Genomic DNA, 56,740 nt, shown 5'->3' on the forward strand with positions numbered 1-56,740 from the left:
GCCCCCAGCAGAATGGCGGCAATCAACACTGTCCTCTTCACGTTCTCTTGCTCCCGCTTCAAGGCTCCTGCCTGCCTTCTTCTTGAGCCGGTTTCCTGACGTTGACCTGAAGACGCCGCGACTTTTGCTTCAGGTCAACGTCAGAATCTCCTCTATGATTATCTCTAACCTCACAGGTCGACGGGGTGCGCGGAATGACCCGATGCGGATATTGCTGATCGAAGACGACACGATTCTGGGGGCGGCAGTACGCGACCAGATTGTGTCGGATGGCCATTCCGTGGACTGGGTGACCCGCTTGGATGCGGCACGGGAATATCTTGGCACCGCGGCCTATGACCTCTTGCTCCTGGATCTCATGCTGCCGGACGGCCGCGGTATCGGACTGCTGCGCGATCGACGCGCCAAGGGAGACGTGACGCCGGTCATCATCCTAACGGCGCTTGATCAATTGTCCGACCGGATCGAAGGGCTCAACGCCGGCGCAGACGATTACATGATCAAGCCCTTCGATCTCTCGGAGCTTACGGCGCGGCTGAACGCCGTCGCTCGCCGCTATGCCGGCAATCCGAACCCGCTCATCCGAATTGGCGATCTTCAGATCGACCTGGCCGCTCGGTCGATGACGCGTGCAGGAAAGAGCATCGCCCTGACAGCGCGGGAATGGGTGCTGCTCGAGGCTTTCTTGCAGCGTCCACGGCAGGTCTTGTCCAAATCGCTGCTCGAGGAACGGCTCTATTCCTTCGGCGAAGAGATCGAGAGCAACACCATCGAGGTCCATGTCAGCCGGCTTCGCAAGAAGCTCGGACACGCCGTCATTGAGACCGTGCGAGGTCTCGGCTATCGGCTGGGAACCGCCTCATGAAAGGCCCGCGTAGTCTGCAGTGGCAGATCTCGCTGTGGCTCGGGCTCGGCGTCGCACTCCTTTGGATTGTTGCAGCCGTCGTGACCGGCCAAAGGCTGCGTCACGAAATGAACGAAGTATTCGATAGCGCGCTCGAGGAAACGGCTCAGCGGATTCTTCCACTTGCGGTGCTCGACATCCTCGGCCGTGAGGCAGACGGCACGTCTCAGCGTATCGCTACGCTGAGGCAGCACGACGAGTACTTCACTTATGTGGTCCGCGACGAGCGCGGCACCGTACTGCTGCGCTCGCACGGCGCCGACGACGCGATCTTTCCTCCTTTCTCCAAAATGGGGTTTGTCGACACCCCAACCCATCGAATCTACTTCGACACTGCAGTGCGAGGCACGATGACGATCGCGGTGGCGGAGCTGCTGACACATCGCCGCGAGGTCGCGAACCAGGCGCTCCTCGGGCTTGCCTGGCCGTTGGGATTGCTCATTCCCCTCAGCCTTCTCGCCGTATGGGGCGTCGTGCGCGTTTCGATGACCCCGGTCAGGCGCCTACGAAGCGACATTGAAGCGCGCGGCACCGGCGATCTGTCCTCGGTTCCAGCCGCGGGACTGCCCTCCGAGATCGGACCGATCGCCGGTGCCGTGAACGGCCTCCTGGAGAAGCTTCGACGCGCGCTGGAAGCTGAGCGAAGTTTCACGGCCAATTCCGCGCACGAACTACGGACACCGGTGGCTGCCGCGCTCGCGCAGACGCAACGGCTCATCGCCGAGACCAGGGACACCGCGGCCCGAACCCGGGCCCAGCAGATCGAGGTGGCGCTGCGGCGGCTTTCGCAATTGTCTGAAAAGTTGATGCAACTCGCGAAGGCGGAAGGTGGACGGCTTCAGGGCAAGGAGACGACCGACATCGCATCGGTTCTGAAACTGGTCGTCGGGGAGATGATGCGCGATCCGGCTGCGGCCGGTCGGCTCGCCGTCAACATTCCTGCTACGCCGGTCCTTTTCGATATCGATACAGATGCCTTTGCCATTCTAGCGCGCAATCTCATCGAGAACGGCCTCAAGCACGGAGCGCCCCACGCGCCCGTCGTTGTAGCTCTTTCCAACACTGGCGTGCTGACCGTTACAAATGAGGGAACAGCCGTTCCGCCGGAGTTGCTGGAACGCTTGTCTCGCCCGTTCGAGCGTGGCAGCACCGATGCCGACGGCTCGGGATTGGGCCTCGCCATTGCAAAAGCCATCGCCTCCGGAGTCGGGGCCGAGCTTGTCCTGACATCCCCTTTGCCTGGAGCGCAGGGCGGCTTCCAGGCGAGGTTTTCCGCGCCGTGAGTTCGTGGGCGGCTCGTCCATGGTTTTTAGAGGAATTGGGAGCAGATTGGGATGTGGCAATTGGGGCCAATCAGCAGGCCGGCGGCGAATCACGCGCGCGTGGCGGCCAGCTCTTCGAGAAGCGCTACGGTAGCTGTCAGGCTTCGGCTCGGCGGCGTCATCTGATTGGCCACCTCGCGCGCGCGAGTGGCGCATCCTGGCTCCAGAACGGTCCGCAGGTCACGGCGAAGGGTCGCTTGCGTCGTTGCGGAAAACGACGCGAGGTGCCGACACCCAGGCGTCTGATCCGTGTCGCCCATACCGGCTGGTCGGCGCCGATCCAGAGGACAAGAGTTGGGACGTCGGAGCGAACGCTCGCGGCCATGGTGCCTGAGGTGCACCCCGACGGCACCAATCAACGTTCAAAGACATTGAGGCTGGACGCCACCGAAGATCGCGGCTGGCTAGCCGTACGTCCCCTGGTTCGCCTTTCAAACTATTGAGAGCAGACTGTCGAAAAACACCGTCTGAAAAACCGTTAGTTTTTCAACCTCAGACGGTGTTTCTGCATAAGTCTTTGAAAGGCTTGGTGGGCGCACTAGGGCTCGAACCTAGGACCCGCTGATTAAGAGTCAGCTGCTCTACCAACTGAGCTATGCGCCCGGATCTTGCATCCGGAGAAAGCCTTCCGCGAGAGCCGGTCGTTTAGCAAAGCGATTCCAGGATGTCCAGCGATCCCTGAGCATTTTTCGGCACTTTCGATGCAGAAAAACCGCCGGCGGGCGGCGGTTTTCCCCAAATGAAATCAGAAGGATCGTCAAACGGCTGTCAAAGCCGCCCGGACTCGCGTTCCTCCTCGGACCAGCCCATGTGGCCCATCGGTCCCGGGCCGAAGCGATGCTCGCCGAAGCGCGGACCATCCTCCATGCCGCCCTCGCCGCGCTCCATCCAGCGGTGATGGCGCAGACCGTCCGGTCCCATCATGCGCCCCATCGGCCGGGTCAGCATCGACAGCCGGCGCTTCTGGCCATCGTCGAGCGTCTTGTAGAGCGGGTCGGCGGCGTCGGCGACCTTCTTCATCGCATCCGCCGTGACCGCCATGGTGTCGGCACGCTCGCGCAGCCGCGCCACCGGATCGACATCCTTGTCCTGCGCCTCGTCGGCTGCCTTCATCCGCGCGTTGGCACGATCGAACCGCAGCTTGACGAGATCGCGCACCGCGCTCTCGACCGGCGGCCACAATTTCTCCTGCTCCGCCGTCAGCTTCAGGCCGGCATGGACGGAAGCGATGCGCGCATCGAGCATGGCGGCGCGATCTTCCGGATTCATGCGCGCATGATGCATGTGATCATGAAACCAGCCGCGCTGGGCGTAGACCGCGGTTGAGCCGGCGATGGCGAGCACGGCGACTGCGGCGATGGTGAACCTTCTCATGCCAACCTCCTTGGAAACTCGGATCAGCATGAGCCTGCCGTTCCGCGCCTTCAACTTACAGTTTGGACAGAGTGTACGACCTTACGAAGATGTAATTGCTTCAAATACCTTTCTGTTTTTGCAAATCAGTTTCAGTTTGTTGCCGCGCCTCAAAGCATCCCCAGCATGCGCGGCAACCACAGCGAGATTTCCGGCACGTAGGTGACGAGCGCGAGGAAGCCGAGCATCGTCAGCAGCCAGGGCATGACGGCGATGGTCAGTTCGGTGATGCCCATCTTGGCGATGCCGGAGGCCACGTAGAGGTTGAGCCCGACGGGCGGGTGGCACATGCCGACCTCCATGTTGACCACCATCAGGATGCCCAGATGCACCGGATGGATGCCGAGCTTGACCGCGACCGGGAACAGGATCGGCGCCATGATCAAGACGATCGAGGTCGCCTCCATCACGTTGCCGGCGAGCAGCAGGAGGATGTTGACGACCAAGAGGAACACGATCCAGTTGACGCCAGCCGCCGCCATCCAGTTGGCGATCTGCTGCGGGATGTTCTCATTGGCCATCAGGAACGAGAACAGCACGGCATTGGTGATGATGTAGAGGATCATCGCGCTCATGTTGGCCGAGCCGAGCAGCACCTTCGGCACGTCCTTCAGCGACATGTCGCGATAGACGAACACCGCGATGACGAAGGCATAGACGGCGCTGACGGCCGCGGCCTCGGTCGGCGTGAACTTGCCGGTGTAGATGCCGCCGAGCACGATCACGATCAGCAGCAGGCCCCAGACGCATTTGCGGAAGGCCGTGAAGCGCTCGGCCCAGCTCGCCCGCGGCATCCGTGGATAGTCGTTCTTCCAGGCCCGGTAGAAGGTCGTGAGGCCGAGCAGGCTCGCCAGCATCAGCCCGGGGATAACCCCGGCGATGAACAGCTGACCGACAGAGGCCGAGGAGACGCGATGACCGGCCGGATCGAGCGCGATGCTGCCGCCGGTCGCGACCGCATAGACCACCATCACGATCGAGGGCGGGATCAGGATGCCGAGCGCGCCTGACGTCGTGATGACGCCGGCGCCAAAGCGCTTGGGAAAGCCCTGCTTGACCATCGCCGGCAGCATGATCGAGCCGATCGCGATCACGGTCGCCGGCGAGGAGCCGGAGACGGCGGCGAACAGCGCACAGGCCACGACGCCGGCAAGGCCGAGGCCGCCATACCAGTGCCCGACCATCGAGGTCGCGAAGTTGATCATCCTTCGGGCGACGCCGCCATGGGTCAGGAAATTGCCGGCGAGGATGAAGAACGGGATCGCCATGATCTCGAAATTGTCGATGCCCGTGAACAGCTTCAGCGCGACCGATTCGGTCGGCACGTTCGTCATGAAGAACACGAACGACAGCACGGTGAGGCCGAGCGCGATCGAGATCGGCATGCCCGTCAGCATCAGGAAGATGAGCAGGCTGAAGATGAGGAGGCTGCTCATCGCAGCGCCTCCGTCGCCGTCGGGTCGACGCCTTCGACATAGGCGTGGTCGTGATGCGGCAGCTCGTCGTGGCGCAGATAGTGCCAGGCGACCTGCAGGAAGCGGAAGCACATCAGATAGGAGCCGAGCGGGATGCAGAGATAGACCAGCCAGCTCGGCAGCTCCATGTCGGGCGTCACCTGGTCGGTCTGCGACAGGCCGTAGACGAACTTGGCGCCCATCGTGCCGATGATGGAGGTGAACAGCGCTCCGCACAGCAGGCCGAACAGGATGGTCACCTTGCGCAGCGATGGCCGCATCATGTTGACGACGACGTCGACGCCGACATGGATGCCCGTGCGCACGCCGTAGGCGGCGCCGAACTTGGCCATCCACACGAACATGTAGATGCAGAGCTCCTGTGCCCAGGACAGGTCGATCGGAAACAGGATGGGATAGAGGAAGGGCACGCCGACCAGATAGCGGTGCAGCACGGCCACGAAGATGATCGAGGTCGCCGCCGCGATCAGGAATGCGATCAGGATCTCCTCGAGCCGATCGAGGATGCGCAACAGAAAGCCCAAGTCCCCTCCCCCACAATCAAAACGTCCGCGGCGCTTGGCTGCGCCGTCTGCCTTCTTGCGCGCCGAGTGCTTCGCCCCCTCGGTGCGCGGGCCATTGTCCGCGCACCGCTCGTCTCACGCCATCAGTTGGTCGAGCCGCGCGTCTCCTTCAGGAACTCGTCGATCAGCGGCTGGCCGACGCGCCCCGCGACGTCCTTGTACACCGGCATCATCGCCTTGCGCATCGCCTCGTCCTGGGCCGGCGTCAGCTTGACCAGCTCGGTCTTGCCGGACTTGCGGATCTCCTCGAGCGCGTCGTCGTTCTCCTTCGCCGACTGGTTGTTGCCGTAGGCGGTCGCTTCCTTCATCGCCTTCTCGCAGGCGGCGCGGATATCCGGCGGCAGGCCGTCCCAGAACTTCTTGTTCACGACCACGACGTAGCCGATGTAGCCGTGATTGGTCAGCGTGATGTACTTCTGCACCTCGTGCATCTTCTGGGTATAGATGTTCGAGGGCGTGTTCTCCTGGCCGTCGACGACGCCGGTCTGCAGCGCCTGGTAGACTTCGGAGAAGGCCATCACCTGCGGGATGGCGCCGAGGGTGCGGAATTGCGCGTCCAGCACCTTCGAGGACTGGATGCGGAACTTCAGACCCTTGTAGTCGGCGGGATCGACGAGCTTCTTGTTGGCGCTCATCTGCTTGAAGCCGTTGTCCCAGTAGGCGAGCCCGATCATTCCCTTGGGCTCGAGCAGCTTCAGCAGCCTGGTGCCGAGCGGGCCGTCGGTCACCTTCCGCAGGGTGGCGAGGTCGGGCAGGATGTAGGGCAGATCGAACACCTCGAATTCCTTGATGCCGATCGGGCCGAACTTGGAGTTCGAAGGCGCCAGCATCTGCACCGCGCCGAGCTGCAGCGCCTCGAGCTCTTCCTTGTCCTTGTAGAGCTGCGAGTTCGGATAGACTTCGACCTTGACCTTCCCGTCGGTGTATTTCTCGGCCAGCTCCTTGAACTTGTCGGCGGCGAGGCCCTTCGGGGTGTTCGAGGCCACCACGTGGCTGAACTTGATCACGATCGGATTGTCGGCGGCGAGGGCCGGGCCGGCCAGAGCGAGCACCGCGAGCGAGGCGGCGGTGGCGATCACGTGGCGAAACTTGAAGTGCAAGGTGTCCTCCCGACGTTTCGGGGGACATTGCAATGACGCCCCCGCTTTGTATGCCAAGGACATTGTTAGCGGGTCGACGGCCGGAATGCCATTGACCGTTAGCCGCAGAGGCGGGGATTCCCATGCCGCAGCGCAAAAAGTGGTGGTGACTGTCATTCCGGGGCAGCCGCGCAAGCGGCTGAGCCCGGAATCCGGAGGTTATTGGCGCGGGCGCAAGCCAAGCTCGGGATTCCGGGTTCGACGCTGCGCGTCGCCCCGGAATGACGAAGCAAGGTTCGGCCCAACCGACGATCGTGAACTCAGCTCGCCGCTGCGGCCGCCGTACCCGCGCCCTGCGCCACGTCGCGCTGGCGCTTCATGACCAGCTTGTTGAGCGCCCCCAGATAGGCCTTGGCCGAGGCCACCAGCGTATCCGGATCCGCCGCGCGCGCGGTCATCGAGCGGCCGTCCTGCGACAGCCGCACCGAGACCTCGGCCTGCGCATCGGTGCCCTCGGTCACGGCATGGACCTGGTACAATTCCAGCTTGGCCTCGTGCGGCACCAGCGACTTGATGCAGTTGAAGACGGCATCGACCGGCCCGTTGCCCTCGCTCTCCTCGATCTTGGTCACGCCGTCGACGTCGAGCTTCATGGTGGCGCGCTGCGGGCCGCGGGTGCCCGCAATCACCGACAGCGACAGCAGCTTGATGCGGTCATGGGCGCTCACCATGCCCTCGTCGATCAGCGCCTCGATGTCCTCGTCATAGATGTGCTTCTTGCGGTCGGCCAAAGCCTTGAAGCGGACGAAGGCGTCCTCGACCTGGTTGCCCGCCAGCTTGTGGCCCATCTCCTCCAGCTTGTGGATGAAGGCATGGCGGCCGGAATGCTTGCCCATCACCAGCGAGGTCTGCTTCACGCCGACCGTCTCCGGCAGCATGATCTCGTAGGTCTGCGCGTTCTTCAGCATGCCGTCCTGATGGATGCCGCTCTCATGCGCGAACGCATTGCGGCCGACGATGGCCTTGTTGTACTGCACCGGGAACGAGGTCGCGGCCGAGACCACCTTGGAGGCGTGGGTGAGCTGCGTGGTGTCGATCTTGTTCCAGTACGGCAGCTTGTCGTTGCGCACGCGCATCGCCATCACGACCTCTTCCAGGGCCGCATTGCCGGCGCGCTCGCCGATGCCGTTGATGGTGCATTCGATCTGGCGGGCGCCGGCGCGCACGCCGGCCATCGAGTTGGCGACCGCCATGCCCAGGTCGTTGTGGCAATGGACCGAGAATACCGCCTTGTCGGAGTTCGGCACGCTCTCGCGCACGCGCTTGAACAGGTCGTAATACTCCTCCGGCACGGCATAGCCGACGGTATCCGGAATGTTGATGGTGGTCGCGCCGGCCCTGATCGCGGCCTCGACGCAGCGGCACAGGAAGTCGAACTCGGTACGGGTGCCGTCCTCGGACGACCATTCGACGTCGTCGGTGTGGTTGCGCGCGCGGGTCACCGAGGAGATCACCAGTTCGTAGACCTGCTGCGGGTCCATCTGCAGCTTGTACTTCATGTGCACCGGCGAGGTGGACAGGAAGGTGTGGATGCGGCCGCGCCTGGCCGGGCGGATCGCCTCGGCGCAACGGTCGATGTCCTTGGCGCCGGCGCGCGACAGGCCGCAGACCACGGCGTTCTGGGTGCGCTTGGCGATCTCGTTGACGGCCTCGAAGTCACCGTCGGAGGCGATCGGGAAGCCGGCCTCGATGATGTCGACGCCCATGCCGTCCAGCATGGCGGCGATGTTGAGCTTCTCCTCGAACGTCATGGTGGCGCCGGGGCACTGCTCGCCATCGCGCAAAGTGGTGTCGAAAATGACGACGCGGTCCTTGTCGGACTGAACGGGATTGGACATCTGCTTTCCTCGAACTTTTCGGGTGGTGCGCGTGGCTTCCAGAGGCGCTGAAGGGTGTTTCGGTGTCGAAGCAGCCCCCTGAGTGCCCAGGCGCATCCCGCCCAGCCGGCCCTCAGGGGCAGCTAAGAAGCAGAAGCTCGATCGCGCCGATCAGGTCGGCGGGCTGCAGCGCGGCGAGCGCGATCGTCCGGGCGTCTGCCCCGGCGATGGCCTCGATCTCTGCGCTGCGAATCAGCATTGCCAAACCCTTTGCGAGAACACGAAAACTGTGCGGCAAAACCGTTGACGGTTTGTTGCCGAGGTGCCCTCGACAGCGCTTTTACTGGGAATGGGAGGGTCTCGCAACGCCGAATAATGGTCAGGAGAGGTGACGTATTCGGGCAGTCCCGCGCCGCTCTCCCTATAAATCTCTCCCTATGAACAGTGTCATCCCGGGCAAGGCCGCCAACGCGCCAGCGTTGGTGAACGCCGACCCGGGATCCGTACGCCGCGGCGGATTTGGCTGGGCGAGTTGGAGCGGCCATCCTGCCTCGCAGATCTCCCTGGGGTTATGGATCCCGGATCGGCGCACGCGTGACCGCGCGCTTGTCCGGGATGACGGTGAGGGTGTGGTTGTCGGCATCTGCACCAGCACGCATTTCACGCTCCCGCGACACATCCGTGCCCGAGTTGTTCACCCGCATCGTACCCTCTTCCATCAGAGGGTGCAGGGAAGACCGGGCGTCTGCCGACACCCGCGGCCCCCGTGCGATAGAAAATGCACGGGGCAGGAACCACAGGATCGGCCAGGACATCCCGGCCTTCCCTGCGCAACGGCTTTACGGCTTACTTCGCGCTCTCCCTGGGGACCGGGCTTTCTTGCCCCCATCATCCGCACCGCTGCTTCGCGCAACGGCACGAACTTGACCTCAGCATCGGGAGGCCAGGACCACACGACTTCGCCGTCCGCAAAACGCCGGTCGTCCACCGGCGCCTCACGGCCATCGCTCCCCGCACTCCACGTATCGTGACGACGCGTACGCCCCTCTTCGATGAGGCGGGATGACGTAGAGAAGCACGTTTTCTGAAAAAAGGAAAGAGGAAATTTCGTCGAATACGAAGATCGAGCGTGTGGTACCATGACCTCATGACAAACCGCATCTTCGTCCACGGCGTGCCGGACACGCCCGCAATCTGGGGCCCGCTGATCGCGGCGCTCGGCGAGACCGTGGCAGTGCCTGCCCTGCCCGGCTTCGACGGCGATGCACCTCCGGGCTTCGCCTGCACCAAGGACGCCTACGCCGACTGGCTGGTCGCGCTGCTGGAAGCGCAGCATGCGGCGGTCGGGCCGCTCGACCTGGTCGGGCATGATTGGGGCGCGCTGCTGGTGCTGCGCGCGGCATCGCTGCGGCCGGGGCTGGTGCGCTCCTGGGCGGTCGCTGGCGGCGCACTCGATCCGGACTATCGGGGACATCGCATCGCGCGGATCTGGAATACGCCCGTGCTCGGCGAGATATTCATGGCGGTGTCGTCGCAAGCTGCCATGGCACGGATGTTCCGGCAGAGCGGATTGCCATCGGAGCTGGCGGCGCGCGAAGCCACGGCATGGCAGGCTCCGATGCGCCGGGCGATCCTCGCGCTGTATCGCTCCGCCGACGGTCTGTGCTTCAAGGGCGACTGGATCGCGCGGCTCGAACAGCTGCCGCGGCGTGGACTGGTGATCTCGGGCACACAGGATCCGTTCGTGCCGCTCGACACGCTCAGCCGGTTCGCGCAAGCGCACGGCGCGCGGCTTCATGTCGAGCCGGACGCCGGCCACTGGAGCATCGTCGAGCGGCCGCAGAGCATCGCGGCCGTGCTGCGGGCGTATTGGGCGGAATGAGCACCAGTCCTATTGCGACAGGGCTGAGACCAGCGCATCGCCGATTACATTGGCAATCTCCTGCTCGTGGCCGGGGTATGCGCGAAACACGTATTGTTGCCCGAGGAGTTGAGTTTGCTTCTCGACGTTCCAAATCCGAAGCGAGACTTTGTGACGGCCATCGCTGAGGAGCGCGGCATTGCCGACCAGCACGAGATCAAAGTGCAGATCTCGCGATTTCTCGAATTGCGGCAGCAGAATATCCGGATGACCTGGGCTTGCCATCGGGACAGGCTCTTCGACGACCCGGAGCGACGGCATTGCGTGGAATCGCGCGCGTAGCGCGCTCGTCAGAAGGGCGGCATCATCTTCCGCCTCAGGCGTCATCGCATGCAGCTCGGGCACCGCGATCACGCGTTCGCCTTCGGCCGAAGCAGGTCGCGCCAGGACCGTGAGCAGAGCCGCGACGGCAAATGCAACACCAAGAAAAACGTCATGAAAACGTCGAAGTATGCCGGCCTGCATGGTCACTTCAATCCTCATCTCAATCTACGCCCGAGCAATGGGCCGGCTCTTCGACGTGCGCGCCGGCTATCACACAATCTTTGATGGATTGCGGTCCTCTGATACCATAACCTGAAAGTCGCTCATCGGAGACATTCGACATGGCGCGTCTCAAGACCGGACTTTGGTTGTTCTCGGCGCTGCTGGTGGCCCGGCTCTTCTCCAGCGCAGCCTTCGCCGAGGACTTGAGCCTCGCCCGCTTTCCTCAATCCGACTGGGCGACCGCCACGCCTGAGGACGAAGGGATGGATTCGGCGGCCCTCGCAAAACTCGTCGCTTCCGGTAAGGCGATGAGGTTCGACAGCCTGCTGATCGCGCGCCACGGCCGGGTCGTGCTCGATGCGTCCTATGCACCGTACAACGCCGACGAGCCGCACATCATCAATTCCGCGACCAAAGCCGTGGTCTCGACGCTGATTGCGATGCTGCTCAAGGACGGCGTGCTCGACAGTCTCGATCATCCGGTGCTCGACTTCTTCAAGGATCGCAAGATCGACAATGTCGACGCGCGCAAGCAGGCGCTCACGGTGCAGCACCTGCTCAACATGACCTCCGGGTTCGACTGGGACGAGGGTTATAGCGGCGGCGCCGAGACATCCCTCTACGAGATGGGCCGGAGTCCGGATTGGGTGCAGTACATCCTCGACAGGCCGATGGCGCAAGCGCCCGGCGAGACGTTCTACTACAACAGCGGCAACTCGCATCTGCTCTCCGCGATCGTCACGAAGCTCACCGGCAAGAGCGCGGAGGACTTCGCCAAGGAGAGGCTGTTTGGGCCGCTCGGGATCACCGAGCACGCCTGGTTCAAGGATGCCCAGGGAATTTCCGCCGGCGGTTTCGGGCTGGCGCTGAAGCCGCGCGACATGGCGAAGATCGGCTACCTCTATCTGCGGCGCGGCCGCTGGGGCGAGCAGCAATTGCTGCCGCCGGACTGGATCGAAGCCGTCAACCACGCCACCGTCAGCATGAATGCGAAGTTCGATCCGGGGCTCTCCTACGCCGATCAGTTCTGGGCCCTGCCGGACAAACACGTGTTCATGGCGGTCGGCTACCACTGCCAGGTCATCATGGTACTGCCCGACCGCGACATCGTGGCGGTGATGACCGCGCGCGAGTTCTGTCCATTCCGCAAGCTCGCCAACACCATTTCGGCGACTGTGACGTCTGACAGCGCCCTGCCTGCGGCGCCGGAAGCGGCAGCCGCGCTCGCCGCTGATGTCCGCGAGGTCGCGACGGAAACCCGAGGCCCGGTCGGAGCCGTGCCGGAGATGGCGGCTTCCATCTCGGGCAAGACCTACAGCTTCCCGCCCGGCCCGCTCGGCATCAACACGATCAAGCTGGACCTCACGGGACCGGAACCGCAGGTCACCTGGGACATCCCCTCGCGGGACCGCGCCGGAGGCACGGTGCATCTGCAGAGCCCGATCGGCCTCGATGGCCTCTATCGCAAGACCGCGCCGCCCCATCCCTGGCAGCCCTTCACCTACCGGGCCATGAAGGGCAGCTGGATCGACGCCACGACCTTCGTGATCGACGCCCAGTTCATTGGCCAGGGCGAGGAGCGCAATTGGCGGCTCAGCTTCGACGGCGACAAGGTGATGTTCCGAACGAAGGGCCGCTACGGCAAGGACGTAGTGGTCGAGGGTCATGCGGCGCCATGAGTCCTCGGCGGCTCTGCGCAGCCTGACGAAAGTCGAGCGCAAATGCTGCAGCACTGATCGGCTCCGTTCGGCTGGGCGGAGACATGCCGCACGGCGAGAATTGGAACAGTTCTCATAGCGCTCTGCGTGCCGCGGGCGGCGGATGCGATCTCCCGTCGTTTTCTCAAACAGATCATCTCGTGTATGTCTGCCCTCCCGCCGAGGCTCTCACTCCGCGGCGGGGGATCGTTTTTCGATTGCGGTGGCATAATGTTGGGATTGCTGGAGCGTCTGGGTCTCCGTTTCGAGGATACCGTCGAGGAGCGGCGTTTCGTCGACCATTACGTCCGCGGCAGCACCGGCTGGACGCAGATCGCGATGCTGCTCGGCGCCCTCACCTTTGCCGGCTACACGCTGTGGGACTGGGTGCTCTATCCCGAGATCGTGCCGACCACGTTCGCGATCCGCGGCGGGACCGCCGCGCTGGTGCTGCTGCCGCTGACGGCTTTGCTGTCGACGCCGGCGCGCCGATGGGCCGAGCCGATTCACCTGGTCTATTGCGTGATCCCCGGTTGCGTGCTGCCGACGATCTACTGGGTGCTGCCGTCGGGCTTCACTTACTCCGCGGCCGGCATGATCATCGTCATCCTGTTCGTCTCCACCATGCTGCCGTTGCGCACCGGCTCCTACGCGATCTTCTGTGCAACGAGCTGGAGCGCGCTGGCGGTGGCCGAGAGTCTTGCGACCGAGCCGCTGCCGCCCGGCCTGCGCTTCATCGATCATTCGCTGGTCGGCAATGCCTGCCTGCTCTCGCTCTATGCCGTCGGCGCGCGCGAGTACCAGGCGCGCAAGCAGTTCCGCACCGCGGAGGCGCTGCAGCGGGAGAAGGAGCGCTCCGAGGCCTCGCTCCGCGATCTGCATGCCACGCAGGCCCATCTGGTGCAGGCGGAGAAGCTGGCCTCGCTCGGCCAGCTCGTCGCCGGTGTCGGCCACGAGGTCTCAACCCCGCTCGGGCTGGCGCTGACCACGTCGACGGCGATGGAAGACGACGTCGAGGCGATCGCGCGCATGCTTGGCGGCGGCCCGGTGCGGCGCTCGGATCTGGCGAGGGGCGTCGCTCGGCTGCAGCAGGGCCTGCATTTGACGACGCAGAGCCTGCACCGCGCCTCCGAGATGGTACACAGCTTCAAGCAGGTCGCCGTCGACCAGGCCAACGAGGCGCTGCAGACCTTCGAGCTGCAGAGCTGGATGACCGATCACGTCACCAAGCTCCGCCCGCTGTTGATGCGCCAGGGCCTGACGGTCGTGCTCTCTTGCCCGGAGGGCATCGTGCTCACCAGCTATCCCGGTGCACTCGGACAGGTCATCAGCATCCTCGCCTTCAATGCGGCGACGCATGCCTATCCCGGCGACATCAGCGGCGTCTTCACCGTGGAGGTCGCACAGCCCGGCGACGATTCGGTGCGCATCGTCTGCGCCGATCAGGGCGTCGGCATGCGCGACCAGGTTCGCGGGCGGGTGTTCGACCCGTTCTTCACCACGCGCCGCGAGAAGGGCAATGCCGGCCTCGGCCTGCACATCGCCTTCAACCTCGTGGCATCCACACTCGGCGGCCGCATCGAGCTCGACAGCCAGCCGCAGCAGGGCACGCGCATCACGCTGGACATTCCGCTGATCGGACCAGGCAAGCCGGCCGAGCTGGAACTCGCCGCCGCACAATAGGCTCGGGGGCGCGCCCGCATCAACGACCGGTCCCAAGCGTTGAGAGTCCTCGGCACGCAGTCCCGGAAAACGAGACCAGCAGCGCTCCGTCCGCAGCTTGGGTGCAGCGCTTATCGCGCATCATATCGTGCACGATCATGGATCACTCCGCGTCGATCGTGATCATCAAATGCGCAATGCCGCAAAGACGCCGCGACCTGCGCATCTCCGAACCAATTAGAACAATTCAACACCGCATGGCTTAGAGCAATTCAATCCGGCGTGTTGTGTCTTTCGCTGCACTGCGTTGCTAGACGTCGCATCGAGCTGACCGTTCCCTCGAACGGTGCGACGTGGAAGTGCAGTAGACGATGACGAAGTGTGAAGGCCGGCGCGATGCGCGCGCTCGTACCGGCATGCGTGGCGCGATTGCGCTCGTGAGTGCTCTGACCGCAGACCTCCTCTGGTCCCCCTCTCCCGTGTTTGCGCAGGCGACGCTGCCGCCGGTGACGGTCGACGTGCCGGCGCCGAAGCGCAAGCCTGCGAGCGCCGCCAGCGCGCCGCAGCGCCAGGCGCGCGCGCTACCGTCACGACGCGCGATGCCGCCGCCGCCGATGCCGACACGCGCGGAACGCGCCGCGGCCGAGGCCGTAGTCCTCGACGCCGCCAAGCTCAACTACCGCGCCATGCCGAGCGCGACCACGCTGCGCAGCGGCGCCTCGCCGCTCGACACCGCGCAATCCGTCAACGTCGTGCCCGAACAGGTGATCAGGGACCAGTTGCCGCGCAACATCGACGACGCGCTCGCCAATATCAGCGGCGTCACCCAGGCCAACACGCTCGCCGGCACGCAGGACGCGGTGATGCGTCGCGGCTTCGGCGACAACCGCGACGGCTCGATCATGCGCAACGGCCTGCCGCTGGTGCAGAGCCGCAGCCTCAATGCGGCCGTGGAGAGCGTCGAGGTGCTGAAGGGCCCGGCCTCGCTGCTCTACGGCATCATGGATCCCGGCGGCATCGTCAACACCATCAGCAAGCGCCCCGAGCTTTATCAGCACGGCTCGGTGACGCTCCTCGGCTCGGCCTATGCCAACAACCGGACCGGCGCCGACGGCACGATCGACGTCACCGGCCCGATCGGCGACGGCGGCCTCGCCTATCGCTTCATCGGCTACGGCGTCAGCGAGGATTACTGGCGCAATTTCGGCCGCCATCGCGAGATGCTGGTGGCGCCGTCGCTCGCCTGGTACGGCGACACGACCACGGTCCAGCTCAACTACGAGCATCGCGAGTTCATCACCCCGTTCGATCGCGGCACCGCCTTCATAAATGGCGCACCGCTCGCGATCCCCGCGACGCGGCGGCTCGACGAGCCCTTCAACAACACATGGGGGCAGTCCGACCTGGTCCAGGCCTCGGTCGAGCAGAAGCTCAACGACGATTGGAAGCTCACCGCGGCCTACAGCTACAACACCGAGAGCTCCAGCGCCAACCAGCTGCGCATCACCGCGATCGATGCGAAGGGCAAGGAGACCCGCAGCAACGACGGCACCTGGGGCTCGCTCAGCCGGGTCAGCTACGGCACGTCCTACATCCAGGGCGCCTTCTGGCTCGGCGGCCTGCGCAACGAGGTGCTGTTCGGCGGCGACGCGCAATATCGCACGATCTATCGCCAGGACCTGATCCGCGACAAGGTCACGAGCGTGTTCAATGTCTACAACCCGGTCTACGGGCTGATCCAACCCGGCACGCTGGTCTCGGCCAGCGACAGCGACCAGACCGACAAGCTCGGCCAGTATTCGCTGTTCGTGCAGGACACGCTGCATCTCACCGACAAGCTCTCCTTCGTCGGCGGCGTGCGCTACATGGACTACGAGCAGATCGCCGGCCGCGGCCGGCCGTTCAAGGCCAATACCAACGTCGCCGCCGACACCGTGCTGCCGCTCGGCGGCGCCATCCTCAAGCTCAACGAGCAGGTGTCGCTCTACGCCAGCTACACCAAGAGCCTGAAACCGAACTCGACCATCGCGCCGCTCACGGGCGGCGTGGTGCTCGGCTCCAACATCGCACCGGAGCAAGGCACGGCGTGGGAGACCGGCTTCAAGTTCGATCTCGACAAGAGGCTGTCCGGTACCGTCGCGGTCTACGACATCGACAAGCAGAACGTGCTGGTGTCGCAGACCAATGCCAGCAACGTCGTCGAATACACCACCGCCGGCAAGGTGCGCTCGCGCGGCGCCGAGGTCGACGTCAGCGGCAAGATCGCCGAGCACTGGACCATGATCGGAAGCTACGGCTACACCGATGCCAGGGTCACGGACGACCCGGTCTATCGCGGCAACCGCCTGCAGAACGTCGCGCTCAACACCGCCTCGCTCTACCTCGTCTACGATTTCGGCACGGCGCTGCCGGGCCAGCTCAGGCTCGGCGGCGGCGCGCGCTATGTCGGCGACCGCGCCGGCGACGCCGCCAACAGCTTCGTGCTGCCGTCCTACGTCGTCGCCGACGTGTTCGCGAGCTACGAGACCAAGCACCATAACCTGCCGGTGCTCTACCAGCTCAACGTCAAGAACCTGTTCGACAACGTCTACTACCCCTCGGCCAACAGCGCGCTGACCGTCGCGGTCGGCGATGCGAGGCGGGTGTCGCTGTCGGCGACGGTGAAGTTCTGAGCCAAGGAGAAGCGTGCGTGACGTCCTTCAGCATCAAACCCGCGCTGCTGCAGATCCACTCTGTCCTGGGTCTTGCGGCCGCGCTGATCCTCTCCCTCTTGGGCATCACCGGCGCGATCATGGGTTTCGAGGACGAGATCCAGGCCGGTCTCAACGCCAAACTGTCCCACGTCGCGCCGCGTACGGAAGCGCCGCTTTCGCCCGCCGAGCTGGTGGCGCGGCTGCAGGCTGATCCGGCGCTCGGCAAGGTCTCGGCGATCACGCTGTCGCGCGATCCCTCCGTCGCCGCGCTCGTCCGCTTCGCGCGCAAGGATGACGGCGGCCGCTCCTCCTCGCTGCTGGTCGATCCGTATGACGGCCGCGTGCTCGGTGAGCCCCGCGGCGAGGCGTTCTTCACGACCGTGCGCCACCTGCATCGCTGGCTGCTGCTGCCGGGCGACGGCAACGGCGCCGGCCGCCAGATCACCGGCGCCGCGGTGCTCGGACTCGTCGTGCTGCTGATCACGGGCCTCGTGCTGCGCTGGCCGCGTCGGGCGAGCAGCGCAGCACTGTGGCTGAAGCCGCAGCTCGGACTGAGCGGCCGCGGCCTGCATCGCTCGCTGCACAGCGTGATCGGCACATGGGTGCTGCCGGTCTATCTGGTGATCGCGCTGACCGGGCTGTCCTATTCCTACGCCTGGTACAAGGACGGCCTGACCTGGCTGCTCGCGCCGGCGACATCAGGAGCGCCGATGCCGGGCAAGGCTCCGCGCGAGGGTCGCTCCGGGTCTGCAGAAGCAAAGCCTGTCGCGCTCGATCTGGTCTGGGCCACGTTGCGTGAGCAGATCGGGGATCGCTTCGCGGTGATGCAGCTCACCTTGCCGGCGGGCGCCGGCGCGGCGGTGCGCGTGCGCGCCTGGCCGAGCGAGGCGCATGACGGCCGGCGCGACGAATTCCGTATCGACGGCGCGACGGGCCGGCTGCTCGCGGCCGAGCGTTACGCCGACAAGACCGCCGGCGAGCGCGTGCTCGCCCGCATCCTGGATATCCACCGCGGCAGCATTCTCGGCTGGCCCGGCCAGCTCGCCTTCATGCTCGCCGCCGCGCTGATGCCGCTGTTCGCTGTCACGGGCACGCTGCTCTATCTGTCGCGGCGGCGCTTGCGGCGGCCGACGCAGTCGGCACGCGCTGTCCAGCTCGTTCCCGGCGAATGAGGCCGCGCGCTCAGGCTGCGGCGCGGGCATGCGACGCGCGCCGGATGGCGTTGGCCGCGATGATGACGTGCAGTAGCAGCGACAGGCCGAAGCCGAGGGCATGCTGGGCAGCCGTCGCCGGGATGGTGAGGACCGTCACGAGGCCGAGCGGAATGAACAGCACGATGCCGGTGACGAGGCCGGGATTGTAGCCACGGAAGCGCAGCGCCGGACCGATATGGCCGAGCGAGTTGACGAGCATCAGATAGGGCGCGACCAGCGCCCAGGCCGGGCCGGCGATCCAGGCGACATAGAGCGCAATCAGGTCGATGCCCCAGACCGCGCCGCAATTGACCCAGAGCACGTCGATCGTGGTCAGCGCCTCGCGGCCGCCGAACATCACGGTGTTGACGAAGCTGCGGAAGCGGTCGCCGGTGTGCTCCTCGACCTGATGGATCATGTAGCCCGGCGAATGCAGGAAGATCAGCAGCAGCGCGAGCGGCCAGTCGGCCGCCAGCAGCGGTACCAGCGCCAGCAGCGCTGCGGCCATGAACGCGGCACCGGCAACCCAGTGACGGGAGAGAAGGTCCAGCATCAGCGAGTGATGCGCGAGTCGGCTGAACTTGCCAAGCCGGGTTGCCCGGACACCGCCGCGCCGGGAGGCTGCGGCGTGATGACCTGTCGCAGCCTCCAAACCTTTCGGGGCGCGGCGCGACCTACTTGAGCAGCACCAGGCATTCGCCGGCCGGCGTGGCGTTGGCGCGGGCGGTGTCGCGATCGAACTTGCCGGCCATCACCAGCGGCCTGACACGCTCGACGATCACGTCCTTGACGACGCTGTCCGGGCCGATGGCAGGAGCTGCGACGTCGTAGATCTGCTTCGCCACGGGCGACAGCTTGGCGGCACAGCTGTCGGCGGCGGCGCGGTTGCCGGCCAGCGCGGCCTGCGACAGAAGACATTGGGAGACGGCGACGAATGTGACAAACGGGAATGCGACGCGCAGCATGGCAATCAGTCCTTCGTTCAAATGAGGTTCAGCCCGGCGCAAGCGGGCTCGGTCCGGAGCACATCCACTCAGTGTCCGGCCGCCCGCATGCGGGCTCTGATCTAACCCGAGCCGGCAGCAACGCCTACTCGATTTCGCCCGTCCGCCAGCCGAGGTCCAGACCGTGCAGCAAGCTCCTGAAATGCTTCGAAAAACCCCGGTGCAGAAGCGCACGCGGCAGACCCTCGACGTGATTTTCGAGGCAACCGCTCAACTTCTGCAGAGCGGCGGCGGCAAGGGCCTGAGCACGAACGCCATCGCCGAGCGCGCGGGCTTCTCGATCGGCACGCTCTATAGCTATTTCAGGGACAAGACCTCACTGTTGCGTGCGCTGGTGCTGCGCGAGTTCGCTCGACAGGAGGCGGAGTTCGGGGAGGCGCTGGAGGCGCATCGCGGGCTTGGACGCGAGGCGATCGTGCGCGCGGCGGTGCGCCAGGGCTTCGCCCCGTTCGCCGGCCGTCACCGTGTGCGGCGCTATCTTCTCGGTCTGCTGGGCAACGACGCGGAGCTGCAGAAGGCGCTGCACGAGATGGTGGACCGCATGACCGAACGGCTGATCGCGACGGTGGGATTGCGGAGCGAAGCGATGCCGGCCGCGCGCCGCTTCATCCTGGTCCGCGCTGCGCTGGGCCCGATCCGGGCTGCCGTCATGCGCGAACATCGCCTCGTCGGCACACGCGAGCTCGAGGACGAACTGGTGCGGCTGATGCTGTTCCTGCTGGAGCCGGATCCCGCCAAATCGTCATGAGGGCCGTCACGAGGGGCCGTCGGGCTTGGCGGCCTCCAGCCGCTCAGCGAGCTTCTTCAAGGCCTCCTCCGACGCCGGCCGGCTCTGGAACTCGCGGATGGCGCGCGACAGCTCCTGATCCGACATCGGATGAGCCGGCTGCTTGATGCGGCCGTCGGCAAGGGCGGCTGCGATGGTCTCGATATGCGGCCCCGCGCCACCGAACAATCGGCGGAGCCGGTTGAGGAACGCGATGTGGGGCACGGCTGTTCTCCCGATGCGGCGACCGGCAACCTTCGACCGCATCTGCTGACGGCGACCTTAGTCGGTAACGCCGGCTCCGTCGTCTCATTTGATACGCAACCCCGCCCGGACGGTAGGATTTTCATGGATGCGGACCGGATCGTCACCAACAAGCTCAGGGAGCATTCGAAACTGACCGGAGAGGACATCGCCGAGATCCGGAATTTCAGCTCCGCTTTGCGCGAGCTCGCCGATCAGGAGGACCTCATCCGCCAGGGCGACGAGCCGGACCGTTCCGTCGTCGTGATCTCCGGATGGGTGGCGCGCTATCACCTGCTGTCCGGCGGGCAGCGGCAGTATCTCTCCTTTCACATGCCCGGTGACTGGCCCGACGCCCAGTCGATCTTCCTCGACTGCATGGATCACGCCGTCTGCGCGATCGGGCCGGCGGTGGTGGCGAGCGTTGCGCACAAGGAGCTGACCCGCGCGATCAGCCGGCGGCCGACGCTCGGCTTTGCGATCTGGCGCGAGACGCTGATCGATGCGTCGATCTTCCGCGAGGCCATCACCAACAACAGCGCGCGGAGCAAGCCGGCGCGCATGGCGCACATGTTCTGCGAGCTGTTCTATCGCGCCCGCGCGCTCGGCCATGTCCGGCACGATCAGTTGCGGCTGCCGGTCAGCCTGGTGCAGCTCGGCGAGGCACTGGGCATCGCGATCGCGACGGTCAACCGCACGCTGGTCGAGCTGCGCGCCAGCCGCGCTGTCGATTTCCGCAGCGGCCTGCTGACGGTGCACGACTGGACGCGGCTATGCGCGATCGGCGAGTTCGATCCCAGCTATCTGCACCTGAAGAAGCAGCCGCGCTGAGGCACAGGTCTCAGCGCGGCCACTCACGTGGGCTCGCGACTCCCACCTTTAACGGTTGCGCGCGTCAGCTCAGGCGACCTTGGTGATGAGCTTGACCACGTAGGCGTAGGGCCCGTTCGGGCTCTTCTCGGCGATCCAGGCGCAGTGCCAGTCGGAGCCGTAGCGCAAGCCCGTGTCCCATCCCGAGCCGCCGCCGTGCTCGTTGTCCCACGACCAGGCCTTGCGGTCCTTCTGAGGATCGGAGGGGAAGCTGCTGCCGCTGTAGACGGAGATCTGCCCCTGCTGCGCGCGGAACGGCGAGTTCGTGCTCCACTTGAGCCACAGATTGCCCTGCTCCTCGTAGGACGTGAGCGACCATTGGTAGGACGCCGAGACGGTCTGCGGATTGGTGCTGGTGGCCGAGGTCTGCTCAATGACTGCCATGATTGTCTCCTTACAAAATGAGATGAAAAATCTTCACAATAGTGGCTGCCCAAAAGACAACCATTGATTGTATATCTGATAAAGCTCACCCCGACAACGTGCGCTGTTCGCACAACGCCGTGATCGCGCGGCAGGCGTGGCGTCCAGCCGAGGCCCACGCACTCAGATGCAGAGACCGATCACCTTGATGCTGAGGTGGCAGTCCTTGGAGGCGGACGCCGGCGGCTTGGCGCCCCAGCGCGTCGCCGGCTTGGCGTCGCCTTTCGCGGATCGGGTCGCGGCCTGCGCGACGACGGCCTTGGCCTTGCTCTTCGGCCTGTCGGTCTCGTAGTCGCCCGCGATCACCATCGCCCAATAGGTGCGCTTGCCGCTGGCGTTCTTTGCGCTGGCGATGCCGACCTTGGTCGCCTTGGGAAGCAGCAGGTTCTTGCGGTGCCCCGCCGAGTTGATCCACTGCCCCAGCGTCTTGTCGAAATTGTCGTAGCCATAGGCGATGTTCTCGGCCGCGCGGCCGGCCTTCGACGGAGCCACACGGCGGGTGAAGGGACCGAGCACCTCGTGGCTGAGATCGTCCTTGTCGGCCATCGCGCGCGCTTGCTCCATCGCGATGCGGTCGAGCGTCGCGTCGCGCGTCACGCGGCCTTCGCCATGCGCGAGCCGAAACGCCGAGATCTGATCGGCCGGTGCGGAGTCGCCGGCAAATGCCGCATGGGCCGACAGCGCCAGCAGCGCTGCAACCAAAACCGCGCGAAAGCCGCGCAACGTGAAACGAAGCTCCCGCATGCTAGGACACGTGCTCATCAATCCGGAGTAGGTAACGGTCGCTCGATCCCGCTTTGATCCGAAGCGACGGACGTGCTGGACCGTCGCGGAACCACCCGATATGACAATGCCGGAATTCAGTCCAATGCGGGCGGTCGATACTTCTCTATTCTATTTCGACACTTTGTGCCAAGTCGGCGCAATCGTGCTGGCGGGCGCGGCCTCCGAGATCGAGAACGTCAGCCACGTGTTCCAGCCCGACGGCCGGTTGGCGGCGTCGAACTCGCCATATCCCTTCAGCCCCAGGAACGCCTGATTGCTGCCGATCTGGAAAATATATCCGATCTGCGGGCCAACGCCGAGGACGCGCGAGCGGAAGCCGCCGAGAGCGGCGGGCTGACCGAAGTCGTCGGTAATCTGCTGATAGGCGTAGCCAACGAAGCCGGCGAAGACCTGCTTCGACAGGAACTGCGACACGCCCCAGTCCAGATGGAAATCGATGCCGCTCTGGTACCGGGTATCGGGATTCTTGAAATTGTAGGTCAAGCCCCCGACGGCCGAAAATTCCGTGCCGGTCGCCGGATTCAGAAAAGTGTAGCCGCCGCCAAAGTCGATGGCGCCGTGACCGATGCCGATGTTGGCCAGCCGGTTCCGACTGTAGTCGCCGACGGGAATATCGCCGGCGCCGTAGACCATGATGTTGTGGACGCCGTTATTCCACTTCAGCTTCACGGTCGGATAGAGATCTCCGTAAGAAACGAGTGCGTCTTCGAGGAATCCGGTGCGCGTGCTGACGATCGGACCGGCAACCGTCGTCAACGTACCGGCGATACTCGCGGAATTTCTGCCGTAGACGCTGGCCAGCGTCGCCGACAACTGGCCGCCGAGTACGGGCGTCGCAAACGTGTAGGTCGGCGCGATGAACATCAGATCGGCCTGGCCGCGCAAAGCCAGATTGAGATCGATGTTGACGGTCGGAGAAAATCGTCCGACTTGGAACTCGCGCGACGCCGCGGCCGCGCCTGAGGCACCCACGCTCGTATGATAGTAGATGGCAGCCACCGACCAGCCCTGTGTGGCAGGCGTTGCGGCGAGGCTGCCGTACAATCCCGGCAGCCAGAACGAGATGCCGCTCTCATCGGCATGGGCGACCAGAGGCGAAAAAGAAGCCAACGCGGCGGACGCGAAAACGCCGCTCAGCCACAATCGCAGGAAGCCGGAGCTGCGTCCCGATCTATCGCGCTGCAATCGTAATCCCCCCACGCTCCCATTTCAGGCGGCATGCCTGAGTTGTCGTCGACGACTACGGCTTGTAGTCGCTCATCCCCCGTCCGGTCTTGTCGTAGACGTTGAAAAACTCGTCCGACATGATCGTAGCGATGCCACTTCTGGGTACCTCGGTCAGATCTTTCTCAAGCGTCTTGATCCGGAACTTCCACCCGAGAACCTCGGCTCCACGGTGCTTGCATTTTGCCCGACGCCCCCCTCAGCTTGAAGCCAGAAGGATCGTCGCCAGATTGGCTATTTGCACTGCACGCTCCTTCTCAAGGGACCGACCACTGACCTGGCGAGCACGAAGAGCGCATCAATCGGACAGTCCTTTCTTCAAAGCCGCTGCCTTGCGGGCCTGGACGGCTTCTTCATTGTCGGCCTTCTTCATACCCACTAGATCGATCGTCACCTTGCCGATCTTCCCCGTGAACTTGAACGGCACCTTGTAGGCCTCGGTAACAGGTGTGCCTTCATCGGCACCGACGTCTGCGCCTTCGTCCGCGGAGTAGAAGCAGCATTGGGTTCGTTCGATCCGGCCGGTCGCGACGGTCTTTCCGTTCACGAGGATCGTACCCACGCCACCCTTGCCCAGGCCGCCACCGTCATAAGCGAACTCAAAGCGCAGTGCGGCTTTGCCTGCCGGAAGAGCCTGCTTGGCGGTTACGGTGTATCGCTGCAGACCGAGAAAATTATACGTGTAGGTCGGCTTTCCGTCCTTCAGGTAGAAGGTCCAGCCACCGAACCGTCCGGCCTGAGCGATGATGACGCCATTGGCTCCGCCCTTCGGGATGTCCAGATCGGCAGTAATGGCGTGCGATTGGTTCTTCAGGTTGATGAAGACATTCTCCGTCATCCCGATCATGCCTTCGTAGACCGTCAGGCTGGTGCGGCCCGCCATCAGGTCGGGACGTCCGACCAGCGCCGCGTTGGTGCGCTCCAGGGTGCGGTCGTCGAGCGGCAGCACGTTGTATTTCACTGCTTCCTTCAGGAACAGCTCCTGCATCTCCTTCAGCTTGTCCGGATTTTTGGCAGCCAGATCGTTGCTCAGGCTGAAGTCCGATCGCGCATCGTAAAGCTCCCAGATATCCTGCTGGAGCGGCCGCCGCGGCTTGGTTTCCCAGGCCGCTCGGTGCACCGTGCCGGCAAGCCAGCCGTCGCTGTAGATCGCGCGGTTGCCGAAGATTTCGAAATACTGCGTCAGATGCCTGCTCGGCGCCTTGGCGTCGGCAAAGCTGTAGGCCATGCTTACGCCTTCAATGGGAGTCTGGACCGTTCCATTTACGCTCTTGGGCTCAGGCAGTTTCGCTGCCTCGAGAATGGTCGGCACGATGTCGATGACGTGATGCCACTGCGGACGAAGCTCACCTTTCGCCGCGATCCCCTTCGGCCAATGGACGACCATGCCGTTGCGGGTGCCGCCATAGCTCGAGGCCACTTGCTTGGTCCAGGTAAAAGGAGTGTCGCCAGCGACCGCCCAGCCGGCCGCGTAATGGCCGTAGGTGTTGGGACCGCCGAGTTCGTCATAGTGCTTCAAGACGTCCTGGACGGTTTCCTGCACTCCATTGAAATAAGTCATCTCGTTGTACAGGCCGTTCGCGCCGCCTTCGGCACTCGCGCCGTTGTCGCCGACGATGTAGAAGATCAACGTATTGTCGAGTTGGCCCGTTGCCTTGATGGCGTCGATCAGGCGGCCGATCTCGGTGTCGGTGTATTCGCCAAATCCGGCGAATACTTCCATCTGGCGCACGAACAGCTTCTTCTCGTCAGCGCTCAGCTTGTCCCAGTCCTGGATGGCGTCCGGCTTCGGGGCGAGCTTGGTATCGGGTGGCACCACGCCGAGCTTGATCTGCCGCGCCAACGTCTCCTCGCGCAGCTTGTCCCAGCCTTGATCGAACTTGCCCTTGTACTTGGCAATCCATTCTTTGGGCACCTGATGCGGGGCATGGGTGGCGCCGGGTGCAAAATACATGAAGAACGGCTTGTCCGGCGTCAGCGATTTCTCCGACCGCATCCAGTCGATCGCTTTGTTGGTCATGTCGGTCATGAAATGATAGTTCGGGTCCGTCGACGGCTCGACCTGCGTCATGCCATCGTAGATCAGCGGCGCCCATTGATTGGTTTCGCCGCCCATGAAGCCATAGAACTTGTCGAAGCCCTGGCGCGTCGGCCAGCGGTCGGTCGGGCCGGAGGGACTGACCTCCCATGCCGCGGTCTCGTGATTTTTGCCGAAATGCGCCGTGCTGTAGCCGTTCAACCGCAGCATCTCCGCGACGGACGCGACATTGTTGGGACGCTGACCGGTCTGTCCCGGGAAGGACGTCGCGGTTTCCGCGATCGAACCAAAATTGTTCATGTGATGGTTGCGGCCGCTGAGCAGCGCCGCGCGGGTCGGCGAACAAAGCGCCGTGGTGTGAAACTCGTTGTAGCGGAGACCCTCGTTGGCGAGGCGGTCGACCGTCGGCATCCTGATCGGGCCGCCAAATGCGCTCGACTGGCCGAAGCCCATGTCGTCGATGAGCACGATCAGTACATTGGGTGCACCGGCCGGCGCCTTGACTTCAAACCGCGGCGGCGGCGGCGCATCGCGCGCATCGAATACGGTGCTGTGTGGAGGGTTCGGTTCAGGAATCGGCAGAACCGATCGCTCGGTCGGCAACACAGCACTCGGCGGCGCCGACTGTTGGGCCAATGCTGGAAGCACGAGTAGCGTCGTCAACGACAGCACCGACGCAGCCAACTTCATTCGCTTCATGATCACTGCCTTTGGATGAGACAATTGACAGACAAATGACACAATTGACACGGCTTCTCGCTGCCGGAACGATCCTGCCCGCAAACCGCGATCATCGGCGCGGGCAATGACGTTCGGCCGGCCCAACCGGCTCGCGGAGAGCGATAATTCTATAATTCTAGCGTCTGCCGACGCGATTAACCGGCCCGCCTCGATTCATCGGCGTTCCCCGCACGCGCACGCCTGGGGCCACCACGGCGCGCGCCACCGGGCGGGGCCGCAGCACGACGCCGGGCCTGACGACGCAGCCGACGGGATACTCGACATACTGACAATACACCACGGCACTTGCCCTTTCGGTGCTCGCGGCTACGAACGCCGTCACCAGCAACAGCCCTGTCAGGGCAACTGATAATTTCATCTTGGCATCCTCCCATCGGAAAGCTCATCATCGGCCCCTCCGGGAGGCACACCTTGATGCAGGTCAAGCAACCTTGGCAGACATTCCTGCATGTGCGGAGATGACCGACGGAGCAGCTTGATCGCAAGCTCACCAATTTGGGGCGTGAGGTACAAGCGTTGACACGCAGGCCGCCAAAAGCCGGCACGAAGGGACCGCGGAAGGGATCCGCCGCGGCCCCATCACCGGCTGCGCCGGCGGATCGGCTTGCGTCCGGCGAAACGGCCTTCTCCAGGCGCGCGATCTGGATAGCAGTAGCGGTCACGATCGCGCTCGTGCTGGTGGTCGGCATGGTTTTTCATCTCCTCAAGGCCGACGGACCGGCCTCCACGGCGCAGGCCTCATTCGTCGCCACCTATGTGGGCAGCGAAAGCTGCGCCGGCTGCCATCAGGCGGAAGCCAAATTATGGGATATTTCGCAGCACAAGGCCGCGATGGCGCACGCGACCGACAAGACGGTGCTCGGCGATTTCAACAAGAGCTTCGACTACTTCGGTGTGCATTCCCGCCTCTTCCGCGATGGCGGAAAATTCATGATCGAAACCGACGGGCCCGACGGCAAGCTTGCCGTGTTTGAGGTGAAGTACACGTTCGGTGTCGATCCGCTGCAACAATATCTCGTCGAATTTCCAGATGGGCGCATCCAGGCGCTGCCGATCGCATGGGACGGCCGGCCCAAGGACAAAGGCGGCCAGCGCTGGTTCCATCTCCATCCCGAAGAAGAGATCAAGCACGACGACGTCCTGCACTGGACCAAGCTGAACCAGAACTGGAACTTCATGTGCGCGGAATGCCACTCGACCGGCGTGCGCAAGCATTACGACGCCGCGACGGATCGCTTCGCGACGACATGGGCGGAAATCAGCGTCGGTTGCGAGACCTGTCACGGTCAGGGCTCCGCCCACGCCGCCTGGGCCCGTGACAAGCAACGCTGGTGGCCATTCGGCAAGCACGAGGATCCGAGCAAGGGATTGCTGGTCCGTTTCGACGAACGGCGCGGCGTCACCTGGCCGATCGATCCGCGGAGCGGAAATGCGACGCGTTCAGCCGCGCCGGCCGCGCTGCGAAAGGAGATCGAGACGTGCGGGCTATGCCACGCGCGCCGTGCCGGCTTCAGCGAGGACTGGGCACCCGGTCAATCGCTGTCCCAGACCCATATTGTCGAGGCGCTCGCGCGGACCACTTATCATGCCGATGGCCAGATCCGCGATGTGGAGGAGCCCTACAACTATACGCCGTTCAAGCAGAGCAAGATGTTTGCCGCCGGCGTGACCTGCAGCGATTGTCACGAGCCGCACGGCGCAAAGCTCCGAGCCTCCGGCGAAGGCGTTTGCCTGCAATGCCATGCGTCCGAAAAATACGCCGATGCGAAGCATCGCCATCACGCGGACGCCGATCCGGCGCCGACCTGCATGTCGTGCCACATGCCGGCGCGCACCTATATGCAGATCGACCTGCGTCACGATCACGCCTTCCGCGTTCCGCGCCCTGATCTTTCGGTCGAGCTGGGGACCCCGAACGCCTGCAACGACTGCCACAGCGACAAGCCGGCGCAATGGGCCGCCGCCGCGATCGAGCAATGGTTCGGGCCCGACCGAAAGGGCTTCCAGACCTATGGGCCCGCGTTCCGCGCAGCACGCAGCGACCAGGCCGACGCCGCCGCGCTGCTTGGCCTTCTGGCCGCGGACAGGAACGCGCCGGCCGTGGCGCGTGCGAGCGCGCTCGGCGAACTCGCCTCGCGCATCGCTCCGGCGAACATTGCGACCGCACGGGCAGCCCTGGCCGATCCCGATCCCATGGTGCGGATCGGCGCGCTGGACATGCTGGAAAACGTGCCTGCCGGCCAGATCTGGCCGCTGGTCTCGCCGCTGCTCACCGATCCCGTGCGTGGCGTGCGGATCAGGGTCGCCTCCCTGCTCGCTTCCGTTCCGACCGCAAGCCAGCCGCTGCCCGATCGCGCACGCTTCGATCAGGCGGCACACGAATTCATCACGGCGCAGCGCGCCCATGCCGAACGGCCCGAGGCCCGCACCGCACTGGCAAACTTCCTGGCCTTGCGCGGACAGACCGGGGACGCAGAGACCGAGTACAAGGCAGCCCTCAGGCTCAGCCCGCACTATGCGGCGGCCGCCATCAATCTGGCCGACCTCTATCGCCAAATTGGCCGCGACGGCGACGGAGAAACCGTTCTGCGCGGAGCAATTGCGGCATCACCTACCGACGCGGCCGCGCATCACGCACTCGGCCTGACCTTGACCCGGCTGAAGCGGCACGACGAGGCGCTCGCCGAGTTGCGCAGAGCAACCGAACTCGAACCGGGTCGCGCACGCTATATCTATGTCTACGCGGTGGCGCTGCATTCCGGCGGGCGAGCCGACGAGGCAATGACGGTCCTAAAGGAAGCTCTGGAAAGCCATCCCAATGATAGGGACGTGCTGTCCGCTCTGGTTTCGCTCAGCCGCGGGGCAGGCGATGCAAGGGCGGCGCTGGGCTACGCCGAAAGGCTCGCAATCATGACGCCGGACGACCGGAATCTGGCGGCGTTCATCGGCGAGATCAGGCGGCAGATTGACAAGCCAAACTAAGATAGCTGGCTCTCCTGCTTGAGCTCACAAAGGGCGCCCGAGAACCTCAAATGGAGCGAGTGCGAAATCGACGCTGAAATGACCAGGGACGCAACAAAGTCGAACGGCTCCTCAATGAGATCAAGCACTGTCGGCGGATCGCAACGCAACCACCTCGATCGGGTAGACATCGATCGCCGGCTCCTCATAGGGATGCGCAGCGCGGATCGCCTGTAGCACGGCTTTCAGCCGGTCCTCGGCGCAGATGGTCTCGATGCGCTCCTCCTCGACCGTCTCGAGCTGGCCGACCGCGCCGACGGCCGGGTTGGCGCCTGCCAGCGGACGAAACCGGCCCACGCCCTTCGCGGTAAACGAACAGTGGTCGTAATTGCCGATGCGGCCGGCGCCGGCCTCGCCCATCGCGCGGCGCACGGCGTCGCCCGCCGCTTCAGGGACATAGACGACGATCTTGTAGGTCTTCATGCTGGCCTGGATCCGGACGTCGATCACACGGCCGTTACCATCGCGTCGCCGCTGGCGCAATTTTCAGCGGGTCACAACCGGTCACAATCGCGAAAGCGCCGGCGCCGGTGACCAGCCATTCCGAAACACGCCTTGTGCGGCGCAGCAAACCCGATACTTATCGGTGATCTCTCCCGCATTCTCAACACCATGGAAGGCCCGCGCCTTGGCTGATACCAGTGCCGACACCATCGAGATCGTCCGTCACCGGCCGATGGGCTTCACCGAATTCGTCATCGTGGTCGCGGCGATCATGGCGCTCAATCCGCTGGCGATGGACATGATGCTGCCGGCGCTGCCGAACATCGGCGCCTCGTTCCATATCGACGTCGCCAACCGGCTGCAGACGGTGCTGACGGCGTTCGTCATCGGCTTCGGTCTCGGCCAGTTCGTGATCGGCCCGCTGTCCGACAGCTTCGGCCGGCGCCCGGTGCTGATCGGCGGCATGGTGCTGTATGCGGTCGCCAGCCTGTTCGCGATCGCCGCGCCGTCCTTCGAGATGCTGCTGCTGGCGCGCGCGCTGGAAGGTCTCGGCACCGCGGCGACGCGGGTGATCGCGACCTCGATCGTGCGCGACTGCTATGCCGGCCGCCGCATGGCGAGCGTCGTCTCGCTGGCGATGATGGTGTTCATCGCCATTCCCGTGATCGCGCCGTCGTTCGGCCAGGCGGTGATGCTGCTGACGCAGTGGCGCGGCATCTTCGTCGTGCTGACCTTGTACGGCATCGTCACGCTGCTGTGGACCGCCGCACGGCTGCCCGAGACGCTGCCGGAGAGCGAGCGCAAGCCGTTCTCGGTCAAAGAGATCGTCGGGGCCTTCCGCAACACCCTCACCAATCGTCAGACGCTGGGCTATGCGCTCGCGGCGAGCGGCATCTTCGGCGCCGTGCTCGGCTATGTCCTGTCCTCGCAGCAACTGTTCACCGACGTCTATCATCTCGGCCACTACTTCCCGCTCGCCTTCGCGGCGATCGCGGTGACCATTGCGGTGGCCGGCTTCCTCAACGCCCGCCTCGTCGGCCGACTCGGCATGCGCATGATCTCGCACGGCGCGCTGGTCGGCAGCGTCGTCATCGCGCTGGCCTGTTTCAGCGCGGCGATCCTCGGCATGCTGCCGCTGTGGCTGTTCATGCTGCTATCCGCCGGCATGATGTTCTCGTTCGGCCTGATGTTCGCGAACTTCACCGCGCTGGCGATGGAGCCGCAGCGCGCCAATGCCGGCACCGCGTCTTCGCTCTACGGCTCGATCACGACCCTGCTCGGCATGGCCGCCGGCGCCGTCGTCGGCCAGGCGTTCGACGGCACGGCATTGCCGTTCGCCGCGGGCTTCCTGGCCTGCACGTCGAGCGCGCTCGTCATCGTACTGATCACCGAGAAGGGCCGGCTGTTCCACGGCCAAGGCAAGCCGGTCTGACCGCCGCCGAGGGCCTCAAATGCACGGCCCCTGCCCGCGCTGCGGGCACAGCTTCAGCACGCTCGACAGCGTCAGCAGCAGACGCGCGCTGCGGGTCGTGTTGCCCGGCGCGCGGTAGCTGAGCGGCGCGGCGACGCCGAGATCGGCGCGCCAGTCGTTCGGGAAGGTAAAGCGCACCCCGGCGCCCGCCGAGGTCAGCGCGACGCCGTCGGCCGGCCGGAAGCCGTCGTTCCAGGCGAGCCCGGCATCGAAGAAGCTGTAGAGCTGATAGCTTGTGAGATACTGCCAGTTCGGTTTCTGCTCGAAGCGGACCTCGAACGTGCCGGCGACGCCATTGTCGCCGCTGATCTCGGCGCTGCCATAGCCGCGGCCATAGGCGAGGCCGCCGAGATAGAACTGCTGCGAATTGTACAGCGGACCCGAGGCGAGCTGGCCGGCGGCGGCGAGCTTCAGCGACCACGCCTCGGACAAGGTCTGATAGCGCGCGAACCAGCCGTTGAAGACCGAGAAGCTCGGCGAGGCGCCGGCGCGCGACGCGAGGGGATCGTCGAGCGGCGTCGCCCCGAACGCGTTCAGGCCCTGCCGGTAGGCCAGCGTCAGGTAGCTGTCGCCGCCGACATCATCCTTCCAGCGGTAGTCGGCGGTGAAGGTCAGCGTCCGGATGCGATCGCGATACCAGATGCCGAACAGGTCGCGCTCGGTCACGTCGCTGAAGGCGGCCGCGAGATTCAGCTTCAGCGAGGCGCGCTGCGACTGGATCGGCACGAGGCCGCCGCGCAGCTCGAGCGTCTCGGTCACCGTGTTGTCGTTGAACAGCCGTCTCCGGTCGCCCGGCCGGACCTCGCTGTACAGCGCGGAGGCGCCGACATAGGCGCCGTCGGTGCCGACCGGCACCTCATAGGACAGCCGGCCGAACGCGAGCTGGCGCGGATCTCCCGGCGTCGTCGACAGGTTGGCGGTGAGCGTGTCGCCCGGCAGCAGATAGGAATTGAAGGCGGCCGTGGCGTAGTTCTGCCAGGGACCGACGGTCGACGAGCCGAGATTGTCGACGCCGGCGAAGCCGTAGAGGTGCCAGGTCTGCAGCTCGATCACCAGGCGGAACCGGCCGGTGGTGCCGCCGATCTCCTCCAGTGCGGAATCGACCAGACGGACGCCGCCGCGGCTGTTAATCAGCAGCAACTGCCGCTCCAATGTCGCGAGCCGGGACGGCTGCTCGGCCAGCACGGGGCCGAGCATCGGCCTGATGCCGAACTCTTCCGCGCCGGCGCCCTTCAAGGTCACCTCGGTGATGCTGCCTTCGATGATCTGGATGCGCACCCGGCCATCATGGATGTCCTGCGGCGGTATGATCGCACGGCTGAGATGGTAGCCGGCGGCGCGGTACTGATCGCTGATCGCGGTCGTGATCGCCGCGAGGTCGGCCTGCGACACCGGCTTGCCGAGATAGGGCTGATAGCTCGCGGCGAGCTGCTCGGCGGGCAGCGCGGACGCTCCCGTCAGCGTGACGCCGCGCATGGTGAACAAGGGCTTGCGATCGCCGCCGCCCTGGGGCGCGAATTGCGGCGCACGCGGCCGCGGCGGCGGCTGCGTCGACCGCGACTGCTGCTCGTCGAAATATCGCTCGGTCTGCCGCGGATCGAAGCTCGGCTGGCCGACCTGCTGCGCATGGGCCGTCGCTGCAAACAGCAACGCCGACAGGGAAATGCCGGCGGCGATCGCGGTTCCGTGCAGCCGTCGCGAGCCGTGCGGTACGGCCGCGAAGTCGCGCCAACCCGCAGTCCTCCCAGTTCCGTCGACACAACCAGCGCGCATGCCTCGTTTTTAGTTTGTTAAGGTCAACGAAGCGTAAATGCGTGAGGAAAACACGGCTGCAACTCCTAAGGGTCTCTTGAAACATTTCGATTAGTTTCAAAAGCCGCCAACGATGCGAGTTCGTGCCATGTCATCCAAGCGCTTCCTGATACCGGGACTGATCGCCGCGTGCCTTTTCGGTGCGATGCCGGCCGCATTCGCGGCCGACGGTGAGCCGTGGCTGGTGAGCAAATCGTCCGGTGAGGTCTGGGTCACCACCCAGGGCGCAGCGCAGGTCTCGCTCGGTCGCGAGGACCCGCTGAAGCCAGGCGATACGATCCGCACCGGGCCGACCGGCCGCGTCCGCCTGACCCGCGGCGCCGAGACGATCGTGATCGCGCCGAACTCCGAGGTCGGCCTGCCCGCCGCGCCCAAGGACGGCATGGCGACGACCATCCTGCAGCGCGCCGGCTCGATCCTGCTCGACGTCGAGAAACGCAACGTCCAGCATTTCGAGGTCGAGACGCCCTATCTCGCCGCCGTGGTCAAGGGCACGCAGTTCAGCGTCACGATCTCAGGCCGCAGCACCAAGGTCGAGGTCAGCCGCGGCCAGGTGCAGGTGTCGGATTTCAAGACCGGCCAGATCGCCCAGGTGATGCCCGGTCAGGCCGCCACCGCCTTTGCGACCGGCCGCGCCGGCCTGAGCCTGTCCGGCGCCGGCACCTTCAGCCCGATCGAGCAGGGCCGCCCGCGCGCCTCCACGATCGATCGTGTTCCGGTGCCGCGCGACGGCCTGCAGGCGCCGCGCGAGGCCAAGGGCAGCGTGATCCACGCGCTGAACGCCGACGGCTCGGCCGCGCGCCCCGGTACAACGGTCGCCGCTCAGCAGCATTCTGCGGCCGCCTTCGGCAGCGCGAAGCCCGGCGTGGTGCGGATCTCGTCATCGATCGGCGAGGTCAACCTGAACATCCAGAAGGCGACACGCGGCCTCGCCCACGGCGCCCACACGCCGGCCGCCGGTGGAGGGCGAAGCACCGCCTGGAATGAAGCGCGCGGCAACAGCGGCAATGCGACGGGCAACTCGGCCACCGCAAGCGGCACGTCGGGAGATTCCTCGATCGCAGCCGCCGTCACCGCGGCGGTCGGTTCGCCAAGCGGATCCGCCAGCGCCAATGCCGCCGGAAATGGCGACGCCGGCAACGGCAACGCCAACGGTGGCAGCCGCGGCGGCAACAATGGCGGCAATGGCAACGGCAACAACGGCCAGGGCAACAGCGGCAACGGTAACAGCGGTAACGGTAACCGCGGTAACGGAAATAGCGGCAACGGTAACGGCAACAGCGGCGACCATGACAATGGCAATCATGGCAACGGCAACGCCCACGCTTACGGCCACAGCAAGAATTAGGGAGTCCCGATCGAGCGTAACGCCTGCGTCATGCGTCGTCATGGGGGAGCGCGGGCTTGCAGGGTTCCATGGCTCTGCGGTCGGAGCGGGATGAAGTTGGGATCACGAACGCGGGCGTCGACGTGGCACGCAGACATTCGGGAGAGGGCATGCTCAGGCGGTTCATGCCGCATATTCTGGTGGTCGTTGCGCTGCTGACGGTCGGCCTGTCGGGCGGCCACGAGTTGTTGAGCAACGCCCTCGTCGACCTGCGCTTACGCCTCGACAATCGCCCCGCCAGCGGCGAGATCGCGGTGGTCGCGATCGACCCGCGCTCGATCGAAGCCATCGGCGTCTGGCCGTGGCCGCGGACCCAGCATGCGCGCCTGCTGGAGCAGTTGCAGCGGGCCGGCGTCCGCGACGTCGCCTTCGACGTGGATTTCAGCACGCCGTCCGACGCGGCCGGCGATCAGGCCTTCCTGACCGCGCTCCAGAATGCCAAGAGCTCGGTCGTGCTGCCGACCTTCAGGCAGCTCGATGCGGCGGGGAAGGACACCGCCATTCACCTCAACCGGCCGCTGCCGCAGTTCGAGCAGCTCGCATGGTCGGCCTTCGTGAACATCGAAGTGGCGCGCGATGGCCGCGTCAGAAGCTACGCTTTCGGCGAATATAGCGAGACCGCCGGCGCGAAAACCTTCCTGCAATCCATGGGTGCGTTCCTCGCCGGCAGCGATGCTGTCAAGGACAGCTCTTTCCTGGTCGACTACGGCATCGATCTGTCGTCGCTGCCGCGGGTGTCGTATGTCGATGTCGTCCGCGGCGACGCGGCGGCGCTGTCCAGGCTCAAGGACAAGCGGGTGATCGTCGGCGCGACCGCCATCGAGCTCGGTGACTACTACAGCGTGCCGAACGGCCGCGTTCTGCCCGGCGTCATGCTGCAGGCGCTGGCGGCCGAGTCCATCATTCAGCACCGCACCCTGCTGTCGACGTCGACGACGGCCGCCGTAGGCGGCCTGCTGCTGATCGTCATCATCATGCTGGCGAGCTGGCGGCACCTCTCGGCGGCGCGGCGCGCACTGCTGATCGCCATGATCAGCGTCCTGATCGAGGCCGTGGCGCTGCTGCTGCACGACCGCTACGCCCTGGTGCTCGACACCTCGCTGCTGCAGATCGCGCTGGTCGCCTATCTCGCTGCCACGGCCCTCGACGAGATCGACTTCCGCGGCCTGCTGCGGCACGTCGCCGAGAGCCGTTTCGAGCGAATCGCGATGTCGATCGGCGACGGGCTGGTCTGTACCGACCGCGACCGGCGCATCACGGTGTGGAATCCGGGAGCTGTCGCGATCTTCGGCTACGGTGCCGACGAGATCATCGGCCAGCCCTTCGCGCGCCTGCGCGCCGACGGCAGCGATACGCATGACCTGTTTCCGCAGCAGGAGGCGGCGCTGCCGGCGACGTTGCTGCCCGGCGGAGCCACGATCGAGTTCGACGGCCGCCGCAAGGACGGCGAGGTGTTTCCGGTCGAGGCGAGCTTCTCCGCCTGGCAGGGCGCCGACGGCCTGCAATATGGCGTGATCCTGCGCGACGTCTCGGTGCGCAAGCGCAAGGCGGAGCGCATTCGTTACCTCGCCGAGCACGACACGCTGACCGGCCTGGTCAACCGCAACACGCTGCAGAGCGAGCTCGCCGCCATGATCGAGACCGCGGATGCCGCGGCCGACCAGGTCGCGCTGCTGGTGATCGGGCTCGATGCCTTCCAGCGCATCAACGACACGCTTGGCCATGCCTACGGCGACAGTGTCTTGCGCGCGGCGGCCGACCGGCTCCGCACCGAGATCGGCGGCATGGGCCGCGTCGCCCGGCTCAGCGGCGACGAGTTCGCCGTCGCCATTCCCTGCTCGGCCGTCGGCGGCACCGTGGCCGAGCTCGCCGATCATCTGTCGCATTTGTTCGAGGCGCCGCTGGACGCGGGCACGCGCCAACAGCGCGTCAAGGTCACCCTCGGCATCGCGGTGCATCCCGAGGGCGGGCACTCGGCAGACGAGCTGCTCAGCAATGCCCACCTTGCCCTCTGTCGCGCCAAGATGGACCGGCGGGGCAGCCACGTGCTGTTCGAGAGCGCCATCCGCCACGAGCTCGAGCAGAGATTGACGCTGGAGGCCGAGCTTGCGCTCGCCGTCGAGCGGAACGAATTCGAGCTGTTCTACCAGCCGCAAGTGGAGCTGTTGAGCGGCCGTGTGATCGGCGCCGAGGCGCTGATCCGCTGGCGCCACCCGACGCGCGGCCTCGTGCCTCCCGGTGATTTCATTCCGGTCGTCAACACCTCGCATCTGTCCGAGGCGGTCGCGACCTGGGTCATGGCGACCGCCTGCCGGCAGGCGCGGGAGTGGCAGCTCGCCGGCCACGACATCCGCGTCGGCGTCAACCTCTCGCCGTCCCAGTTCCAGTCCGGCGACCTCGCGGCCTTCGTCAGCAAGCTGCTCACGTCGACCGGCCTGTCGCCGCGCCTGCTCGAGCTCGAAGTCACCGAGGACATCCTGCTGCACGACGAACCCGGCGTGCTGCAGACGTTCAACCGGCTGCAGGCGCTCGGCGTCAGCCTGGTGTTCGACGATTTCGGCACCGGCTATGCGAGCCTGAGCTACCTGAAGAAATTCCCGCTCGACGGCCTGAAGATCGACCGCTCCTTCGTGCGCGACGTGCTGACCCAGGCCGACGACGCGGCCATCGTCGGCTCGACGGTCAGCCTGAGCAAGCAGCTCGGGCTGTCCGTGATAGCCGAGGGCATCGAGAACGCGGCGACGGCCGAGTTCCTGCTGCGGCTCGGCTGCGAGCAGGGCCAAGGCTATCACTTCGGCAAGCCGATGCCGGCGGCGGATTTCACGCAGCGATTCCTCGCGGTGGACGACGAGATGCGCCAAGCCGGCGCGGCGTGAGGCTCAGGTCTCACGCTCGAAGCTAACGCAGGTCAACCGCTCTCTCCGCCGTCATTCCGGGGCGCGCGCAGCGCGAGCCCGGAATCCATCGCCACAGGCGGTCGTTGGTGACAACGGCGCGCTGTTGCACGGACCTTGCTCCCTCGCAGGCGATCGGGGTTATGGATTCCGGGCTCGCGCTGCGCGCGCCCCGGAATGACGAGAGAGTGCAGGTGCACCTCGGCTTCTCGCCTCAGCCCGCGCCTTACGCCCTCACCCTTTCTTCCCGCCCTTGGCTTCGCTCTCGAGCGCCTTGCGCACCGCCTTGAACTCCTCGCGCGAGCCGGCATCGACGCGCGGGAAGTGCAGATCCAGGCTTTCCAGCGCGGCGACGATGGTCGAGCCGATGACGACACGGGCGAACCATTTGTGGTCGGCCGGAACGACGTGCCACGGCGCGTAGGGCGTCGAGGTGTGGCGCACGATGTCCTGATAGACCGCCTGGTAGCGATGCCACTTCGCGCGCTCGGTGATGTCGCCCATCGAGAACTTCCAGTTCTTCGCCGGCTCCTCCAGCCGGTCGAGGAAGCGCGCGCGCTGCTCCTCCTTGGAGATGTTGAGGAAGAACTTCAGGATCACGGTGCCGTTGCGCGACAAGTAACGCTCGAAGGCGCAGATGTCCTCGAAGCGCTCGCGCCAGATGTTCTTGGTGACCAGCCTCGGCGGCAGCTTCTCGGCCTTGAGGATCTCCGGATGCACCCGCGTGACCAGGCATTCCTCGTAGTAGGAACGGTTGAAGATGCCGATGCGGCCACGCTCGGGGAGCGCGATGGCGCTGCGCCACATGAAGTCGTGGTCCAGCTCCTTGGAGGTCGGCTGCTTGAACGAGGTGACCTCGCAGCCCTGCGGATTGACGCCCTCGAAGATGCTCTTGATCGCGCTGTCCTTGCCGGAGGCGTCCATGCCCTGCAGCAGCACCAGCACTGACCAGCGGTCCTGTGCATAGAGCCTTTCCTGAAAATCGGCGAGCCGCGTCCGATTCTGCTCGATGATCGCCTCGCCCTCCTCCTTGGCGAGGCCGCCCTTGACCTTTGTCTTGTGCGATTTGAGGTGAAACTTGTGCCCGCCATCGATCTGGAACGGCGAGATGAAACCATCGAGCTCATCGGCCAGCGTGCGCGGTTTCTTGCTCATGAGGACGGCTCTCCTGGGCTGAATTGCGTTTCGAGGAAGGCGGTCACGAAGCGCGGCATCGCCGCAGTCAGATCATTCCGGCTTCGAACCAGCCGTATCGAGCAGAGTTCCGGCTCGTCCTGAGCCGCGAGGTTGGCCTCGATGCGGCGCTGCAGAGCCTCGCCCATGTCAGAGGCGTCGAGCACGCGCATCAGCGCGATCGACGCGCCGGTCACGACACAGTCCCAATGCGCCGCGGCCTGATAGTCCGATGGCGCGAGTCCCGTCTCCTCCTCGACCTCGCGCGCGACGTTGGCGGCGAGATCGAGCACGCCGTCGCTGACGTCGGCGAGGTCCGGCGTGCCGGCGGGAAAATACAGCCGGCCGGCATTGGCGGTATGCGCGCCCATCTCGCCGAGCACGAAGGCGCCGTCGGCGGCACGCAGCGCGCCCATGCCGAAGCCGTTGAAGGCGGTGCGATCCGGAAAGCCCCAGTCGCGCCACGCCAGCAGGCTGGCGAAATCGGTCTCGAAATAGCTCGCGGTGAACCGGCTATCCGCGAAGCGCGGGTTGCGCCCGAGCAGCACGCGGCCGTTCCACAGCCCCGGCCTGGCGCGCTGGCATTCGGCGAAATGCGCCGCGATGTCGTCGCGGCGCTGTTTCGCGAACGGCCAGTCCCACGGCTCGACCTTGAGGTCGAGCGTGGTGACGCGGTGGATGACGACGTCCGTCATCCGCTATTTCGCCCCCTTCGCCTGCTCAACGAACTTGTTGGTGAAGGTCTTGCTGACGTCGACATTGGCCTTGGCGACATCGGGCGAGCCGGTGCTGAACACGGCGAGCACAGCGTCGGCGCCCTTCGGATCCATCTTGCCGGTCTGCGAGTACATCGGGATGGTGTTCTTGAGCGCCGCGAGATACAGCGCCTTGTCCTTGCCGACGAGTTCCTCCGGCATCTTCGCCATGATTTCCTCCGGCGTGTGCGAATGGATCCAGCCCAGCGTCGCCACGATGGCGTTGGTCAGCGCCTGCGTCTCCTTGTCATGGCCGGCGATCCAGGCCGCGGTCGAATACAGCGCGCCGCCGGGATACTCGCCGCCGAACACCTCCAGCGTGTCGTGCTGGGTGCGGGTATCGCTGAGGATCTTGAGGTCCGGATGCTTGCCCTGCAGCACGGTGACCGAGGGATCGAGCATGACGGCCGCATCGATCTGGCCCTGCTCCATCGCGGCCACCGCGGTGGCGCCGAGACCGACGCCGATCACCGCGGTGCCCGACGGATCGAGACCGTTCTTCTTCAGCATGTACTTCAGGAAGAAGTCGGTCGAGGAGCCCGGCGCGCTGACGCCGACCTTCTTGCCGGCGAGATCCTTGACCGAGCTGATCTCCTTGTTGTGCGACGGCGCCACCACCAGCACGAGACCGGGATAGCGGTCGTAGACGACGAAGGACTGCATCTCCTGCTTCTTGGCCGCGAGATTGACGCAGTGATCGAAATAGCCGGAGACGACGTCGGCGCTGCCGCCGAGCACGGCCTTCAGCGCATCCGAGCCGCCCTTGAGGTCGACCAGCTCGACCTCGAGCCCGGCCTTCTCGTATTCGCCGAGCTGCTTGGCCAGCACGGTCGGCAGATAGCACAGGCAGGCGCCGCCCCCGATTGCGATCGTGACCTTGGTGGCAGCGCTGGCGAGACCAGTGCTCAACGTCAGCGCCAGCAGCGCGCCGGTGACCCGGCTCAACATCTTGTTCATGTGTTTCCTCCGTTCATGTTGTCAGTCAGGTTGGGCATGTCGGCGTAGATTGAGAAGGCCGCCCAAAACTCCGCTGTCGTCCCTGCGAAAGCAGGGACCCATACCGCGTGATGTTCCGGTTGGAAAAGACTGGTCGTCCCGCGTGCCACAAACGCCGCCCTGTGGTTATGGGTCCCCGCTTTCGCGGGGACGACAGCGGCGGGTGGCGCAGCAGCCCGGCCATCATCGGCCCTCGGCGGCGTCAGGCCGCCACACCAGCAGCCGCCGCTCCACAAGCGTGACGCAGATGTCGATCAGGATGACGAATGCCGACAGCACGAACATGCCGGCGAAGACGCCGGCGACGTCGAAGATGCCTTCGGCCTGCTGGATCAGATAGCCGAGGCCGGCCGCGGAGCCGAGATATTCGCCGACGACAGCGCCGACGACGGCGAAGCCGACCGACGTGTGCAGCGACGAGAACATCCACGACAGCGCCGACGGCCAATAGACGTGGCGCATCAGTTGCCGCTCGCTCATGCCGAGCATGCGGGCGTTGTCGCGCACCACGGTCGAGACCTCCTTCACGCCCTGATAGACGTTGAAGAACACGATGAAGAACACCAAGGTCACGCCGAGCGCGACCTTGGACCAGATGCCGAGCCCCAGCCACAGCGTGAAGATCGGCGCCAGCACCACGCGCGGCAGCGCATTGGCCATCTTGACGTAGGGATCGAACACGGCGGCGACCAGCGGCTTGCGCGCGAACCAGAAGCCGACCAGCACGCCGCCGAGCGAGCCGATCGCGAACGCCAGGATCGACTCCCACAAGGTGATCGCGAGATGCTTCCAGATGGCCCCGGTGGCGAACCATTTGATCACCTGCGCGAACACGTCGACCGGGTTCGAGAAGAAGAACGGCGGAAGCCAGATGCGCCCGAACACGGGCACGCTGGCGAGCAGTTGCCACAGCGCAATCGCGACGACCGCGACCAGCAATTGCAGCGCGAGCAGACCGAGACGCGACATTACGCTACTCCGCGCCCGTGGTGACAGAGACAAAGCGCGAGCCGCGCACGCCGCTCCGCTCCCTCCCCCCTTGTGGAGGAGGGAGTGCACTGTCCAAGTGGAAACAGCGAGGCTCTCATGATCGAACGAGTCACTGCTCCCATCACACCGCCTCCGCCTGCTTGTAGGTCTTCTCGACCTCCGCCTTCAGCGTCTGCCAGATCTCGCGGTGCAGCTCGTGGAACTCGTGCTTCATGCGCACCTCGAAGATGTCGCGCGGACGCGGCAGGGTCACGCGCCAGTCGCCGATGATGCGCGAGGCCGGGCCGGCCGACATGATGACGACGCGGTCGGCGAGCGCGATCGCCTCCTCGAGATCGTGGGTCACGAACAGCACCGCCTTGCGGTCGGCATTCCAGAGATCGAGCAGCAGATTGCCCATGATCTGCCGCGTCTGCGCGTCCAGTGGCCCGAACGGCTCGTCCATCAGGATGATGCGCGGATTGCGGATCAGCACCTGGGCGAGGCCCACGCGCTTGCGCTGGCCGCCCGACAGCATGTGCGGATAGCGGTTGCCGAATGCGCCGAGGCCGACCGAGGTCAGCCATTGCTGCGCCTTGGCGGCTGCATCCTTCGACGGCGTGCCCGCGACCTCGAGCCCGATCGCGACGTTCTCCAGCGCGGTCTTCCATGGGAACAGCGCGTCGGCCTGGAACAGGTAGCCGGCGTCGCGATTGAGGCCGGCCAGAGGCTGGCCGAAGATGCGCACATGGCCGGCGGCCGGCTTCAGCAGTCCCGCCGCCACGTTGAGAAGGGTGGATTTGCCGCAACCGGTCGGCCCGACGATGGCGACGAACTCGCCATCGGCGACGCTGAGATCCGCCGTCTCGACGGCGGTGTAGGTGCGTCCGCCGGCGAGACGGAATGCCACCGTCGTTCGCTCCAGCGCGACCGCGGCGGCCGTGGGCATCGTCACGTCCAAGTTCCTCCCCCGAGAATGGCCGGGACGGCTTAGCCGCTTGCGCGGCGAAGTTCAACGCGGCGGCCGGACGTGCTAGGTCGTCTGACTGAGCCCAAGGCCAACCTTAAGGCCAACATTCCGCAAGGCCGCATGCCGCGCACGCCGTTCATCGTCTACACCAACGTCCGCAAGAGTTTCCCCGGCCCGGCAGGCGCCGTGACCGCGGTCGACGGCGTCTCGCTGGAGATCGCCGAGGGTGAGTTCCTGGCGATCGTGGGCGGCTCCGGCTCGGGCAAGACCACATTGCTGCGGCTCACCAACCGCCTGATCGAGCTGGACGGCGGCGCGATCCGGATTGCTGGCGACGATATCGCCGGCCTCGATCCTGTCAGCCTGCGTCGCCGGGTTGGCACCGTGTTCCAGAACGGGGCGCTGTTTCCGCACATGACGGTTGCCGCCAATATCGGCATCACCCCCAGGCTGCTGGGTACGCCCGCGAACGAGATCGCCGCCCGTGTCGACGAGCTGCTCGACCTCGTGCGGCTCGACCGCAAGGCGCATCGCGACCGGCTGCCGCACGAGCTCTCGGGCGGCCAGCGCCAGCGCGTCGGCGTCGCCCGCGCGCTCGCGGCGCGGCCGAAGATCGTGCTGATGGACGAGCCGTTCGGCGCGCTCGATCCGCTGACGCGTGATGCGCTCGGCAGCGACTACCGCGCCCTGCATGAGCAGTTCGCGCTGACCACGATCATGATCACGCACGACATCACCGAGGCGCTGCTGCTCGCCGACCGCATCGCGGTGATGCGCGGCGGACGCCTGATCGAGATCGGCACGCCGGCCGAGCTCGCGGCCAGCCGTGAACCCTACGTGACGGAGCTGATGACGACGCCGCGCCGACAGGCGGCGCGGCTGGCCGCGCTGCTGCCCGAAAGCGGCACAGTATGAGCGCACTGTCCGATCCACGCTTCACCGAGGCGCTGTCGCATCTCACGGATTATCTCGGCAGCCATCTGCGCGTGAGCCTCGCCGCGCTGGCGCTCGGCCTTGCCGTGAGCTTTCCGCTGGCGCTGCTCGCGCGCAATCGCCCTGCCCTGCGCAATCTGCTGCTCGGCGTCGCCAGCGTGGTGCAGACGGTGCCGGGACTGGCTCTGCTGGCGCTGTTCTATCCGCTGCTCCTGGCGCTGACGGCACTCACCTTGCGCTGGTTCGGGCTCTCGTTCTCGGCCTTCGGCTTCCTGCCGGCCATGCTGGCGCTGGCGCTGTATTCGATGCTGCCGGTGCTGCGCAATACCATCACCGGGCTGAACGGCGTCGACGCAAGCCTGATCGAGGCCGCCAAAGGCGTCGGGATGACCGAGCGCCAGGCGCTGACGATGGTGGAGCTGCCGCTGGCGCTGCCGGTGATCATGGCCGGCATCCGCACCGCTGCGGTGTGGGTGATCGGCACCGCGACCTTGTCGACGCCGATCGGCCAGACCTCGCTCGGCAACTACATCTTTGCAGGTTTGCAGACCCAGAATTGGGTGCTGGTCGTGTTCGGCTGCATTGCCGCCGCCGTACTGGCGCTTGCCATCGATCAGTTGCTGGCACTGATCGAGGATGGCCTGCGCAGGCGCAGCCGTGCCCGTGTCGGGCTTGGCACCGCAACCATCGCGCTCATGGTCGGCGCGAGTCTCCTGCCCTCGCTGGCCGGCGGCTCGGCACGCTACGTGATCGGCGCCAAGACGTTTACCGAGCAATATGTGCTGTCGGCCTTGATCAGCGAGCGGCTGCAGGCAGCCGGTCTCTCGGCGACGACACGTGCCGGGCTTGGCTCCAGCGTGATCTATGAGGCACTGAAGAACGGCGACATCGACGCCTACGTCGATTACTCCGGCACGCTGTGGACCAACCAGTTCCACCACAAGGAGCAGTTGCCGCGCGCCGCGCTGCTCGATGCACTGAAGCAGGATCTCGCCAAGGAGAAGGTCACCCTGCTCGGCGAGCTCGGCTTCGAGAATGCCTACGCGCTGGTGATGCCGCGCAAGACGGCCGAGGCGCTCGGCATCCGCTCGATCGCCGACCTCGCGCGCCACGCCAGCGAGATGTCGATCGCCGGCGACTACGAGTTCTTCTCGCGCCCGGAATGGGCGGCCCTGCGCGACGCCTATGGCCTCGCCTTCCGCGCCCAGCGCCAGATGCAGCCCGACTTCATGTATGCCGCGGCCGCCTCCGGCGAGGTCGACGTCATCGCCGGCTACACCAGCGACGGCCTGATTGCGAAATATGATCTCGTCGTGCTCGACGATCCCAAGCAGGCGATCCCGCCTTACGACGCGATCCTGCTGCTGTCGCCGAAGCGAGCCGAGGACCGCGCGTTGCAGGATGCGTTACGACCGCTGCTCGGCCGCATCGACATCGCGACCATGCAGCAGGCCAATCTGCGCGCCTCCGGCAGTGACGCGGAGTCCTCGCCGCAGGCGGTGGCGCGCTGGCTGTGGAGCAAGATGTCGAAGTAAGCCCCACAGTCTCGCCGCGTCATTGTGAGCGCAGCGAAGCAATCCAGGGCGTCACGAGGACTCTGGATTGCTTCGGCTCGCTCGCAATGACGGTGGTGGTTGGCGCAACCTCCACACGCATTAGGGTCGGGACTCATTGATCGAGCCAGAAGATAACAGTTGCCGCGATACAGATGGCGCTGAAGAATGTGTGAGCGCAGCGGTCGTAACGCATGGAGAGACGTCGCCAGTCCTTAAGTCCGGCGAACATATTCTCGACCTTGTGACGCTGCCGATACAGGGATTTGCAATATGTTAGGGGCGATCTGCGCCCAGCCCGCGACGGAATGCAAGGCTCTATTCCTCGCTTAGCGAGAGCCGCTCGGAAGGCATCGCTGTCATAGCCCCTTGTCGGCGATCAGAGTCTCAGCCTCTGGCAAGAGAGGAGAGACCAGAGCCGCACCTTACGATATTGCGTCGAACGGATTGCCGACATCGCGAGAACCGCACCTCATCGGTTAGATTCCATCGCAGCCCTCATAAACTCCAGGATCACCGGGTGAGGCTGGGTGATGCTCGAAGTCAGCTGAGGTACATAGAGAGTAGCAATGAAGAAGCGATGCGCGGGGATAGTCAGAATCCTCGCTTCGCCGGATGCGTCCGTGCCAATGATTCTCAATCCTGCGTCATGTAGCTTCTGCTGATGCTCCGGGTTCAGTCCGAAATTGCAGTAGTACTGCTCGCGTGGATTCTTCCCCCCGTAGATCGCATCTGCGAGGCTGCCCGGCTCGATTTTGACTTCCATCGTCTGCCCCACGAGCGAGCACGATAATGGTGTGATGAAGAGGTTGGAGGCGTAGGGATCATATTCGGCGTGCGCGGCGTCTTCGAAGCCCATGACATTGCGACTGTATTCGATCACAACGTGCTGGCAGCCCCCGCAAGTCCCCAAGAGCGGAACGCCGCTCTCGCGCGCGTAACGAATTGCATTGATGGCTCCGAGAAGGCTCTTGTATGGGCTCCCGGGAACAATCCAGATCGCATCAAAACGCCGAAGCTGTTCGGCTGCCCCGGCCTCCAGCTGGACGGTTGAGATCCATTCCGCCGTAATTCGTCCCTCCAGCGTCAGCCGAGCATGCTCAATCGCATCGTTGGTTGCGGTGTGAGGCAGGAAGGAAGGGGTGAATTCGCCAACAAGCGCAATCGCTATGGCGTCGGACATGATCGCTCTCCGGCTGTAGTTCCGCCTTGTAAGAGCATGCCGGTCATGTATAAGTAAAATTACTTCGACAGCGGCTGCATATGACAATTACTAATATATCTCTCGCTCACCTTCGGGTGCTCAGCAGCGTCGTGGATTGCGGCACCTTCTCGGCTGCAGCCACAGAGATCGGCCTCACCCAGTCAGGGGTCAGCCAAAGCATCAAGCATTTAGAGGCGGTATTGGGCGGGCAGCTGCTTATAAGGCATCGTGACGGAATCAGAATCACCGAACTTGGTCGGGCAGTGCTCGCCGACGCCCGGGCTGCACTTCAAGCCGTCGAACGCATTCGACAAACCTGCAGCGCGGTCAATGGATTGCTCGCGGGGCATATACGCATCGGCAGTGTATCGAGCGTTGCAGCGCGGCTTCTGCCGGCCCGACTCGCGGAGTTCAAAAGGATGTACCCACGCATCACGGTCAGTCTGATCGAGGGGACCGATGCGGAAGTTTGCGAATGGGTTGAGAAAGACATCATTGATCTCGGCCTGACGGGAGAGACGACGCCGGCGGTGCAGCCCATCGTCATCATGGAGGATGAATTTGTTCTCGTCGTCGCATCAGACCATCGTCTTGCCAGCCGGCGGCAAATTAGCCTGACAGATGCGGCCGACGAGCCATTTTTGATGTCCGCGTCCGGCTGCGAGCCCGCCATTCGTCAAATATTCGATCAAGCTAAGATCAATCCGCCGATTGTGCTGCGGGTGCGAGATGCCGAAGCTCTCGTAAACATGGTCAGCCAAGATATCGGCATAACCATCATGCCACAGCTCGCCATTCCCGCCGATAGCAGGGCCATTGCACAGATTTCCATTAAACCGCGTCGTAGGCGTCAAGTCTTTGCGATCACGAGAAGTGGCGCTCCCAAAGTGCCGGCGGCAGAGAGATTGAACGCCATGCTTTCGAATACGAAAGGTTGAAGCCGGCCATCTCCCTGTGGGATTGAGCCGCTCGCCCGAGCGTTCTGTCGGTTAAATGGGTCCTGACCCTAGTGAGCAGTTTACGCTCACATCCCCGGCTCGATCGGCTTCTCCACCGCGCCGCCATTGTCGGCCCAATCCTTGAAGCCGCCCACGTTGAACACCTTGTCGTAGCCGAGGTCTTTCAGCGCCTTGCCCGCCAGCGCGGCACGGCCGCCGGAGGCGCAGTACAGAATGACGCTCTTGTCCTTGCTGAAATTCTTGTCGTGATAGGGCGAGTCCGGATCGGCGCGAAATTCGACCATGCCGCGCGAGACGTGGTGCGCGCCTTCGATCTTGCCGCTCTTCTCGACCTCCGGCGCATCGCGCACGTCGAGGACGAGCGTGTTGCCTTTGGCGATCATCGCCTGCGCCTCGGCCGGCGTGATCTTGGGGACCACCGCGTTGGCGGCGGCCATCAGTTCTTTGACGGATGTGGACATGTCGAACCTCTCGCTTACACGGAGCGCACGGGGTAGCCCAACGCGGCCGTCCCGACAATCCTCCCATGGAATGACGGATCGATCGCAATCCCGTGAAGCCACCGACCCGTCGCGGGCGGTGAGAGTCTAGAGCCCCCGGATCAGCTCGGCGTCGATCAGCATGCGGTTGAACCGGCGCGCCTCGGCGCCGTCGCCGCAGGCGTAGAACACGCCCTTGCAGCGGAGCATGATGTCCTTCTGCTCGGCGAAGGACGGATCGAGCGGAATGCCGGCCGCCTCCAAGGTGACCAGCGGCAGATAGGCGGCGTCGATCCGGTCCATCACGACCGCGCTCTGGCGCGGCTCGAAGTTGACGGCATCGACGGCGTAATAGGTCTGATAATAGCGCGGATCGTAGCTTTCGAGCTTCTCGCCGATGCCGGCCTCGTCGAGCTTGGGATCGAGAATGTGCGGCGAGAACTCCGGCTGGTGATCGCCGTAGCGCACGATCAGGAACGGCTGGTCGCCGAAGCGCTTCTTCAGGCTGGCGAGGAAGCGCTGATAGTCCGTCGCGCTCATCGCCTGGCGGCGCAGATACTCATCGATCGAAGGCAGATTGCCCGGCGCTCGCCAGGACGGCGTCAGGTCGGGCCGGAACGTCGTCTCCCACGGGAAATGGTTGGCGGCGAGATAGACGAACATGAACAGCGGCTTTCCGCGCGGCCGGTGCTGCATCAGATCGAGCGCGGCATCGTAGAAGAAGCCGTCGGGCTCGACGCCCTTGGCGCCGAGATCGCGCGCGTCGAGGAAGCGGTCGACGCCCACCGTGGTCTGGAAGCTGCGCGCGCTCATGAAGGCGCCCTGCGCGGGATAGAGCGACACCGTGTCGTAGCCGCAATTGCGCAGCGCCAGCGGCAGGCCGCGCTCGACCCGGCCGGACGCGATCCGCGTCACGAAATAGGCGAAGCGGCCGAACGAGCGCGACGACAGGCCGGCGAGTACGTTGTACTCGGTGAACCAGCTCGGTCCGCCATTGCTCTCGGCCATGAACTGCCGCGCCTTGCCGTCGAACGACTTGAAATGGCTGCCATAGCCCGCTGGTACCTTGATGCCTGGCGCCGAGCGGATGTCGAAGCTGGATTCGTCGTGGATCAGCACGATGTTCGGCCGGCGCGCGGCCGGATGACAGGAATCCGGGACGAAGGCAGCCAGACTTCGATCAGCCGTGCCGTCGGATTCCATGAAGCCGTTGGCGAGAAAGTCCGACACCGCCGTGACGCCGGAGCGGGCGAATTTCGACAGATAGCCATCGTCATAATAGCCGCGCCAGGCCTCGTCGCGCCAGTTGAGCGAATACAGCGTGAGCGCCGCGAGGCAGGCGAGCTTGCCGGCGAGCGCCGGCAGCCGCGCGATCCGGAACGGATCCGCCCACCACAACAGCCCCATCAGCGGCAGCACGACGGCGGCCGCCACCAGCACCGACAGCTTCAGGTTCGGGAAGATCGTGAACAGGAACGCCGCGCTGTCGTGGTCGATCAGCATCACGTCGACGAAGTTCGCCGTCATCTGGACCACGGCGTGCTTGAGCTGCGACAGCAGCACCAGCACCACGACCATGGTCAGCGCCAACGCGCCGGACACCGCGGGCCGCCGCAGCAGCACCAGCCAGAAGCAGTTCAGGATGCCCCAGGCCAGCACGAAGCCGAGCCGCGAGCCGAAATCGGTCTCGGTGTGCAGCATCAGGGCCAGCGCCGCGACATGCGGCGCGGCGACGGCGGACAGCCGGACCGCCGCGGAGCGCGTTGCGCTCGCCGCGGCGAGCGTGGTGATCGGTTGGTCGTTCGGGGTCAGTGACATCAGGCGATCGAAAGCAGGCGCCCTTCGTCGGCGCATGCCGACAGATCAAGGAAGGCTATCCTGTCATCCGACCGTAATGAAATCGTCACAAATCACAACAGCCCGGATTTGCACGGAGGGCGACGTGTCGTCTCGCGCCGCGACGAGAGGTGGCATCACTGCCGTCCTCGCGTACCGATCCTCGCCCTTTTTCAATTCTGGGGGCCGGTCTCGAGCAGCCGCTCGCGCACCAGACGCACCGCGCCGCGGCTCCAGGAATAATTGGCGCCGAGGCGCAATCCGCTGTCACCGGCGACGACGAGCGTCCCACTGTCGGCCTGGCGGACACGAAAGCCGATGATGTATTCGGTGCGGCCGATCCGTCTCACGATGCCGAGCAGCGATTGCTGGGCGCCGAGCGCGCGGGCCGCCCGCGCCTCGCAATCGTCGCACTCACGCACCGGCTGCCCCGGCTTGATCTCGCCGGCCGCATCCACCAGGCGATAGCGCCCGGACTGTGCCAGCAGCTGCCGCACCGCGTCGGTCGTCTCCTGCAGCCCCTTCTGGTCGGATTCGGTCTCGCCGAGCGCGGCGCCCGCGCTGGTGTCGTCGAGCTCGAACGGCAGCAGCGCCAGCCGGATCGGCTCCGGCGGCGCCAGTGCGTCACGGACCTGGCGCGAGACGAACATCTCGGCGCGCTGCCAAGCCTCGTCACTGTCGCCGCGGAAGGTGAAGATCTTGTCGAACAGGACCCGATGGGAGGCGACGTCGATGGCCGATGCGCGCGCCCACTGCACCAGGGTGGAGAGCTTCTGGACTCCGCCAGTGATCACGACGGTGGCGCCGGCCGCGGCCGCCATCTGCAGCCGGGCCTCCGGGGACGCATCGGTCGGACAGGACGGTGCGCAGGACGGGCTGACCGGCCGCAGCCGCGCGTCGGCGGCGACATCGCGGCGGAGCGCGGCGATGAACGCATCCAGCCGCCGCTGATGCGCGGCGGTCTGATCGACCGGCTCGCCGGACGTGTCGAGATAGCTGAAATCGTCGACCAGCACGGCCGGGACATCGGCGGAGGCGGCGCGGACCGGGCCGGCCGCGAAGGCAAGCGCGAGAACGAGACAACGGACGACGCGACGGTTCGACATGGGATCCCCCTGCAACGATGTCTGGCGGTCGGAAGCTAGACGCCGCCGTGCCATCGCCGCAGCGGCCACGGTCCCGGCGCGGCACGGGAAAAATTCACGACCGCACCGTCCACCGGGCCGCGGCGCTTTTGGCCCGGACGGTTCTGCCGTTAAATGCCGGCCGGCTGGGCTGTCATGGACACACCGAAGATGTGGACCCGCTACGACCTCAAATACCGCCTGACCCTGCGCATCTCGGTGGTCTCGGCGCTGTGCTTCGCGGCGATCTGCGCCTATGTGCTGTTCGACATCGACCGCTCGGTGCATGTGCGCAATGAGCGGATCGCCGAGATCACGGCCCGGACGCTGCAATTGCAGCAAAGCAAGATGCATTGGGTCGCCAGTCCGCCGGCCGGCTTTCCCGACCTCGATGCGGTCGCGGCGGCGGCGATGCGACCGGGCCTGTGCATCGCCTATCGCGGCGTCGACGGCGTGATCGTGCAGCGCATCTGCGGCGGCGCCGAGGCGCAGACGGACGATCCGCCCCGCGCCTTCGCGATGCTGTATCGGCGGCTGTTCGATCCGGGCCGCGAAGCGGCACGGCCGGTCAGGTTTCGCGACGAAACGACGGGCGATGCCGTCGTCTGGATCGACGCCGGCGTCATGACCGCGGACGCCTGGCGCGAGCTCAGCCGGCTGCTGCCGGTGCTCGGGACGGCGCTGGTGCTGCTGTGCGCGCTGGCCTACGCCGCGCTGGCCCGCGCGCTGCGCCCCACCCGGCTGATCCGCGCCGGGCTGGAGCGGATCGCCGCCAACGATCTGTCGGCGCGGCTGCCGCCGTTCGACCTCGCCGAGCTCTCGGCGATCCGCGCTGCCTTCAACCAGCTCGCCGAGGGGCTGGAGACGGCGCTGGCCCAGCGCGGCGAATTGACCCGGCGCCTGATCGCCTTGGAGGACGACGAGCGCCGCCACCTGGCGCGCGAGCTGCATGACGAATTCGGCCAGTCGCTGGCGGCGATCCGGGCGCTCGCGGCATCGATCCGTCACAGCGCGGCGCAGGATTGCCCCGCTCTGGTCGGCGAATGCGACGGCATCGCGCGCACCGCGAGCGACATGATGGAGCAATTGCGCGGCGCGCTGATGCGGCTGCGCCCGCCGGACGTCGACGAGCTCGGCCTCGCCGGCAGCCTGGAGGGCCTCGTCGCCGGCTGGAACAGGCGCCAGCACGGCCGCACCGTTTTCGAGATCAACCTGTCGGGCGACGTCGACCGACTGCCGGGCATCATCGCCACCAATATCTACCGCATCGCGCAGGAGGCGCTCACCAATGCCGTCAAACACGCCGACGCGACGCGGGTGCGGTTGCAGTTGACGCTTCAGGAGGGGCCGGTCAGCGCGACCCTGCTCACCGTCGAAGACGACGGTCTTCTCGGCGAAGCTCCCGACAAGCCGGGCATGGGCCTGCTCGGCATGGGCGAGCGCGTCGCCTCCATGGGAGGCCAGATGAGCTTCGCCGCCACCTCCGGCGGCGCGCGCCTCCACGTCGAGATTCCGGTCCCGGCCCTCTCGCCTGCGCCGACCCAGCCGGAAACGGCATGTGCGGCATGACGACCCCCGCCGGCACCATCCTGCTGGTCGACGACCATGCCGTGGTCCGCGAGGGCTACAGGTCGATGCTGCAGAAGCAGCCGGGGCTGCGCGTGGTCGCCGAAGCCGCCGATGGCGCCGAAGCCTACCGGCTGTTCAAGGAGGTCAGGCCCGATCTCGTCATCATGGACCTGACCATGCCGGGCGTCGGCGGCATCGAGGGCATCCGCCGCATCCGGCAATGGGATCGCGGCGCGCGCATCCTCGTCTTCACCATGCATGAGAATGCCGGCTTCGCGGTGCAGGCGATCCGCGCCGGCGCCCGCGGCTATGTCACCAAGAGCAGCCCGCCGGAGACGCTCGTGCGCGCCGTCATGGACGTGCTCGCAGGCCGCATCGCGATCAGCCCCGACATCGATCACGAGCTCGCGCTCAGCCGCCTCGCCGGCGAGCGCGCGGCCGCCGACGTCCTGTCCGCGCGCGAGTTCGAGGTGATGCAGATGCTGCTCGCCGAACGCACCACCGACGAGATCGCGTCAGCGTTGCATCTCAGCCCGAAGACGGTCGCCAACCTGCACTCGCTGATCAAGGACAAGCTCGGCGTGGCCAGCGACATCGAGCTGGTGCGGCTGGCGCTGCGGCAGGGCCTGCTGACCTGAGCCCGCAGGGCTTACATCCCCGCAAGGATTGTCAGGAGTCGCCAGCGTTGCCCTGCGGCGTCGCTGCCGCTTCCGGCGCCGTGACCGGATCGTCGATCAGGTGAAACGCGCGCCCGAGCCGGCGCTGCACGCTCATCACGGCGCGGTCGACGTCGCTGATCAGGCTGTCGCCGAGAACGACGTGCGGGATCTCCCAGTTGCGGCCGCTGCGCACGTCGAGCGCATGAACGGCCGGCACACGTGCCGTCTCGCAGCCCGGCTGCGCGCGAAGTTCCTCCTCGACCAGGCGGGTCAGCTCCGCCTGGGTCTTGCCGATGGTCGTCATCGCCGGCATCAGGGCCTGATCGCGGGCATCAGGCCGAGCCGCTTGGCGATGATGCGATCGACGGTCCGTTTCGGAAGCACCCGCACGATCCATTGCCTCATGGCATCGGGCGCGATCTCGTAGCGCACCTTGGGCGCCGGCAAGGTCAAGGCGTCGGCCACCCGCGCGGCGATGGTCTCGGCCGGCAGCCCGGACTGGCCGAGATGCAGCATGAAGGCGCGGATCTTCTGCAGCGCCGGGAAGAACGGCGAGGCCTGATACGGCGACAGGTCGACTTCGTCGGCCTTGGCCCAGATCGGCGTCTTCACCGCGCCCGGCGCGATGACGATGACGTCGATCCCGAACAGCATCAGCTCACGGCGCAGGCTCTCGGACAGCCCTTCGACCGCATGCTTGGAGGTCGAATAGGGCGCCATCAGCGGGTTGCCGTTGCGGCCCGCGACTGAGCTGATCATCACGATCCGGCCGCGCTCTCCCGTCATGGCTGGATCGGCCCCGAGCAGCGGCGCGAACGCCTGGGTCGCGATGACCGGGCCGATGACGTTGACCTCCATCTGATGGCGGAACTGCGCGATCGGCAGCTCCGTCACGGGACCGGCGACGGCGATGCCGGCATTGTTGACGAGACCGGCGAGCGTCTCGCCCTTGAGCGCCGCTCGCACCTCGCCGGCGGCCGCCTTCACCGCCGCCTCGTCGGTCACGTCGAACAGCAGCGGCATGAAGTTGGCGCCGAGCTCGCCGCGCAGACGGTCTGCGTCGGCCTGCTTGCGAACGCTGCCGAACACGCGAAAGCCGCGCGCGAGCAGGAGCTTCGAACAGGCGAACCCGATGCCGGTGGATGCGCCGGTGATGACGACGGATTTCATGGTGACCTCAACGATTTGCGCGGCGATTATCGCACGAGATGCGGCAGGATGCTGGCGCTGATTTTTCGCGCGAGGTCATCGCCCCGCCGAACCTGCCCCGGAACATCGGGTGACGCCACGCATCGCACGGCGCGTCGGCAAAATGGCCGCGGCAAGAATGGGATTTAAGTTTCAAGGCTTGGGAGGATGACAGCTGACGTGAGATCGAGGGCAGCGAGCAAGTTGGATGAAGGAAGGTTTGTGACCTTATGAGATCATTAACCTTTCCGCTTCGCTGGCCTGTCGTCGCCGCGTCTGCGGGGAGGTGTTCGCACCTCATTCCATCGCCTGTCCGGCGAATCTCCGGAAGACCGGGCTCCAGCCCGTCATCCCCCCTATATGTATCGTCTTAATTTTCCGTATCCGTGTTTCTCCGGAGTACTACGCCTTCGGCCCCTAACGCATTGTTATCGCCCGTGCCGAAAACTGCTCCGGCCGAAAGCCTTGCAGCGGATCACAATCGCGTTGCTGTCGCTCCGGCAATCCGGACAAACGAGCGCGATCGTGTCACAGCCAGAACAGCTTCCGCCTTCAGAAGACTCCATCATCACCGAACTCGAAGAGGCCGTCCGCAGCGGCACCTCGGCGAAGCGCGTCAACACGCTGCGCCAAGTCACCAACCTGTTCCTGCATGACGGCGAACGCCTCAGCGAGGATCAGATCAAGGTATTCGACAACGTGCTGTGCATGCTGGTCTCGCGGGTCGAGACCCGCGCGCGAGCCGAGCTCAGCAAGCATCTCGCGCCGGTCGACTACGCGCCCGTCGAATTGATCCAGCAGCTCGCCCGCGACGACGAGATCTCGGTGGCCGAGAACGTGCTGATGCACTCGAGCCGGCTCACCGAGCATACGCTGGTGGAGGTCGCGGCGACCAAGGGCCAGGATCACCTGATGGCGATCTCCAGCCGTCCGCATCTGACCGAGGCGGTGACCGACATCATCGTCGACCGCGGCGAGCGCCGGGTGATCCGCAAGCTCGCCAACAACCAGACCGCGCGCTTCTCCGAGTCCGGCTATTCCGGGATGATGGCGCATGCCGAGGACGACGACGAATTGTCCGAGATCATCGGGCTGCGCGTCGACCTGCCCACCAAGCACCTGCGCGACCTCCTGCGCCGCGCGACCGAAGCCGTGCGCGCCAGGCTGATGGCCTCGGCGCCGCCGGCGTTGCAACAGGAGATCAAGAAGATCCTCAAGGCGATCGCCGACGTTGCGCGCAGCGACGGCGGCCTGGTCGGGCGCGACTTCACGCTGGCCGAAGAGGCCGTCAAGCGCATGAAGGGGCTGAACGAGCTCAACGATGCCGCCATCGCCTTCTTCGCCGAAACCCGCCGCTTCGGCGAGGTTTCCGCCGCACTCGGCCTGCTCAACAACGTCCCGACCGAGATGATGGCCAAGGTGCTCGAAGGCCCGCGCACCGACATCGTGCTGATCCCTTGCCGTGCCGCCGGGCTGGCCTGGTCGGTGGTGGCGAAAATCCTGACCCACCGGCCGATCAAGCACGCCATCGACAGCGACACGCTCAAGCTCGCGGAACGCGACTACGGCCGCCTGTCGCTCGACACCGCCCAGCGCACGCTGCGATTCTGGATGGTGCACAACAAGGTCGAGAAGTGAGCGGGTGCTCACAAGGCGCAATCCTCATCAGCAACGACTCGCACTCCGCTGTCGTCCCTGCGAACGCAGGGACCCATACCGCGTGATGTGAATTGGCGGAAAATGTCTTGATCGTCGTCCTTCGCCACACGACCGCCGGTGGCTATGGGTCCCTGCGTTCGCACGGACGACAGCTATGGTTGTCGCAGGCGGCCGGGCATCACCGAGCCGACCGGCCAGCGTTATCGCCAGGAGATCGCCGGGCGCCGGATTGACTTTGGTGCGTCCGCACTCCTACGGTGATCGCGACGGTGCCCCTCGACCGGGGCTCAAAAGGGAATGCGGTGCCGGATGCGTCTCGCAAGGGACGTGACCGAAGGCCGCAGCTGCCCCCGCAACTGTAAGCGGCGAATCTCGCGTCAAAGGCCACTGGGAAATCTCGGTCCCGGGAAGGCGACGTGGAGGTGACGACCCGCGAGCCAGGAGACCTGCCGTCAGCCGTGGTCACACGCGAGGATGCCGGTCGGGGCGTTATTGGCATCGTTTTCAGGCCGGCCTGCAAAGGGCTGCATGAGACCTCGTTCGCGGTGACGTGCCACTGACGTCATGCCGAGGTTCCTCGTGTCCCCCGTTCCCCATGCCAGGCGCAGTCGCGCCCTTCTGTCGTCGTTCTGCGTCCTCTCGTCATTCGCCCTGCTCGGCCCCTCGCCCACAGCAGCGCAGCAATCCGCCTCCCCCGACCTTCTGCCCCCGGTTGAGGTCGACCCGCCGCGCGAGCCGATCGCTCAAAAACCAGCCATCCCCCGCAGAACCGGCAACGCCCCGCGTCAGCAGGTGCCGGCGGCAAAGCCGGCCGCGCCAGCCGGAATCCCCGTCGCCGTCAGCCCGACCGGCGTCGTCACGCCAGTGGCCCACGTCGCGAATGCGATCACCGTGGTGACCGACACGGACATCGCCGCGCAGCAGGCCCGCACCGTGCCGGACATCCTGAGCACGATCCCCGGATTGAACGTGGTGCAGGCCGGCGGCCCGGGCGGCCAGACCAACGTCTTCATGCGCGGCACCAACGCCAATCACACCAAGCTCTTCATCGACGGCATCGACGTCGGCGATGTCACCAACGGCAATGGCGCGTTCGATTTCGCGCATCTGCTCGCCGCCGACATCCAGCAGTTCGAGGTGCTGCGCGGGCCGCAGAGCGGGCTCTACGGCTCGGATGCGATCGGCGGGGTGATCTCGGTGATCACGCGCAAGGGCGAGGGCCCGGCGCGCGCGACCGCCTCGGTCGAGAGCGGCTCGTTCAAGACCTTCAACCAGTCAGCCGGCGTCAGCGGCTCACAAAACAAT

The 56,740-nt window shown here is 65.4% G+C and carries 50 protein-coding genes, 1 tRNA gene, 1 pseudogene and 1 riboswitch (2 of these 53 only partly in view); of the genes and pseudogenes, 20 read left to right on the top strand and 32 right to left on the bottom strand.

Features of this window, described 5'->3' with window-relative positions; translation table 11 throughout:
• On the bottom strand, positions 1–62 hold the beginning of the coding sequence (locus ACQR13_RS23790; RefSeq protein ID WP_315752776.1) for a PepSY domain-containing protein. 376 nt of this gene lie to the left of the window's left edge; the window shows 62 of its 438 coding nt (coding positions 1–62); its start codon is at positions 60–62; its stop codon lies off the left edge, out of view.
• 140 nt (positions 63–202) lie between these two features.
• Between ACQR13_RS23790 and ACQR13_RS23795 the strand changes: the two genes are divergently transcribed.
• Entirely contained in the window at positions 203–865 is a 663-nt protein-coding gene (locus tag ACQR13_RS23795) for a response regulator transcription factor (RefSeq protein WP_315713274.1), read from the top strand.
• Positions 862–2,187, top strand: coding sequence for a sensor histidine kinase (locus ACQR13_RS23800; RefSeq protein WP_316225603.1), 1,326 nt, complete (start codon positions 862–864; stop codon positions 2,185–2,187). The genes ACQR13_RS23795 and ACQR13_RS23800 overlap by 4 nt, the downstream gene beginning before the upstream one ends.
• Before the next feature lie 566 nt (positions 2,188–2,753).
• Here ACQR13_RS23800 and ACQR13_RS23805 read toward each other — a convergent pair.
• The 8 genes from ACQR13_RS23805 to ACQR13_RS23840 all read right to left on the bottom strand — a co-directional run bounded on the left by ACQR13_RS23805 (position 2,754) and on the right by ACQR13_RS23840 (position 9,448).
• A tRNA-Lys gene (locus tag ACQR13_RS23805) sits at positions 2,754–2,829 on the bottom strand.
• Positions 2,830–2,994: 165 nt separating this feature from the next.
• Positions 2,995–3,600: a Spy/CpxP family protein refolding chaperone gene (locus tag ACQR13_RS23810; RefSeq protein ID WP_315769039.1), complete on the bottom strand. Its 606-nt coding sequence runs from the start codon at positions 3,598–3,600 to the stop codon at positions 2,995–2,997.
• Positions 3,601–3,749: 149 nt separating this feature from the next.
• Positions 3,750–5,075 (bottom strand): TRAP transporter large permease, encoded by a 1,326-nt coding sequence (locus tag ACQR13_RS23815; protein ID WP_315769041.1) that lies wholly within the window; start codon positions 5,073–5,075, stop codon positions 3,750–3,752.
• Positions 5,072–5,638, bottom strand: a complete 567-nt coding sequence (locus ACQR13_RS23820; RefSeq protein ID WP_315752772.1) for a TRAP transporter small permease — start codon at positions 5,636–5,638, stop codon at positions 5,072–5,074. The genes ACQR13_RS23815 and ACQR13_RS23820 overlap by 4 nt, the downstream gene beginning before the upstream one ends.
• Before the next feature lie 122 nt (positions 5,639–5,760).
• Entirely contained in the window at positions 5,761–6,777 is a 1,017-nt protein-coding gene (locus ACQR13_RS23825) for a TRAP transporter substrate-binding protein (RefSeq protein WP_315713282.1), read from the bottom strand.
• A 299-nt stretch (positions 6,778–7,076) separates the two neighbouring features.
• A complete protein-coding gene (locus tag ACQR13_RS23830) occupies positions 7,077–8,654 on the bottom strand; it encodes a 2-isopropylmalate synthase (protein ID WP_315752771.1) in 1,578 nt (525 codons plus the stop codon).
• 112 nt (positions 8,655–8,766) lie between these two features.
• The gene (locus ACQR13_RS23835) at positions 8,767–8,892 is read right to left on the bottom strand and encodes a hypothetical protein (protein WP_284423887.1); all 126 of its coding nucleotides are present in this window, start codon (positions 8,890–8,892) and stop codon (positions 8,767–8,769) included.
• A gap of 310 nt (positions 8,893–9,202) precedes the next feature.
• Positions 9,203–9,448 carry a hypothetical protein gene (locus ACQR13_RS23840; protein WP_315752770.1) on the bottom strand — a complete coding sequence of 82 codons (246 nt, stop codon included), beginning with the start codon at positions 9,446–9,448 and terminating at the stop codon, positions 9,203–9,205.
• Positions 9,449–9,780: 332 nt separating this feature from the next.
• Between ACQR13_RS23840 and ACQR13_RS23845 the strand changes: the two genes are divergently transcribed.
• On the top strand, positions 9,781–10,515 hold the full coding sequence (locus ACQR13_RS23845) for an alpha/beta fold hydrolase (RefSeq protein WP_315752769.1): 735 nt from the start codon (positions 9,781–9,783) through the stop codon (positions 10,513–10,515).
• Between the two features lie 9 nt (positions 10,516–10,524).
• Here the strand turns inward: ACQR13_RS23845 and ACQR13_RS23850 are convergent, their stop codons facing one another.
• Complete coding sequence (locus tag ACQR13_RS23850) at positions 10,525–11,025, bottom strand: hypothetical protein (protein ID WP_409977971.1); 501 nt, start codon at positions 11,023–11,025, stop codon at positions 10,525–10,527.
• 134 nt (positions 11,026–11,159) lie between these two features.
• Between ACQR13_RS23850 and ACQR13_RS23855 the strand changes: the two genes are divergently transcribed.
• The 4 genes from ACQR13_RS23855 to ACQR13_RS23870 all read left to right on the top strand — a co-directional run bounded on the left by ACQR13_RS23855 (position 11,160) and on the right by ACQR13_RS23870 (position 18,264).
• Positions 11,160–12,719, top strand: a complete 1,560-nt coding sequence (locus ACQR13_RS23855) for a serine hydrolase domain-containing protein (protein WP_315769045.1) — start codon at positions 11,160–11,162, stop codon at positions 12,717–12,719.
• A gap of 249 nt (positions 12,720–12,968) precedes the next feature.
• Positions 12,969–14,420 carry a sensor histidine kinase gene (locus ACQR13_RS23860; protein ID WP_315769047.1) on the top strand — a complete coding sequence of 484 codons (1,452 nt, stop codon included), beginning with the start codon at positions 12,969–12,971 and terminating at the stop codon, positions 14,418–14,420.
• A gap of 350 nt (positions 14,421–14,770) precedes the next feature.
• Positions 14,771–17,071, top strand: a complete 2,301-nt coding sequence (locus ACQR13_RS23865; RefSeq protein WP_315769049.1) for a TonB-dependent siderophore receptor — start codon at positions 14,771–14,773, stop codon at positions 17,069–17,071.
• A gap of 17 nt (positions 17,072–17,088) precedes the next feature.
• On the top strand, positions 17,089–18,264 hold the full coding sequence (locus tag ACQR13_RS23870; RefSeq protein WP_316226124.1) for a PepSY-associated TM helix domain-containing protein: 1,176 nt from the start codon (positions 17,089–17,091) through the stop codon (positions 18,262–18,264).
• Positions 18,265–18,274: 10 nt separating this feature from the next.
• Here the strand turns inward: ACQR13_RS23870 and ACQR13_RS23875 are convergent, their stop codons facing one another.
• Positions 18,275–18,838 carry an HXXEE domain-containing protein gene (locus tag ACQR13_RS23875; protein ID WP_434863293.1) on the bottom strand — a complete coding sequence of 188 codons (564 nt, stop codon included), beginning with the start codon at positions 18,836–18,838 and terminating at the stop codon, positions 18,275–18,277.
• Between the two features lie 121 nt (positions 18,839–18,959).
• Complete coding sequence (locus tag ACQR13_RS23880; protein ID WP_315713297.1) at positions 18,960–19,250, bottom strand: hypothetical protein; 291 nt, start codon at positions 19,248–19,250, stop codon at positions 18,960–18,962.
• 181 nt (positions 19,251–19,431) lie between these two features.
• On the opposite strand from ACQR13_RS23880, the gene ACQR13_RS23885 reads away from it, so the two are divergent.
• Complete coding sequence (locus ACQR13_RS23885) at positions 19,432–20,037, top strand: TetR/AcrR family transcriptional regulator (protein ID WP_316201766.1); 606 nt, start codon at positions 19,432–19,434, stop codon at positions 20,035–20,037.
• A gap of 6 nt (positions 20,038–20,043) precedes the next feature.
• Here the strand turns inward: ACQR13_RS23885 and ACQR13_RS23890 are convergent, their stop codons facing one another.
• Positions 20,044–20,280, bottom strand: coding sequence for a hypothetical protein (locus ACQR13_RS23890; RefSeq protein ID WP_315825220.1), 237 nt, complete (start codon positions 20,278–20,280; stop codon positions 20,044–20,046).
• A 123-nt stretch (positions 20,281–20,403) separates the two neighbouring features.
• Here ACQR13_RS23890 and ACQR13_RS23895 point away from each other — a divergent pair, with 123 nt between their 5' ends.
• The gene (locus ACQR13_RS23895; protein ID WP_316226126.1) at positions 20,404–21,129 is read left to right on the top strand and encodes a Crp/Fnr family transcriptional regulator; all 726 of its coding nucleotides are present in this window, start codon (positions 20,404–20,406) and stop codon (positions 21,127–21,129) included.
• 69 nt (positions 21,130–21,198) lie between these two features.
• On the opposite strand, the gene ACQR13_RS23900 is transcribed toward ACQR13_RS23895, so the two are convergent.
• From ACQR13_RS23900 to ACQR13_RS23920, 5 genes are all read right to left on the bottom strand, one after another.
• On the bottom strand, positions 21,199–21,552 hold the full coding sequence (locus ACQR13_RS23900) for a hypothetical protein (protein WP_315713304.1): 354 nt from the start codon (positions 21,550–21,552) through the stop codon (positions 21,199–21,201).
• A 162-nt stretch (positions 21,553–21,714) separates the two neighbouring features.
• A complete protein-coding gene (locus ACQR13_RS23905) occupies positions 21,715–22,335 on the bottom strand; it encodes a CAP domain-containing protein (RefSeq protein WP_315752762.1) in 621 nt (206 codons plus the stop codon).
• A 150-nt stretch (positions 22,336–22,485) separates the two neighbouring features.
• The gene (locus ACQR13_RS23910; RefSeq protein ID WP_434863294.1) at positions 22,486–23,487 is read right to left on the bottom strand and encodes a SphA family protein; all 1,002 of its coding nucleotides are present in this window, start codon (positions 23,485–23,487) and stop codon (positions 22,486–22,488) included.
• Positions 23,488–23,899: 412 nt separating this feature from the next.
• Positions 23,900–26,464 carry an arylsulfatase gene (locus ACQR13_RS23915; RefSeq protein WP_434863295.1) on the bottom strand — a complete coding sequence of 855 codons (2,565 nt, stop codon included), beginning with the start codon at positions 26,462–26,464 and terminating at the stop codon, positions 23,900–23,902.
• Between the two features lie 31 nt (positions 26,465–26,495).
• Complete coding sequence (locus ACQR13_RS23920; protein ID WP_434863296.1) at positions 26,496–26,738, bottom strand: hypothetical protein; 243 nt, start codon at positions 26,736–26,738, stop codon at positions 26,496–26,498.
• 314 nt (positions 26,739–27,052) lie between these two features.
• Between ACQR13_RS23920 and ACQR13_RS23925 the strand changes: the two genes are divergently transcribed.
• Complete coding sequence (locus ACQR13_RS23925; protein ID WP_434863297.1) at positions 27,053–29,362, top strand: tetratricopeptide repeat protein; 2,310 nt, start codon at positions 27,053–27,055, stop codon at positions 29,360–29,362.
• A gap of 120 nt (positions 29,363–29,482) precedes the next feature.
• On the opposite strand, the gene ACQR13_RS23930 is transcribed toward ACQR13_RS23925, so the two are convergent.
• Positions 29,483–29,824 carry a hypothetical protein gene (locus ACQR13_RS23930; protein ID WP_434863298.1) on the bottom strand — a complete coding sequence of 114 codons (342 nt, stop codon included), beginning with the start codon at positions 29,822–29,824 and terminating at the stop codon, positions 29,483–29,485.
• Positions 29,825–30,029: 205 nt separating this feature from the next.
• On the opposite strand from ACQR13_RS23930, the gene ACQR13_RS23935 reads away from it, so the two are divergent.
• Complete coding sequence (locus ACQR13_RS23935) at positions 30,030–31,277, top strand: multidrug effflux MFS transporter (protein ID WP_434863299.1); 1,248 nt, start codon at positions 30,030–30,032, stop codon at positions 31,275–31,277.
• A 15-nt stretch (positions 31,278–31,292) separates the two neighbouring features.
• On the opposite strand, the gene ACQR13_RS23940 is transcribed toward ACQR13_RS23935, so the two are convergent.
• Positions 31,293–33,089 (bottom strand): ShlB/FhaC/HecB family hemolysin secretion/activation protein, encoded by a 1,797-nt coding sequence (locus tag ACQR13_RS23940; RefSeq protein WP_315752757.1) that lies wholly within the window; start codon positions 33,087–33,089, stop codon positions 31,293–31,295.
• A 127-nt stretch (positions 33,090–33,216) separates the two neighbouring features.
• Here ACQR13_RS23940 and ACQR13_RS23945 point away from each other — a divergent pair, with 127 nt between their 5' ends.
• Both ACQR13_RS23945 and ACQR13_RS23950 read left to right on the top strand, forming a co-directional pair.
• Positions 33,217–34,476 carry a FecR family protein gene (locus ACQR13_RS23945; RefSeq protein ID WP_316165999.1) on the top strand — a complete coding sequence of 420 codons (1,260 nt, stop codon included), beginning with the start codon at positions 33,217–33,219 and terminating at the stop codon, positions 34,474–34,476.
• A 149-nt stretch (positions 34,477–34,625) separates the two neighbouring features.
• Positions 34,626–37,391: an EAL domain-containing protein gene (locus ACQR13_RS23950; RefSeq protein ID WP_315713321.1), complete on the top strand. Its 2,766-nt coding sequence runs from the start codon at positions 34,626–34,628 to the stop codon at positions 37,389–37,391.
• A 252-nt stretch (positions 37,392–37,643) separates the two neighbouring features.
• On the opposite strand, the gene ACQR13_RS23955 is transcribed toward ACQR13_RS23950, so the two are convergent.
• The 5 genes from ACQR13_RS23955 to ACQR13_RS23975 form a co-directional block, all read right to left on the bottom strand.
• Positions 37,644–38,564 (bottom strand): polyphosphate kinase 2 family protein, encoded by a 921-nt coding sequence (locus tag ACQR13_RS23955; RefSeq protein ID WP_316201761.1) that lies wholly within the window; start codon positions 38,562–38,564, stop codon positions 37,644–37,646.
• Positions 38,561–39,277, bottom strand: coding sequence for an NUDIX hydrolase (locus tag ACQR13_RS23960; protein WP_315713325.1), 717 nt, complete (start codon positions 39,275–39,277; stop codon positions 38,561–38,563). The genes ACQR13_RS23955 and ACQR13_RS23960 overlap by 4 nt, the downstream gene beginning before the upstream one ends.
• A 3-nt stretch (positions 39,278–39,280) precedes the next feature.
• Complete coding sequence (locus ACQR13_RS23965; RefSeq protein WP_315713327.1) at positions 39,281–40,294, bottom strand: ABC transporter substrate-binding protein; 1,014 nt, start codon at positions 40,292–40,294, stop codon at positions 39,281–39,283.
• Between the two features lie 222 nt (positions 40,295–40,516).
• Positions 40,517–41,302, bottom strand: coding sequence for an ABC transporter permease (locus tag ACQR13_RS23970; RefSeq protein WP_315713329.1), 786 nt, complete (start codon positions 41,300–41,302; stop codon positions 40,517–40,519).
• Between the two features lie 142 nt (positions 41,303–41,444).
• A complete protein-coding gene (locus ACQR13_RS23975; RefSeq protein WP_409997663.1) occupies positions 41,445–42,251 on the bottom strand; it encodes an ABC transporter ATP-binding protein in 807 nt (268 codons plus the stop codon).
• 141 nt (positions 42,252–42,392) lie between these two features.
• On the opposite strand from ACQR13_RS23975, the gene ACQR13_RS23980 reads away from it, so the two are divergent.
• Together ACQR13_RS23980 and ACQR13_RS23985 are read left to right on the top strand one after the other, a co-directional pair.
• Positions 42,393–43,187, top strand: a complete 795-nt coding sequence (locus ACQR13_RS23980; protein ID WP_315752896.1) for an ATP-binding cassette domain-containing protein — start codon at positions 42,393–42,395, stop codon at positions 43,185–43,187.
• Complete coding sequence (locus tag ACQR13_RS23985; protein WP_315752754.1) at positions 43,184–44,740, top strand: glycine betaine ABC transporter substrate-binding protein; 1,557 nt, start codon at positions 43,184–43,186, stop codon at positions 44,738–44,740. The genes ACQR13_RS23980 and ACQR13_RS23985 overlap by 4 nt, the downstream gene beginning before the upstream one ends.
• 133 nt (positions 44,741–44,873) lie before the next feature.
• Here the strand turns inward: ACQR13_RS23985 and ACQR13_RS23990 are convergent.
• Positions 44,874–45,116: pseudogene (locus ACQR13_RS23990) on the bottom strand (transposase); the annotation flags it as partial.
• A 114-nt stretch (positions 45,117–45,230) separates the two neighbouring features.
• A complete protein-coding gene (locus ACQR13_RS23995) occupies positions 45,231–45,941 on the bottom strand; it encodes a CTP synthase C-terminal region-related (seleno)protein (RefSeq protein ID WP_315752753.1) in 711 nt (236 codons plus the stop codon).
• 80 nt (positions 45,942–46,021) lie between these two features.
• On the opposite strand from ACQR13_RS23995, the gene ACQR13_RS24000 reads away from it, so the two are divergent.
• On the top strand, positions 46,022–46,900 hold the full coding sequence (locus ACQR13_RS24000; protein WP_315752752.1) for a LysR family transcriptional regulator: 879 nt from the start codon (positions 46,022–46,024) through the stop codon (positions 46,898–46,900).
• Between the two features lie 86 nt (positions 46,901–46,986).
• Here ACQR13_RS24000 and ACQR13_RS24005 read toward each other — a convergent pair whose 3' ends face one another.
• From ACQR13_RS24005 to ACQR13_RS24015, 3 genes are all read right to left on the bottom strand, one after another.
• On the bottom strand, positions 46,987–47,382 hold the full coding sequence (locus tag ACQR13_RS24005; RefSeq protein WP_315752751.1) for a rhodanese-like domain-containing protein: 396 nt from the start codon (positions 47,380–47,382) through the stop codon (positions 46,987–46,989).
• A 126-nt stretch (positions 47,383–47,508) separates the two neighbouring features.
• Complete coding sequence (locus ACQR13_RS24010) at positions 47,509–49,218, bottom strand: sulfatase-like hydrolase/transferase (protein WP_315713333.1); 1,710 nt, start codon at positions 49,216–49,218, stop codon at positions 47,509–47,511.
• A gap of 191 nt (positions 49,219–49,409) precedes the next feature.
• Positions 49,410–50,342, bottom strand: a complete 933-nt coding sequence (locus ACQR13_RS24015) for a DUF2380 domain-containing protein (RefSeq protein ID WP_315752750.1) — start codon at positions 50,340–50,342, stop codon at positions 49,410–49,412.
• Between the two features lie 189 nt (positions 50,343–50,531).
• Between ACQR13_RS24015 and ACQR13_RS24020 the strand changes: the two genes are divergently transcribed.
• Positions 50,532–51,929, top strand: coding sequence for a histidine kinase (locus ACQR13_RS24020; RefSeq protein ID WP_316192946.1), 1,398 nt, complete (start codon positions 50,532–50,534; stop codon positions 51,927–51,929).
• The gene (locus ACQR13_RS24025) at positions 51,926–52,567 is read left to right on the top strand and encodes a response regulator transcription factor (RefSeq protein ID WP_315713335.1); all 642 of its coding nucleotides are present in this window, start codon (positions 51,926–51,928) and stop codon (positions 52,565–52,567) included. Before ACQR13_RS24020 ends, ACQR13_RS24025 begins: the two co-directional genes overlap by 4 nt.
• Before the next feature lie 31 nt (positions 52,568–52,598).
• Here the strand turns inward: ACQR13_RS24025 and ACQR13_RS24030 are convergent, their stop codons facing one another.
• Positions 52,599–52,901: a hypothetical protein gene (locus ACQR13_RS24030; protein ID WP_315825236.1), complete on the bottom strand. Its 303-nt coding sequence runs from the start codon at positions 52,899–52,901 to the stop codon at positions 52,599–52,601.
• A complete protein-coding gene (locus ACQR13_RS24035) occupies positions 52,901–53,758 on the bottom strand; it encodes an SDR family oxidoreductase (RefSeq protein ID WP_316192850.1) in 858 nt (285 codons plus the stop codon). The genes ACQR13_RS24030 and ACQR13_RS24035 overlap by 1 nt, the downstream gene beginning before the upstream one ends.
• A 543-nt stretch (positions 53,759–54,301) precedes the next feature.
• Between ACQR13_RS24035 and ACQR13_RS24040 the strand changes: the two genes are divergently transcribed.
• Both ACQR13_RS24040 and ACQR13_RS24045 read left to right on the top strand, forming a co-directional pair.
• Positions 54,302–55,414 carry a DUF2336 domain-containing protein gene (locus tag ACQR13_RS24040; RefSeq protein ID WP_315752746.1) on the top strand — a complete coding sequence of 371 codons (1,113 nt, stop codon included), beginning with the start codon at positions 54,302–54,304 and terminating at the stop codon, positions 55,412–55,414.
• 271 nt (positions 55,415–55,685) lie between these two features.
• Positions 55,686–55,903: riboswitch (cobalamin riboswitch) on the top strand.
• A 426-nt stretch (positions 55,904–56,329) separates the two neighbouring features.
• Positions 56,330–56,740, top strand: partial view of a TonB-dependent receptor plug domain-containing protein gene (locus ACQR13_RS24045; RefSeq protein ID WP_434844874.1) — the beginning only. The gene runs 1,335 nt beyond the window's last position; 411 of the gene's 1,746 nt are visible here — the first part of the coding sequence; the start codon lies at positions 56,330–56,332; the stop codon falls past the right edge of the window.

Source organism: Bradyrhizobium sp. HKCCYLRH3059, assembly GCF_051168035.1.
Taxonomy (GTDB): Bacteria; Pseudomonadota; Alphaproteobacteria; order Rhizobiales; family Xanthobacteraceae; genus Bradyrhizobium.

What these genes read in the sequence shown, in the direction of transcription:
- ACQR13_RS23940 (WP_315752757.1), bottom strand. Translation starts at nt 33,089, where the DNA reads ATGCGCGCTGGTTGTGTCGACGGAACTGGGAGGACTGCGGGTTGGCGC.
- ACQR13_RS23875 (WP_434863293.1), bottom strand. Translation starts at nt 18,838, where the DNA reads ATGCTGGACCTTCTCTCCCGTCACTGGGTTGCCGGTGCCGCGTTCATG.
- ACQR13_RS23840 (WP_315752770.1), bottom strand. Translation starts at nt 9,448, where the DNA reads ATGTCCTGGCCGATCCTGTGGTTCCTGCCCCGTGCATTTTCTATCGCA.
- ACQR13_RS23980 (WP_315752896.1), top strand. Translation starts at nt 42,393, where the DNA reads ATGCCGCGCACGCCGTTCATCGTCTACACCAACGTCCGCAAGAGTTTC.
- ACQR13_RS23885 (WP_316201766.1), top strand. Translation starts at nt 19,432, where the DNA reads ATGCTTCGAAAAACCCCGGTGCAGAAGCGCACGCGGCAGACCCTCGAC.
- ACQR13_RS23880 (WP_315713297.1), bottom strand. Translation starts at nt 19,250, where the DNA reads ATGCTGCGCGTCGCATTCCCGTTTGTCACATTCGTCGCCGTCTCCCAA.
- ACQR13_RS23920 (WP_434863296.1), bottom strand. Translation starts at nt 26,738, where the DNA reads ATGAAATTATCAGTTGCCCTGACAGGGCTGTTGCTGGTGACGGCGTTC.
- ACQR13_RS23900 (WP_315713304.1), bottom strand. Translation starts at nt 21,552, where the DNA reads ATGGCAGTCATTGAGCAGACCTCGGCCACCAGCACCAATCCGCAGACC.
- ACQR13_RS23930 (WP_434863298.1), bottom strand. Translation starts at nt 29,824, where the DNA reads ATGAAGACCTACAAGATCGTCGTCTATGTCCCTGAAGCGGCGGGCGAC.
- ACQR13_RS23845 (WP_315752769.1), top strand. Translation starts at nt 9,781, where the DNA reads ATGACAAACCGCATCTTCGTCCACGGCGTGCCGGACACGCCCGCAATC.
- ACQR13_RS23810 (WP_315769039.1), bottom strand. Translation starts at nt 3,600, where the DNA reads ATGAGAAGGTTCACCATCGCCGCAGTCGCCGTGCTCGCCATCGCCGGC.
- ACQR13_RS23860 (WP_315769047.1), top strand. Translation starts at nt 12,969, where the DNA reads ATGTTGGGATTGCTGGAGCGTCTGGGTCTCCGTTTCGAGGATACCGTC.
- ACQR13_RS24010 (WP_315713333.1), bottom strand. Translation starts at nt 49,218, where the DNA reads ATGTCACTGACCCCGAACGACCAACCGATCACCACGCTCGCCGCGGCG.
- ACQR13_RS23950 (WP_315713321.1), top strand. Translation starts at nt 34,626, where the DNA reads ATGCTCAGGCGGTTCATGCCGCATATTCTGGTGGTCGTTGCGCTGCTG.
- ACQR13_RS24035 (WP_316192850.1), bottom strand. Translation starts at nt 53,758, where the DNA reads ATGAAATCCGTCGTCATCACCGGCGCATCCACCGGCATCGGGTTCGCC.
- ACQR13_RS24005 (WP_315752751.1), bottom strand. Translation starts at nt 47,382, where the DNA reads ATGTCCACATCCGTCAAAGAACTGATGGCCGCCGCCAACGCGGTGGTC.
- ACQR13_RS23855 (WP_315769045.1), top strand. Translation starts at nt 11,160, where the DNA reads ATGGCGCGTCTCAAGACCGGACTTTGGTTGTTCTCGGCGCTGCTGGTG.
- ACQR13_RS23905 (WP_315752762.1), bottom strand. Translation starts at nt 22,335, where the DNA reads ATGCGGGAGCTTCGTTTCACGTTGCGCGGCTTTCGCGCGGTTTTGGTT.
- ACQR13_RS23995 (WP_315752753.1), bottom strand. Translation starts at nt 45,941, where the DNA reads ATGTCCGACGCCATAGCGATTGCGCTTGTTGGCGAATTCACCCCTTCC.
- ACQR13_RS23815 (WP_315769041.1), bottom strand. Translation starts at nt 5,075, where the DNA reads ATGAGCAGCCTCCTCATCTTCAGCCTGCTCATCTTCCTGATGCTGACG.
- ACQR13_RS23985 (WP_315752754.1), top strand. Translation starts at nt 43,184, where the DNA reads ATGAGCGCACTGTCCGATCCACGCTTCACCGAGGCGCTGTCGCATCTC.
- ACQR13_RS23955 (WP_316201761.1), bottom strand. Translation starts at nt 38,564, where the DNA reads ATGAGCAAGAAACCGCGCACGCTGGCCGATGAGCTCGATGGTTTCATC.
- ACQR13_RS23795 (WP_315713274.1), top strand. Translation starts at nt 203, where the DNA reads ATGCGGATATTGCTGATCGAAGACGACACGATTCTGGGGGCGGCAGTA.
- ACQR13_RS24000 (WP_315752752.1), top strand. Translation starts at nt 46,022, where the DNA reads ATGACAATTACTAATATATCTCTCGCTCACCTTCGGGTGCTCAGCAGC.
- ACQR13_RS23895 (WP_316226126.1), top strand. Translation starts at nt 20,404, where the DNA reads ATGGATGCGGACCGGATCGTCACCAACAAGCTCAGGGAGCATTCGAAA.
- ACQR13_RS23970 (WP_315713329.1), bottom strand. Translation starts at nt 41,302, where the DNA reads ATGTCGCGTCTCGGTCTGCTCGCGCTGCAATTGCTGGTCGCGGTCGTC.
- ACQR13_RS24030 (WP_315825236.1), bottom strand. Translation starts at nt 52,901, where the DNA reads ATGCCGGCGATGACGACCATCGGCAAGACCCAGGCGGAGCTGACCCGC.
- ACQR13_RS23830 (WP_315752771.1), bottom strand. Translation starts at nt 8,654, where the DNA reads ATGTCCAATCCCGTTCAGTCCGACAAGGACCGCGTCGTCATTTTCGAC.
- ACQR13_RS23800 (WP_316225603.1), top strand. Translation starts at nt 862, where the DNA reads ATGAAAGGCCCGCGTAGTCTGCAGTGGCAGATCTCGCTGTGGCTCGGG.
- ACQR13_RS24015 (WP_315752750.1), bottom strand. Translation starts at nt 50,342, where the DNA reads ATGTCGAACCGTCGCGTCGTCCGTTGTCTCGTTCTCGCGCTTGCCTTC.
- ACQR13_RS24025 (WP_315713335.1), top strand. Translation starts at nt 51,926, where the DNA reads ATGACGACCCCCGCCGGCACCATCCTGCTGGTCGACGACCATGCCGTG.
- ACQR13_RS23975 (WP_409997663.1), bottom strand. Translation starts at nt 42,251, where the DNA reads ATGCCCACGGCCGCCGCGGTCGCGCTGGAGCGAACGACGGTGGCATTC.
- ACQR13_RS23965 (WP_315713327.1), bottom strand. Translation starts at nt 40,294, where the DNA reads ATGAACAAGATGTTGAGCCGGGTCACCGGCGCGCTGCTGGCGCTGACG.
- ACQR13_RS24020 (WP_316192946.1), top strand. Translation starts at nt 50,532, where the DNA reads ATGTGGACCCGCTACGACCTCAAATACCGCCTGACCCTGCGCATCTCG.
- ACQR13_RS23945 (WP_316165999.1), top strand. Translation starts at nt 33,217, where the DNA reads ATGTCATCCAAGCGCTTCCTGATACCGGGACTGATCGCCGCGTGCCTT.
- ACQR13_RS23960 (WP_315713325.1), bottom strand. Translation starts at nt 39,277, where the DNA reads ATGACGGACGTCGTCATCCACCGCGTCACCACGCTCGACCTCAAGGTC.
- ACQR13_RS23835 (WP_284423887.1), bottom strand. Translation starts at nt 8,892, where the DNA reads ATGCTGATTCGCAGCGCAGAGATCGAGGCCATCGCCGGGGCAGACGCC.
- ACQR13_RS23865 (WP_315769049.1), top strand. Translation starts at nt 14,771, where the DNA reads ATGACGAAGTGTGAAGGCCGGCGCGATGCGCGCGCTCGTACCGGCATG.